A 47,800-nucleotide genomic window follows, 5' to 3' on the forward strand; every position below is an offset into this window, starting at 1 on the left:
GTTCATCTTTTAATGGCTCAACGCTATTATCGAATTGCTACACTACTCGATATTAATTATGCTGCTCCGTATTATAACTTAGGGTGGTTATGTGATGAGGACTTGCAGGATACAGATTGTGCGATCCGTTTCCATGAACGAGCTTCTTGGTTGGGGATGGCGGAAGGGTCTGCTGAATTAGCTCGCTTATATATTCTCCAAGGGGATTATAATGAGGCTCAATCGGCCATTCAGCGTTGTGTGAAACAAAGCAAATATCCTGCGGTTACGGCAGCCTGTCAGAAAAATCTTGGTTGGATACTCTGGCAACAAGAACGTTGGCAAGAAGCAGAAGATGCGTTACGAAAAGCGATCGCACTAGAAGCAGACAGTCCTCACGCTCATTGTCTCTTGGCGCAAGTTTTGCAAGTTCGAGGAAGACCCGAGGAGGCGCAGAAACATTGGCAACTCAGTTTGCCAAGTTTAGAATATAACGTTCCCGAACAGGATCGATGTCTGGCTTTGGAAAAAACGCGATCGCAAGCTCAAGGAGAAGAATAATGAGGTTTAAACAAACTGTGGCTCTAAGTTTAGCGACCTTCGGGATATTCTGGGGGGTCGCAAATCCTTTGAGAGCGTCAGTTCCTTCTAATGGCATGATTTTACAAACTGTTCTAGGTGCTCGAGTGCTACGAAAGGGGAAAGCGATCGCCTCGGAAGCGGGAATGTTGCTTTATCCCAGCGATCGCTTGCAAACCACTGCAGGGGAAACACTTTGGATACAATGCGACGATTTAACCTTGCAAATTTTACCAGGAGGAGGAGTGCGAGAGAATGGCTGTCCTTTAGCCAGCGACCCTAAATGTTCCGAAGATGCGATCGAATGTCCTCATCGAGGCGATAGAGACTCGTGGATCGATGCCTCTATTCCTTATACTATCTATCCTCGCCGCACGGGTTTGTTGAATCCTCAACCTTTATTGCGATGGAATCCTGTTGCAGAAGCCAGTCGTTATACCGTCACGATCCGAGGGGGCGATCTAGAATGGACCGTGGAAACTGACGAATCGCAAATTGTCTATTCTGGCACTCCCCTGCAACCCGGAAAGCGTTATCTACTCATCGTGACAGCCGATACGGGGGAATCTTCCATTCAAGAACAGTCTCAAGTGGGAGGGATGGGTTTTTGGTTGCTGGATGAGTCCACTGCACGACAAGTCAGGGACAAAGAAGAACAGATTTCGCAAAACATCCCAGAAACTACAGCCAGAACATTAGCGATCGCGCATCTTTATCTCAAATCTGGATTGATATCGGAAGGAATCGAACAATTAGAAGCGTGGCTTGCCTCGGGAGGAGAGTCTGCTTCCGTTCATCGTCTTTTAAGCAATTTGTACGAGCAGGACTTATTACTAGGTATTCCAGCAAAACAGCATCAAGAACGAGCGGAAATATTAGAGCGATCGCGTCTTGAGAATTAAATAAAGTCATTTCAGTTATCAGTTATCAGTTCCGACCGCTAAAGCGGGAGGCTTGAAACCTTATTATTTTAGTCAAAAAAATAATTTCTCAGTTCATTTGTATCATTTCTCAATCGAAGTAAATTTACTTTAAGAAGTATTACATAATATCTCTTAGTTCAAGAGATCTCTCCTTAATCGAGTTAACTTTTAACCACTATTGGTTACTCCTTTTTACTGGGTTCAAAATATCTAAGGTTTTGTCATCAAAATCTGTCACATTTTTTCTGGGAAATTCATTAATTAAGTAGAGTAACTGCATTAGAGCCAAAAAGAGGGGCGATCGCTGAGATCGCCTTGTTCAACTGAACATTTTGTTAAAAATCGGTACTCAAACATTCAATTCCCAGATCGATATACTTGCAAACCTTGTATGATGTTTAAACCCGTTCTCGCTGGATTGATTCTTTTTTGCCTGCCGATCTCCAGTGCTTCTCAAATCTTAGCTCGAACAATCTCACCGGCATTGGATGGGACGCAAACTCACGTCACAACTCATGGTAATACGATTAATATTGACGGGGGAATGCGATCGGGGGATGGAGCTAATCTCTTTCACAGTTTTGAGCAATTCGGACTCAATTCAGATCGAATTGCCAACTTTATCTCTAATCCACAAATTCACAATATTTTAGGGCGAGTCGTTGGCGGCGATCCCTCCATCATTAACGGTTTAGTTCAAGTAACCGGAGGGAATGCTAACCTCTATTTAATGAATCCTGCTGGGATTATTTTTGGAGCCGATGCTCAACTCAATGTTTCCGGTGACTTTTTTGCCACGACAGCTACCGGCATTGGCTTTGGTAATAATCGTTGGTTTAACGCCTTCGGAGAGGTTGACTATAAATCTCTCATCGGGACTCCTTCTCAATTTGCCTTTGATACAGCACAACCAGCAGCAATTGTCAATACTGGAAATTTAGCTGTCTCCCCCGGACAAAATTTAACCCTCGTGGGAGGAACCGTTATCAATAATGGGACAGTAACCGCAACCAATGGCGCGATCGCTCTCGCCGCAGTTCCGGGGACGAGTTTGGTGCAAATCTCCAGACAAGGACATTTATTGAGTTTAGAACTTAAACCCCCTCGGGATATCAACGGAGAAATGCTGCCCTTTACGGCATTAGATATTCCAGAATTATTAACAGGTTCGATCGCTTCTAAAACAGAGAATGAAGCACAACCCGGAGATTTGAGCATCACTGGAGAAGTGCGAGGGGAAAATGTTAATTTAGCTGCTATCAATCCCATTCAACTAGACGATCCGCGTCTAATTCGGACTGGAGACGGCACAAAACACAATCCTACGGTCATTCGTTTTTCTGAAGACTTAAATGCACCCTTAACTTACACCTTTATCGATGCCCGCGTGGAGCATTCCGACCAATTACTCTACGGTGGAGAAGCCGGGACAATTTCTCGAATTATCGATCGCCACGAAAAAGGAATAGCAACGATCGGCGAAATCTTGGCTTTTACAGAGCGTCCTATCGGTGCTCTCAATATTATCGCTGAAGGCAATACGGGTAACTTTTGGCTGGGCAAAGAGTTTATTAGCGATCGCAATATCCACGAATACAAGTCTCAGTTACAGGGTTGGGGTCAATCCTTAACTACAACAGCAGATATCCTACTCTATAGTTGCAATGCTGCCTTGGGACAAGCTGGAGAAAGTTTAATCAACCAAATAGCTCAAGCAACAGGAGCAGATGTTGCTGGGTCTTTGGATGCCACGGGGAGTGCCAATTATGGCGGGAATTGGGAGTTAGAGTACGCTACGGGAAAAATTGAGGCGCTAATCCCATTTACCGAAACAACCTTGGTCAATTGGGATGGTAAGTTAGCGACGATTACAGTAGATACGCTGCTCGATAACTTAGCGGCTGACGCATTTACAAGCCTGCGAGAAGCGTTAGCCAGTGCCGATGCGAACGACACCATTGCCTTTAACGTGACCGGAACAATTACCATTAATAGCGAAGCCTTTGGTAATGATGGTTTTAATATTGTTGACGAGAACTTAACGATTGACGGATCGGGACAGAATATCGCGATCGATGGAGGTGGAGCAAGTCGAGTTTTTAATATCTCTGCGAATAATGCCACGATTAAAAATTTAACTATCCAGAATGGGTTGGCAAATGGTGAAAATGGAGCCGGTGTCCTTCATACTGGGACGGGGACATTAACCCTAAGTAATGTTGAAATTAGCAACAATACAGCCATCCGTACCGGTCTTTCTACTGGAGGAAGAGGGGGAGGATTTTACAGTCTGGGGAATGTATTCCTAGAAAATAGTCTGGTGTCGGGAAATTCCTCAGGTTTACGTGGGGGTGGGATGTATATCAGCAACACTGTTACTTTAAATAACACTCAGGTCTTGAGTAATTCTGCAAGCGATCGAGGAGGGGGAATTAAGGCTAGTTTTGCAAATCTAACCAAAAGCATCATCTCTAGCAATGTTGCTGGTGGGGATGGAGGTGGCGTTGAGACGACAAATGATGCGATCGCGTATGATACTACTATTGCCAATAATACCTCAGCATTAAACGGAGGAGGGATTTCTGCTGGCAATTATGCGATCTTGGAAAGCAGCGCTGTTTTTGGCAATATCGCCGATTTTGAGGGCGGTGGGATTCAGGCTAGTAATATCGATCTAACCAATGTCACCATTTCTGGGAATCACGCGAAGTTCGGCGGAGGTGGAGTGTCTGCCGATCGCATCATCATTAGCAACAGCACGATTACCCTGAACATTGCCGATGTCGATAATAATGGCAGTGGCAATGGTGGGGGCATTTTTTTAACAGGGGGTCTTTTTAGCAGTCAAAACAGCATTATTGCAGGAAACTATGATACCGCTAATAATTCTGGTAGCGGTACGATTCATCCCAACTTGTCCGGTAATTTTACCGGTGCTACGGTTGAATATACTCTGATTGACAATACAACCGGAGCAACGGGTATAATTTTTTCCAGTACCAACATCCTCGATCTCAGCCCCGAACTCCTTCCTCTCGGTAATTATGGTGGCACAACTCTAATCCATGCTCTTCGTCCCAGCAGTCCAGCCGTAAATCGAGGGATGAATGCCGATGCACCTTTAACGGATCAACGAGGTTTTGTTCGAGGGGTATTGTGGGATATCGGGGCTTTTGAACTGCTTCCCGAACCCGATCCCATTGTCATTTTTGTTGATGACAATCCTCACCCTATTGTCATTAACCAACTGCCCGATCGCAAAAATCCCGATTTATCGTTACCCTTTTTGCAATTCGCGATCGCTTTTGCCGGTCGCCAACAAGGATTTACCATTCAAGAGAATAATGGTAATTTCAGTTGGGATAATGGCGATGAGTTATTAAATGTCGGACTGAGCAATGCTTATTTCGATCCAAAATTACGGGCGTTGCGGATTAACTTGCGAACTGCTCTTGCAAATTTGCAGCTTGATAACGCTGTTAATGCGATCGAGAATTTATTTACTGAAGAATTTAGCGAGGAAGAAGAAGAAGGAGAGACAATCGAAAATATTCGCGAAACCCTCAAAACCATCACTCGAGAAACTGGAACGCATCCAGCGATCGTTTATGTTGTTTCCTTCCCCGAACAATTAGAACTGCTGGTTGTCACCCCAGAAGAAGGCATTATTCACGAAGTCGTCCCCGAGGTGACTTCCCTAAAATTAGCCACAGAACTGCACTATTTGCAGTCTACTCTCCTCGATCGCACTACAGATACTTATTTGTCCCCTGCCCAAAAACTTTATCAGTGGGCGATCGCACCCATCGAATCTGAATTAGCAGGGTTGAATATTGATACTCTCATTTTCAGTTTGGATGCCGGGTTGCGAACAAGTATGCCTCTTGCCGTTTTACACGATGGAGAACAATTCCTCATCGAGAAGTACAATTTGGGAATTATTCCCAGTGTAAGCCTCACCAATACTAATTATCGTGCTTTACAAGATTTTCGCGTTCTGGCCATGGGGGCTTCTAAATTTGTCGAACAAGATCCCTTACCTGCGGTGCCAACGGAATTATCCCTCATTACCGAACAGTTAGCCACGGGAACTGTTTTGCTCAACGAAGATTTTACTTTCGCTAATCTCAAAGCACATAGTCAGAATGGGGATGAGATCGTTCACATTGCCACCCATGCAGATTTTCAACCCGGTAAGATCGAGAATGCTTACATTCAAATGTGGAATGAAAAACTGCAACTCGATCGCCTGCGAGAACTGGACTTGCCGCCAGAATCCCCTCTTGAATTGCTGGTTTTAAGTGCCTGTCGCACGGCATTGGGAGATTTAGAGGCAGAGTTGGGATTTGCGGGTTTGGCAGTGAATACCGGGGCTAAGTCAGCGTTAGCGAGTTTGTGGCAGGTGGATGACGGCGGAACATTCAACTTAATGGGGGAATTCTATCGCCATCTGGGAAATCCCGAGGTGACGATTAAAGCTGAAGCCTTGCGACAGGCACAGATTGCCATGATTCGTGGAACGTCTCTCGATGAGAAATTCTGGAGTGCGATCGCTGAATCTCCCGATTTCGATAATGCCAGTAAATCGTTTTTAGATGGATTTGGCGATCGCGATTTTTCTCATCCTTACTATTGGGCTGGTTTTACCCTCGTTGGCAGCCCTTGGTAGCACCATCGCGGCTGCTGGCTCGATAATTGTTAAGAAGAGTAACGATTTGCGTAAAAATGCCCAAGAAATGACGAGGTTTTATAGAGCGGAAAGTTAATCAATGCAATCCGTGCCTCATTCTTGGAGTTCGCAAAATAATTTTAAGAGATCGATAATCTGCACAATTCTTGTTTGGCAAGTAATAGAGCTATCGTCACCTTCAAAACTTATCGTCTTGAGTCCTCGCTTCTTCATCTTTATTTTTCTGAATTTTTTACCTCGGAGTTAACACCATGAAATGGCTTAAAGAACTGACAACAATAAATTTGATGGCGATCGCTTTAATTGCAGCTACGACTCCTGCCGCTCAAGCTCAACCTCAGACTGGCAGTTTAATACTTCAAGCAGGTTGTAACGACAATTTTAATTTACTCTTACCGGAAACACGTTGTTCGCTCGATGGCAACCTCGATGAATACCCTGAATACTCTACAGCCGAACAAAGCCCACAACTCCAAACCTTAGTCAATTATTTCAGTAGTAGCATCTCAGATTTTGATGAGGAGATAGCAGGTCAAGCATTTGCCCATACTTTTGATTTAGCCCAACATGGATTAGCTCCGGGACGAGGAACGATCGTGTCAGCCAAACTCTGGATTCGATTAAAAGCATTTAACTCGATGTCTGAAAATGATGTAATTGCCCTAGGATTTGTGGACAGTACTGGTAGTGTTGACATCAATAACTTCTGGGGATCATTAATTGGCACCTATACTATTTCGCCTTTTGTGACAATTCCGGGACTCTTACCCGATCCGTGGCTAGCAGGAACAACAACAGATCTATTAGCTAACCCGTTTCCTTTAGATTTAGCCAACCTACCTCTATCCTTTAATTCCGGCAATCTCCTTTCTTCACTAGATGAAAAACGCTTTTTGGACATTGTGATTGCCAATGATACCGCCGTAGATTACATGGCGCTGGAAATACGGACGCAAGTTCCAGAACCCTCGTCTGTCTTGGGATTAATGGGCTTGACTGCTTTGGGATCTTTGCTGCGGATCTCAAAACGAGGAAAAGTTCGCTCCTAGCTTCTTGTACATCAGAAGAATTGAACAATTTACAGTTTGACTAACAACTCGATAAGTAAGGCGATCTCTCAAAAGATCGTTTTTTTTTGTAAACAGATATTACAAGTTGCGTAAAAACACAGTGGAAATTACGAGTCTTTTATAACAGTAATCAATCAATAATATCTGCATTTTGCTTGGGGAATTCGCAGAATGTTTTGTACAGGTTAGTTATCTGTGAAATTTTTGGTTGGCAAGCAATAGACACTATCGATCGCTTGTCAGCGCCTATGCAATTGAGTCCTAGCTTCCTCATCTTTTTTTTTATTGTTTACAGAGTTAATATCATGAAACAGATTAACGCGCTGATTAAAATTAGTGTGGCTGCGATCGCTTTCGTTGTCGTTTCGCCCTCTATCGCACAGGCTGGTACTTTTACATTCCAAGCAGGTTTACGAGATAATTTTTCCTCTGCGAATGGACTCGAACTTAGCAACCCGAGCGACGGACTCAAAATCTCAATCGATAATGGTTATAATCCAAACGGTATTCGGGGTTCGCGAGATTATACGGCAGATTTTGATGGGAACGAAATCGATCAAGTATTCGGTCATACTTTCGATCTAAATGCACTAGGATTACCCAAAGAAACAATCAAATCAGCCCAACTCGAGATTAAGTTGAAAGCTCTAAACTCCTCGCTGACTTCTAATGATTCAATTAACTTTGTGTTTACAGACAATGCAGGCAATCGAGACTCAAATCGATGGGGGCAAAGAATTGGCTCGGATTCTAGCGTTGATGGGCTTCTATCAACTCCATGGGGAAACAGTTCTACTCACACTTTCACTTTTGATTTGGCCAATCTGCCTCTCGCTTCCCATCAAGATCCAAACATAATTGCCAGCGATCTCATGGCAACACTTAATGAAAAACGCTTTTTAGACATCTACGTCGCAGACGACACGGCTATCGATTATGTTGAGCTTCGAGTTGATGTTCCAGAACCCGGATCTGTTTTAGGATTGATGGGATTTACTGCTTTAGGCTCTTTACTGCGAATCTCAAAACGCAAAAAAGTTAGCTCTTAAATCTTCTTGGTGGTAGAAATTTGCGACCTTCATCGCTTCTTATCCTTGAGAAAAATTGGACCATCAACCGATAGCTTAACTAACAACATGAGAAAAAAGGCGATTGTTGTAACGCGATCGCTTTTTTATTGGCAGAATTGCAACAACTTGCGTAAAAACACTCGAAAAATTACGAGTTTTTTATAGAGGAGAACTCAGGGACAAAATTCACCTCTCAAAAACATCATGGTTTTGAGATAATTCGCGATCGCAAAGCACATTTTTAAGGGATTTATTTATGGTTGTTCAAACAAAACTACGCTCATCAATCGATCCGTACTTGAAAAACAAAGGGATCTGGGAAGATGACATTCTAACCTACTCAATTGAAAATTCCAGTCCTGGCATGGAGGCCAATAGTTATTATTTCGGGCATCCCATTTGGACGAAAGAATACTTTGAATGCTGTCACCGAGATGAGGAATTTCGCTCTCTATGGCAAGCAGCAATGGGAAATTGGGATGGTAAAATTGTCGTCGATATTGGTTGCGGTCCGGGCAATCTTTTTGCCGCTTTGGGAGGATCGCCAAGTTTGCTCGTGGGTATCGATATCTCTCGAGGAGGATTGCAAATGGCTCGAGATCTCGGATATTTGCCGATCTTGGCCGATGCTCACCAACTGCCTTTAGTCTCGGGTTTTGCCGATATCGTTACTCTCAGTGCAACAATTCACCATTGTGATAATATGGCTAAGGTACTTGCAGAAGCGGCTCGTTTAGTTCGTCCCGGTGGGATGCTAATTAGCGATCGCGACCAGCAACTAACTTCAATGGACTTTAAAGGGATTTCCTTATGGCTCTGGAAGTTCCGCTTGCTAGTGTGGAGAGTCATGAAACGAGGGCCTCATAGCAACCGAGAACAGCAAAATTGTATGGTGGCTACAGAAATTCACGCTGAATATCCCGGGGACGGTGTCACCCCAGAACTTTACCATAATACTCTCGAGCCTATGGGGTTTGAGGTTAATCTTTATCCGCATAATAATAATGTCGGTGCTTCTGTTTTAGAAGGTAACTACGGTCGAGCCAAGTTACGTTGGCGCTTGTTACAACAACTTTCTGGCATCGATCCTTCATCTCCAGAAGCGGCAATGTCTTTAATGTGCGTTGCAACGAAAAAAACTTGAATACACTTTTTTCTCTTAACAGATTGACATCGCGATCGCCTTTTCAATGTAAAGATTTTTTACAAACTGCGTAAAAACACCAAAGAAATTACGAGTTTTTTATAGTGGAAAACCAATTTTACTTCAGAATTAACACGATGAAATGGATTAACGCATTGATCCAAATTATTTTAGTGACGATCGCTTTCATTGTCATTGCACCTCCAGACGATCGATCTGAGACGACAACAAAGCTGTAGAGTTTATCTCGCTTCAATTTGAGACTATTCTACAATCCGAATTATCTGGATTGAGAATGATAGAATTGACAGTTCTGAGATTATTCTCGTGAGAGAAATTGGACAATCGATAACTTAATTGACAACTTGACAAGCAAAGTGATCGTTGTAAATCGATCGCCTTTTTTATATTAAAAAAATAATAATAAATGCGTAAAAATACTGCATAAATTTAGAGTCTTTTATAGCAATAAATTCACCCTTTCTTTTTATATTCTTGGAGAATAATAGAAAATGGAAATTATTTGGGATAACCCATTGACTCGCATACCCAAAGGAATGATTAAAAAGTTAAGTCGATTTTACTTAATGCGTCGGAGCTATAGTTTAGTACAAAATACAATTCAGAATTTTAATAAAAATAGCGATCGCGAAAAACATTTATCAAAAGAATCTCTTTTTGATGGATTTTGTGTTAAGAGTGCTGTTGAAGAAATGCGTCAAAAAAGTATAAAATTTGGCTTACAGCTACCCTCAGAAAAGATTAATAATATTTACGATTGTGCCATTAATAACTTTTGCTTTGAACCAAGCCATCCAGAAAAATTTAAAATCGACGAGATTCACAATAGTTACTTGGATGATAAACGTCGAGTTTTCCGTGCTTTGGTTTCTGACTTAGATAATTGTCAAGCAATACAAGAAATAATCAAAGATCCTATTCTTTTAGAAATTGCTTGCCGTTACTTGGGCTATTTTCCAACCTTAGTTACTCCGCATTTAACATGGAGTATTGCTTCAGATTGTCCCCTAGAAGAAATCCAGAAAAATTATCCTCCCACTACTTTTCATTATGATATTGCTGGCTATAATTTCGTGACGGCTTATTTCTATATAACCAATGTTGATGTTGCTTCAGGTCCTCATGTTATGATTGGCAATTCCCATCGCAACAAACCTTTCTCTCTGTTTTTCTCGGGTCGCCATTCGGATGAGAAAATTTATCATCATTATGGGCGTGAAAATGAGATTGTCATTGTCGGCAAAGCAGGTTTTGGTTTTTTTCAAGATCCTTCCTGCATTCATAAAGTGATTCCTCCTGTCACGCAAAATCGATTGCTGTTGCAAATTCGCTATTCTTAAGGATTCTTCAATGAGCAATGAGTCATGACTGAATCCAAAGAAATTGTTAAGTTATAGGGATGATTTCCCGGCTATCCTCGTACACTAGAAAAATTATTCAATTTGAAAATGTAGGAAAAAATATTGCCGTGAAATTAGCCCAGCGCGTAACAAAAGTTCCGCCTTCCATGACTCTTGCAATTTCTGCGAAAGCCAAGGCAATGAAAGCAGAAGGGATTGATGTTTGCAGCTTTAGTGCCGGAGAACCGGATTTTGATACACCAGAACATATCAGAGAAGCTGCTAAAACAGCACTCGATGAAGGCAAGACACGCTACGGGCCGGCGGCAGGAGAACCCAAGCTGAGAGAGGCGATCGCGGCAAAGCTACAAAAAGATAATCATTTAAACTACAAAACTGAAAATATTATCGTCACCAACGGCGGGAAACATTCCCTCTTTAATCTCATGTTGGCGTTAATCGAGCCGGGAGATGAAGTCATTATTCCCGTTCCTTATTGGGTCAGCTATCCCGAAATGGTTAAATTGGCGGGCGGCACACCTGTTCTCGTTCCTACGGAAGCCAGCAACGGTTATAAAATTACCCCCGAGCAATTACGCAAGGCAATAACAGCAAAAAGCAAACTCTTCGTTCTCAATTCTCCTTCTAACCCAACGGGGATGGTGTATTCCCCTGCCGAAATTCGCGCTCTGGCGGCGGTTGTTATCGAAAAAGATTTACTGGTGGTTTCGGATGAAATTTACGAGAAAATTCTCTATGAGGGTGCAGAACATTTAAGTATTGGCGCTGTCAGCCCGGAAGTTTTTTCTCGCACGATTGTGAGTAGCGGCTTTGCTAAAAGTTATGCCATGACAGGGTGGCGCGTGGGTTATGCGGCGGCTCCCGTCGAGTTAATTCAAGCCATGACGAGAATTCAAAGCCACAGTACCTCAAATGTTTGCACCTTTGCTCAATATGGTGCGATCGCAGCGTTAGAAGGCACCCAAGACCCTCTCAAAACGATGTTAGCGGCATTTGCCCAACGTCGTCGCTTTATTCTGGACAGTATTGCCTCAATTCCTCATCTCAGTTGTCCCCAACCCGACGGGGCATTTTATGTTTATGTCAATATTGGCGAGACAGGGGTAGAGTCTCTCGAGTTTTGCAATCTCTTGCTCGATCGCTATCATGTGGCTGCGGTTCCGGGGGTGGCATTTGGTTCAGCGCAAGGAATTCGCATGTCTTACGCAACAGATTTAACCTCAATTCAAAAAGGCATGGAACGATTAGAAAAATTTGTTGCCTCTCTGTGAAGTTTCCCAAACCCAGTACGCGATCGATCGACCGAGAGAATTAAAATTAAAGTAGAGCAACGCAGGGAGGGACAAGGGATGACCTATCAAAAAATATTAGCTGCTATCGATCGCTCGCAACAAGGAGAACTTGTTTTTACCAAAGCCTTAGAAATTGCCAAGGAAAACAAAGCTCAATTAACGATCTTTCACTGTCTTCCCATCGATACGCGAGAAAATCCCGGATTGTACAGCGATATTTACGGACAGAACTTAGGAAATTATGCCCGTGCTATCCAAGAACACCTCGATCTCGAAAAAGAACAGACTCGTCAATGGTTGACAGCGTATTGCGATCGCGCGGTTCGCAGTGGCGTTCAAACTGACTGGGACTGGCAATTCGGCAATCCGGGAAGGCGCATTCAGCAAATTGCTCAACACTCGCAACCCGATTTGATCGTCGTCGGTCGTCGCGGTCATAACGGGCTGCAAGAAGTGATACTGGGAAGTGTGAGTAATTATGTCGTTCATCATGCTTCCTGTTCTGTTTTGGTCGTCCAAGGGATTGAGCCTTTAGAGTAAAGAATAAAAAGGAGAAAAAATGAGTTATCACAAAATCCTTGTCGCGCTCGATCGCTCCGACCGGGCTGCTCTCGTGTTTGCAGAAGCCCTTCGCCTTGCTCGAAACAGCCAGGCTAAATTACTAATTTTTTATTGTCAGCCCTTTGAAGAACGCCTCGATTTAATGGGATCGGTTTATGGTGAAGAGTTTCTCGCGCGGGTGCAAAACTTGCAAGAGGAACTCGAACGGGAAGAAGAATGCGATCTCACCTTTCTCGCCGAATACGTACAGAAAGCAAAAGAACAAGGTTTAGAAGCATCATGCGAACTCAAGCGAGGAGATGCAGGACGATGGATTTGCAGTGCGGCTAAATCTTGGCAGGCGGATCTCATTGCGATCGGTCGTCGCGGTCATTCGGGATTAACAGAACTATTTTTAGGCAGTGTCAGTAACTATGTTTTACATCATGCCCCCTGTTCCGTTTTAATCGTACAAGAGAATTAGAAGCGAGAGAGTTGGGGAAGATAATACAGGATTATTTTGATATTGCCTATTTCTGGTTGTCTATTCCCTATCTATCTCGAATTACCTCTTGTTGATTCGCTATTTCTAATTTTGTTGTCAATTCCCTTCTCCTCAAAAAAACATAATGCTAAGCTAAAAACAAGGTAAAAATTATTATTGAGGAAAATAAATTCAGTGATAGCGACCGCTACAAAATCTACAGTTAAGTTAGTTGAAGAAGCAACCCAAAAATTATTACTTTGGGTTAATGAAATTGAGCATTCCGAGTTAACGATTTTTGCAAAAGCCCAGAAGCTCGCGACAAAATTAGGGGCGTATTATCGACCGGATGGATTAGTCGAAATTGGATTTTGGACACCGCGTTTGATCGCCCAAGTCATGCGGAAATCAGAGATTTTTCTCGAGGTTCTCACTCCCCTTGAGGCGATCGATCCCCGTGCGGAGGAACAGACAATCCGCTTTCAGCGCGATCGCCTCAACCTCATGCAAGAAGGCGAATTTCACTGGGGAGTCGTAGCCGGAATGAGCCCGGGGACGCGCGATCGCGTTGGTTCGTTTTATTGGCTGCGCTATATCGACCAAAACGATCGTCTGCAAGCCATTCGCGATCCTTTGCCCAACTCTTTACCTTATGGGGTATTTGCCCCCGCAGAACTCTACGATATGGACAGACTGCAAGCTCGCCGTACCGATATGGACTACTTGCAGCGCACCAGTGCGTCTACATTACCCGATAGCGAATCCATCCCGCTCACCATTGATTTTAGCCGCATTCCTCGCATTCGCGCCCCGCGCAACATCTTACAATTACATATTGGCACCGCAGCTAAAGAAGGGACTTTTGAGAGTTTAGCTCAGCGCTTTCAGGAAATTTCCGACAAGCTCGCCAATGAGATTCCTTTAACTCCCGCCGAAGAAAATTATATCGGCTATGATGCCGTTCAACTTTTACCCACGGAACCCCCCATTGAGTATCGAGACGAATACAGCCCGGAAAGCGAATTTTTCTCGTTTACAGCCGAAGACAACGATACGATTACCGTCGAACTATTTAAACCCAATACACAAGATTGGGGGTATGACGTTCCTATTTTGGGATCGAGTACCAATAACCCTGCCCTTTTAGGAAGTTTGCGACCGGATGAAGCGATCGACTTGATCTGCACCTTACATAATTTTTCCACGGGGCCGATCCAAGTGATTTACGATCTCGTTTACGGTCACGCCGATAACCAGTCGGAATTACTGCTCCCTCACCAATGTCTCAAAGGTCCGAATATGTACGGACAGGACTTAAACCACCAATCTCCCGTCGTGCGGGCTATTTTTCTGGAAATGCAGCGTCGCAAAATCAACACGGGAGCCGATGGGATTCGCGTTGATGGCGGGCAGGATTTTCGCTTTTTTAACCCCCTTTCGGGACGGGTTGAATATGATGATGCCTATTTACTGGCCATGAGCGATCTGGTCCAAGAAATTAATGGTTGTCAGCGTTTATTATTTACCATTTTTGAAGATGGCCGACCTTGGCCCCAAGAAGGATGGGAGGAGATTTCTACCTATCGCGAATTGATCGAACTCAAACCTGATTCCTATCAATGGGGTCCTTTGATTTTTGCTCATAATACTCCTGCTTTAGAAGGGTTTTGGGAACGAAAATGGCGCAGGGTGTGCGAGGTTATGTATGAGGGGCAAAACTGGATTACCGGCTGTGCCAATCACGATACAGTCCGGCGAGGAAATCAAGTCGATCTTGAGGCAAAAATTAATTGGAATCTAGGTGAAAAGTTAGCGGATGTGCTACGAAAGGCTTATGATAATCCGGCGGTTACTTTATGGGTTTATGGTTTCAGTCCGGGGTTGCCGATGGATTTTATTAATGCCACCATGCACGCGCCTTGGATGTTTTTCCGCAATACGGACGAGCGCTATGGCGTGAAAGTAGTTTCCGAAGAAATTGGCTTTTTATACTGGCAAGTAACATCAGAATTGTTCAAGCGATCGCAGAACTTTCCGGGCTTGAAATCTTTGGGTTTTAAACAGTTGGAAGAACTGCGAGAATTCGGAACGGAATTGCAAAAAATCATGCAAGAGAAAGATTTTAGCCTTTCTGAAACTGTAAGTTCTGTGCGGACTTGCATGAGTAACAATGGCGAAGTTTGTGAAATGCCGCGCTTGAAGACGCTTAATCGTTCGGGAATGCGACGCTTTTTAAATAAAATGGATAGCGATCGCTTAAAATCCTTTTCTCTCTCGTTTATGGAAGATTGTTATGCGCTTTGTAATGTCTCCTATTACGAAGACGATCTCGATCCCACACAAACGCGATACAATTTGCAGTTGCGCCAATTCCGCCTCGATCGCCCTTGGTTGCGAACAAATTTATCGGGAACGGATCGTTTCAATAAAGTTAGCGATGGGCATTCCACCATATTTTACGGCGTGCGGAGCAATCCGGAAAATGAAAGCGATCGCGTGGTCATGGTGGCACACATGGGAGGCAAACCCATCACCGTCCAGTTGAAAAAATGGCTGCATTTGGATTTATCGGCGTGGGAAGTGGCGATCGCTTCTCCGCAACTACAAGCCGCTAATGGACTCGAGAATCTCAATGAATTTGAACTCAAAGATTCCCAAGGTCTATTGCTCAAACCGATTGTCAGCAACGATAACGATTAATTGTTGGAGAATGCGAGAAAACCGTTTCTCGCATTCACAATTTTTGGCTCTTGACAATTTCAACTGAATTTGAAAATTTAACCTTCACAGAAAAAGCGATCGCGCTTTGAGAATCTTCACGATATTTCCGCTCCGACTCGGCGCGATCGCTGCAATGATAAAAGAGAGAACTTTCAAGGAGAGGATAATTTTTTGATGCGCGATCCTTGGCGCGGTTTCACTCAACAACCTTGGACGTGGTTGATAATAATTGCTGGGGCGACCACCGCGATCGCCCTCGCGATCGACCTTTTGTTAATTGCGTCCCTCGTCGCCGATACTCCGCTTAAAACCGTTATCGAGAGCCTTTATCGTTATCCTGTTGAACCTTTCCGTCCCTTCGTGACCGCGATGGGATTTGGTGCATTGAGCGTAACCCTGTGCGAGAGGTGGCCGAATCCGATTCGTCTTAATACTGCTCGTTTGTGGGCGTTAATTCTCTGCCTGTTGGGGGGGTTGGCCTTAAAAAGCTTCTTGCCTCTACCGTTACAATTTGTTGAACTCTCTCAAGGGGGATTAATTGGTATAGTTATTGGCGTTTTTTGGAAAGGTCAACCTTATTGGGGAAGATGGTGATAAAAATCACCAATTTTCTGTAAACTCTATAGAGACGAAAAAATTTTTGTTTGTCCAAGACGTTGTGAGGAGCGATCGTGAATAAATTTACTGATAAACACCGTTGGATTTCAATCGGTCTCGTCGCTTTGACCCTAATCCTCAGTTCCTTGCCCAGTCAGGCGAAAACCGAAAAAAATGTCCCCCACCTTGACACTTCTGCCAATCGGTCGAGAGAGACCTCCAGCAGATTACCCGCACTTCCCCCACTGCCTCGAGTGAATGCACCTCGCCAAAACGCGATCGCTCCCGAAAATCCAACCCCATCCCGTCGCCTCACTCCCCTCCCTCGCATCGAACAACCCCCCGATCGCACCAAAATTCTGCCCAAACCCCAGCGTAAAGCGCTATCTCGGCATACGCTGCCAAACGCTTCATCATCAAACGCTTCATCTCGAACCGCGCGATCGCGAGAAAATTCCTCCACCGTTAAGTTACAAACCCAGCCGGTTTCCCTCAATAATCGCAATCGTCAAATTGCCCAAAACCCAGCCGTGCGCCGCCGCTACATTAACCCCGCTTGGAGTTATGTGGGATTGGGAGGCAATCTCGGTCTATCGGATAATGGTATTACAGATTTAGGCAAAGGTTCCGTAGCGATCGATGCCAAAATCGCCTTGACCGATTATCTCTCCGTGCGCCCGGCGGTTTTAATCGGCGATAGTACGACAATCTTACTTCCCCTCACCTACGATATTAATATTCAAGGGAAAGATCCTTTTGAGCCGTCCATGATTCATCCCTTCATTGGGGGTGGCTTGACCCTTTCCAACCGAGATACAGAATTAAACAATAATGTCGCCCCCCTCGCCACCGCCGGAGTTGATTTTCGAGTCAGCGATCGCGTTGTCGTCTACAGTAATTTCAGTGCGGGCTTTTTTGGCGAACAAACAGAAATTGGCGCTCGTCTCGGCATCGGTTACGTCTTTTCTGGCGTTAAATAAAAAAGTACCTAATCACTAATCACTAATCATCGATTGATTTCCGGGAAAGTCTTGAACTATGATCGCAGTGACGACCATCGTTATTACTGCTCTCATGCCTAAGATCGTTGCCGTCCATTCATTTCGTCACGGAACGGGAAAATCCAGTTTAACGGCTAATCTGGCCGTTGCGATGGCCCGAGCAGGTTATCGAGTCGGCGCGATCGATGCCGATGTCGAGTTAGACGTTCGCGGCGAATTTCCCGGAATTTACTCGTATTTCGGGCTGCAAAAATCTCACCATCTTGGCGATTATCTCCAAGGCCGGGTCTCTTTAACAGAAATCGGTCAAAAAGTGAAAGAGGATAATATTCATCAAGCGATCGCAGAAGAGTCAACCGGAACGATTTATCTTTTCTCCTACGATCTATCGAGGCAAGGACAAACCATTTGCCCAGAATTTTCCGACATTAAAATTCTCAGTACCCTCCTCGACACAATTATTGCTGATTTTGCCCTCGATTATCTGTTTATCGATCTCTATCCGGGATTGAATGAAACCACTTTACCCCTACTGGCTTTGTGCGACCTGCTTTGCCTGCTCTTAGGATTGGAGCGTGCCGACTTTCAAGGAACGGCAGTTACTCTTGATGTTGCCAAACGGCTTGAAATTCCGCAAACTTTTTTACTGGTTAATCAAGTTCCCACAGATATCGATCGCATTTGGCTGCGAGAACAAGTGGCTTTAGCTTACGATACCAACATTGTTGAAGTTCTCCCTCAGATCGAAACGATGTCCGTCTCCAATCAAAACCAAAATATTTTTAATAATATTTTCTCTTTGAGCGATCGCGACTCCCTCTATCCTTCAGAGTTCGCTCGAGTGGTCGCCCGAATTCTCGCTGAAAGTTCCCTCCAAAATATCTCGAAGCCAGAAAACCAAGTCAATATGGGGTTGAATCTGCTCGATCTCCTCGACCTTCCCGAAGCCGAACGCCATCTCTTTACTTCAGCCCTGCGCCAGCGATCGAGTACCTTCGACCAAATTTTACAGCAAGCAGATCTCGAACCGGAAACCGTTCGTTCGCTTTTGCAAGATCTGTTAGCCAAAGGATTGCTCAAACAAGTCGAACGCCATGGAAATACCTATTATCGACCCTATCTCACCCCCAAACAAGGCAGAAAGCTCAATTCACGCATCTGGGATACGCTTACCGAACGAGAAACAGATCGAAACACCGATTAAAACAGAGTTTTATGCAACATTTTCTTTCGCTTTTGGATTGGTCGGCAGAAGAGTTAACGCAACTCATCCATCACGCTCTCACTCTCAAACAAGAATTTGTTCTCGGGGAGAATACCTCAGTTTTGCAAGGGCAAAGTCTCGCGTTGTTGTTTGAGAGAGCTTCTCTACGCACGCGTATCAGTTTTGAAATTGCCATGAGACAGTTGGGGGGAGATTCTCTCTACCTACAGAGTCAAGAGATCGGCTGGGGAAAACGGGAATCCATTCCGGATGTCGCTCGCACTTTCGGAAGTTATGTTCAAGGGTTAGTGGTGCGAATTAATAATTACCAACACTTGCGGGAACTGGCGCAATGGTCGCCCGTTCCCGTGATTAACGGCTTGACCGCTTACAATCATCCCTGTCAGGCTATGGCCGACGCGCTTACCCTCTATGAGGAATTCGGAGACTTGCAAGATTTAGAAGTGACCTATCTCGGACGCAGCAATCAAGATGTGGCGCGATCGCTGTTATTGGCGGCGGCTCAATTGGGGTTTCGCCTGACCATCAGCAGTCCCGAGGCTTATGCCCTCGATGAAGACAGCCTCGATATCGCCCGGTCTCTGGCCGGAGAAAACGTGGTTCGACGCATTGACGACCCTTACCAAGCCGTTAAAACTGCCGATGCCCTCTATACCGATGTTTGGATTTCTCGGGGCAAAACCGATGAAGTCGAAGCCGGATATCGCGGGCGCATTCTTGCTCCTTATCAGGTGAACGATCGCCTGCTCGAGGCTGCCCCCGATCGCGCCATCGTCATGCACTGTTTGCCCGCCAACCGAGAGCAAGAAATTACTCATACCGTTGCCGATGGCGATCGCTCCCGTCTCTTTCGACAAGTCGAAAATCGCCTGCATCTGCAAAAAGCGCTCTTACTTCAGTTACTCACTTTGTCATCCCGATCGCATTTATGAAGGCATTCTTCAGCCATCTTTTTCGCCTACAACCCGGAGAAAACAAACTCGTCTTTGTTTTGGGTTTTTTATTGCTGAGTAATTCCCTCGCTCGGCAGATTTCTGATGTGGTTGCCGTGAGCGGTTTTTTGAGTACGGTAGGAGCCAATCGTATTTTACTGGTTTGGCTGGTGGATATGGGGCTGACCATTGCCTTGACGGGATTGCAATCTCTTTTTGTCGATCGCTTTAACCGTCGCAGTCTGATGAAATGGATGTGTTTTGTCTATGGTGTATTGCTGCTAATTTTACGCTTGATGTTTGCTTTTCACGTTCCCAGTGGTATTAATTACACCTTATTATATTTACTCGCAGAACAGCAATTATTATTTTTTCCCCTCGTATTTTGGATTTTAGCCAACGATCTTTTAACTTTGGCTCAAGCCAAACGCTTATTTCCCATTATTGCCACGGGAAACTTTGCCGGACAAATTCTGGGTCTGGCGATCGCGGCGATTTTCCCAACGTTAGTCCAGTATTTGGGCTTGCAAGTTGAAGAATTACTGCTCTTTAATGTCTTAATTTATTTGAGCGCTTATGTTGTCTTGCAAACCGGATTGAGTTATCGGCCTCTACGAACCCACCGACGCAAGCCGGAAAATTTGGTGGAAACTTTAACTGAAGGTGGAGGATTCGTCCGTGAGGTGTTGTCATTTCGCTATCTTACATTTGCGATCGTTGCGATTAATATTTGTTTAACGATTTTTGAATTTCGCTTTTTAGTTGTCTCCAATGAAAGTTTTCCCGATCTCTACGGCTACCAACGATTTTACAGTCTTTATCGTCTGGGATTGATCGTTACGGCATGGTTTGTCCAAGCCTTTTTAACCAGCCGCATTCTCGAATTTTTCTCCCTGAAAAATAGTTTTTTCTTTTTACCTTTGGCTCAAGCGATCGCCTCGATCGGCATGATTATTTTTCCCGGTGCCATTGGCGGAATTGGTGGCTTTTCCCTGTCTAAAATTACGCAATTGACTGTTGATGAATCCGCCCGTAAATCGATTCAATCTCTCGTGCCATTAGAGCGTCGAGGGCGAGTCAGTTTATTTATGGATAGCTATCTCTTCGCCACGGGAACTATTATTGGCTGTATTGTAACGGGAACCATTGTTTGGCTGGGCATTCGCTGGCAAACTTCTTTCTATTTTTACGTTTATCTCGCGATCGCGGTTTTGACCTCTTTATTTACCTTATGGTCGATCTTGCAGATGCGAAAATATTACGATATCAGTTTGCTGAATTGGCGCTTAAAACGGAGACAGCGCGGCCAAAGTGTAATTGATAAACTAAAATTTTAAATTAAGGAGAAATAAGCATGGAAAAAATCAAACAAAACAATAAATTGTTTGGCTTTGTTAGTCTAAGAGTCAAGATGTTATTGCTATTCACGATCGTGTTTAGCGGTGTATTTGCAGTTGCTTATTATTGGTTTTATCAATTTGCAACAGAAACAGCTTTGAAACGCATTAAAGCCGATCTTCTCGATACCATGAAAGCGGCTGCTCAAGGAATTGATGGCGAAGAATTACTGGCATTATCGAAAACGCGAGAATCGAGACCGGAAGGTTATCGAGATGTCACGGATTCTCGCTACTGGGAGCACGTACAATGGCTGGCTACTGTAGAAAAAATCGAACCTCGCGCTTATGTGTACACCTATGTCAAAGGTCCGAAGCCGAATACTGTTGTTTTTGTCGGCAGTGGAAGTGCAGCCAATACAAACCGTATTTTTGAGGGGGCCAAGTTTTTAGAATACTACGAACCCAAAACAACAATATCTCAAGGCCTGAATGAATTAACAGTTAGAGATAAGCCCTATAAAGATGATTGGGGAAATTGGATTAGCGGCTATCGTCCCCTCGAAAATGATGTCGGTACAAAAATTGCTGCGATCGGAGTAGATTTTAGAGCCGATTATGTCAATGAAGTACAAGAAGCAGTCCGAGGTCGTATTATCGTCGCATTTAGCCTGACTTATGGGACGCTTTTTGTTTTGGTTTTATTGATTTCTGGGGTTATTACTAAACCGATCGCAAATTTAACGAAAGCAGCAGAACAAATTGGGGAAGGAAGTTACAATCTCGATTTATCATCGTTTACTCAGAGGCGTTTTTCGGATGAAATCGGAACTCTTGCCTCGGTATTCGATATCATGGTTGAAAAAGTTCGCAAGCGGGAAGAAAAACTCAAGGAGCAAGTCAAAGTTTTGAAAATTGAAATCGATCACGCTAAACGAAAACAGCAAGTTGACTCTATTGTTGACTCGGACTTTTTTCAGGACTTACAAGCAAAAGCTCGGGAACTTCGCGGACGAAATCGCAATAGAAAATGATAAAATTAATGTCAATATAATATCAGTATATTGAGAGTAAACAATCATGAAAAAACTTCTCCTTGGATTTCTCATTATTCCTTTTCTCTGGGTATCGATTGAACCAATTAGTTTAGCTGCTCCTGAAATCGCACAAATTAACCCAGCGAACGATCGCACTGTTAACGATACGAACATTGTTGTTCTCGATCGCTTATTTACAGAACCTTCTCTAGAGTCTGAATGGTTTGCGCCCCTATTTTTGCAACAAATTCCCTTAGCGGATCTCGAGAAAATTCTCGGGCAAATTCGGCAAACCTTGGGCAATTATCAAACCATTCGCGAAGCAGAAGAGGGCTACCTGATTGTATTTGAGAAGGGAAGTGTCCCAACTCAAATCAGTTTAAATGAAGAAAGGAAAATCATTTATTTGTTTTTTCAACCGCCTGTTGGTAATACCTTGAGTTGGGAAGAAATTATACAGCAGTTACAAGAATTTTCTGGAGAAATTGGTTTTTTTGTCGCACGAGATGGCAAGGCGATCGCACAGTTAAATAGCGATCGCCCTTTGGCAGTTGGCTCGGCTTTTAAATTGGCAGTTTTAGCCGCATTACAACAAGAAATAAACGCAGAAAACTTAGCATGGGATGAAGTTATAAAACTCGAATCTCAGTGGCAGAGTTTACCCACGGGAATGCTACAAGATTGGCAAGAAGGTTTTCCTGTAACCTTGCATACTTTGGCAACCTTAATGATTTCGCTTAGCGATAATACGGCGACAGACACGTTAATGTCTCTGTTGGGAAGAGAGAAAATAGAAACATTTTCTCAACGCAATCGCCCCTTTTTAACCACTCGCGAATTCTTTGTTTTAAAGAATCCGGAAAATCAAAGAATTTTGCAACAATATCGCGAAGGCAATGAAGAAGAAAAAAGACAAGTTTTAGAAACTACGAGATCGGCTTCTTTACCAAATGCGAACCTATTCGCTGGCAATCCCATTGCCACAGATATAGAATGGTTTTTTACCAGTCGAGAATTGTGCGCGTTAATGGCAGAAGTCGGAGATTTACCCTTAATGTCGGTCAATCCCGGAATTGCCAATCCCGCCGATTGGCGAAGTATCGCATTTAAAGGAGGTTCAGAACCGGGGGTACTGAACTTTACGACGCAATTAGTGGATAAAACTGGCAGTCGCTCTTGTGTAGCTTTAACGTGGAACGACGATCGCCCCCTTGACGAAGTGCGTTTATTGACGATTTATAGTAGTGCGATCGCCGCTTTGCAGAGCAACTAAACAGAACAAAGGAATTATTATTACTTTTGTTTACAAATCTTTACCTTTCGACATCGGGACGAATTGAACCCGCCAAACGCTTAGCCCGCTTAACGCCAAAGCGCGAGCGATCGCCTTGTTCTCCTCCTAAAGAGGGAAAATTACCGCGTATCGTGTTAACAAAACTTTGTGTTTTTGTATACTGAAAGTAAAGAATCTTTGCAAGCGAGAGGTCAAAAAATCTTGTGAGTCAATATCAACTTGTTTCTGATGACGGTCAACCCCCGCGAGAGCGATCGCGACGCTACGATCCCCAAGCGATCGCCAAATACTACCGCTACAGACCTTGGTTGGCTCTCTGGCGTGCCTGTACCATTCTCTGGCATCTCGGTGGTTTCGTCCTTCGCTTCCTCCTCGATCGCTGGCGAAACGTCACCGAAAAAAACAAGTTGAAACGCGCAACAGATTTGCGTCAAACCCTCACTCATTTGGGAACCACCTTCATTAAAGTCGGTCAAGCCCTCTCCACCCGACCGGATCTCATTCAGAAAGATTTTCTTGTCGAACTGGTCAAACTGCAAGATCGCCTGCCTCCCTTCGACAATGCCACCGCTTTTGCCATTATTGAGAAAGATTTAGACCGTACCCCAGAAGAAGCCTATCGAGAAATCTCCTCGCACCCCGTCGCTGCCGCCAGCCTCGGACAAGTGTATCAAGCCGTTTTACACAGTGGGGAAAAAGTTGCCGTTAAAGTGCAGCGACCGAATTTGCGTCCCACTATTACCCTCGATCTTTATTTAATGCGCTGGGCAGCCAGTTGGATCGCCCCTTGGCTGCCCTTAAATATGGGTCACGATCTCACCTTGATTGTCGATGAATTCGGAACAAAATTATTTGAGGAAATTGATTACTTTAACGAGGCTCGTAATGCGGAAATATTTGCTACTAATTTTCGCGACGATCCGACGGTCAAAGTTCCTGCGATTTATTGGCGCTATACCAGCGATCGCGTTCTCACCTTGGAATGGATCGACGGCTTTAAACTTACCGATACCAAAAGTATTGAAGCCGTCGGAGTCGATCCCAATGAAGTGATTAAAATTGGGGTTGTTTCCGGACTGCGTCAACTTCTAGAATTTGGCTTTTTTCATGCCGATCCCCATCCGGGGAATTTATTTGCCATGCCAGATGGACGCATGGCTTATATCGATTTTGGCATGATGGATCAGTTAAACGAACATACTAAAGAAACCCTCGCCGCTTCCGTCGTCCATCTCATTAACCGCGATTATTTGCGCTTAGCAGATGACTTTAAAGCGTTGGGATTTCTCGCTTCGGAAACCGATATGACTCCCATTATTCCCGCCCTTGAAAAAGTGCTGGGCAATGCAATGGGCGAAAAAGTGAAGGATTTTAACTTTAAAACCATCACCGATGAATTTTCCGAGTTGATGTACGAGTATCCCTTCCGCGTCCCGGCTAAATTTTCTCTGATTATCCGCTCGCTAGTGACGCAAGAAGGGTTGGCATTAACTTTAGATCCTGAATTTAGCATTGTCGAAATTGCCTATCCCTACGTAGCTAAACGCCTGTTGCGCGGGGAATCTCCCGCCATGCGCCGCCGCTTATTGGAAGTTCTCATCCAAGATGGGAAGTTTAAATGGGAACGGCTGGAAAATATGCTCGCGATCGCGCAAAGCGACGGCAGTTTAGATATATTGCCCACTGCACAACTCGGGCTGCAATATCTCCTTTCTGAAGAAGGGCGTTATTTACGACAGCAAATTTTATTGGCACTCACAGAAAACGATCGCCTGCACACAGAAGAAGTCCAACGCCTTTGGGATCTCGTCAAAGATGAGTTTCACCCCAATCGCCTTTTTGATGTTGCTTGGAATGCCATCAAGGAAATTTCCAGCGATCGCGTTGCGGCCTTCATGACAAGCGAGAAAGACTAACAAGGGTTGAGGGACTGAAGGAATTAATTGACTTCTCGTCCCCATCCCCCCACACTTTAAAGATGCAAAAGCAAAACCCCCAATCGCCAGAAGGATCGCGGGGTTTTGCTTTTGCTATTTTCTCATCGAGTGAGAAGTGGAGGTGATGCCAAGAATGTCCCGGCGTTAGCTTAAATTTCGACGACCCTTGATTTTAATCAAGGGCTAACTCTCACTTTCTGCTTTTAGGTTTCCATATTCACTAGCGGTTGTTTCTCCGACCGCCGCCACCGAAAGAGCCGCCGCCGCCTTCTTTACGAGGTCTTGCTTTGTTAACCTTGAGTTCGCGACCCATCCACTCTGCCTCATCAAGGGCAGCTATGGCCTTGTCTTCTTCGGCTTCCGACTGCATTTCGACAAAAGCAAATCCTCGTGGACGAGAAGTCTCGCTGTCGGTAGGAATATGAACGCGGCTAACCGTCCCGTACTCAGCAAAAACAGAAGTGAGATCTTCTGAAGTAACTTCATAGGCAAGATTGCCTACATAAATCGACATAATTTGTATTGTCCTTGGTACAGAAATGTTTGGTACAGAAGTTTTATGTTGTGTATTGAGCCAAAATTGCGGAGAGAAGCCTGCCAATACCCGATCGCAAAATCGTTAATACTGAAACAAAAATCCATCAACGTTCTTTATTCTCAATCCTCATATTAACACACTAATCTGCCAATTGATTCACTGTTTTGGAGTAAAGCTACCAAGGGCAATCTATCGGTTTCGTTGACGGAGCGATCCACTGCTCGATAGGGTTGGCCCACTCTAATAGACAAATGCACTATAATTAGCTCTAAAAGTATTGAAAATGCTAATCAATCGGGGGAAAATCAAGAAATAACCTTAAAATTCGTACTTTCCACGATCCAAATTGGACTTTCTACGCTTAGAATAATGAGCGTGAATCTTTGAGCCTACGGGGATTTCAGCAAACTTTCCACCCTCGCGGTGGAGAAGTCCTCGCAGGCTTTTGCAAACTGGAACAATAGCCGTTCCATTTAACAAAAACACATTCAGAACACGGGAGATAATTTCATGAATAAAGGGGAATTAGTGGATATGGTGGCCACCAGAGCCAGCGTAACCAAAAAAGAGGCCGATGCGATCATTAGTGCCACCATTGAAACCATTATGGACACTGTCGCAGACGGAGAGAAAGTCACCCTCGTTGGCTTTGGCTCATTTGAACCGCGCGATCGCAAAGAACGAGAAGGTCGCAATCCCAAAACCGGGGAAACCATGCTCATCCCCGCAACTAAAGTGCCGGCTTTCTCCCCCGGGAAACTTTTTAAAGATAAAGTCTCCCCCAACAAAAAGTAATTATCCGATTGCCCGATGAGCGAGATTTACCCTCGACCCGAGCATGGAGGCAATCTGAATTGGGCCGCTGCGATCGCGGGCTGCTCTGCCGACGAAATCTTGGATTTTTCGGCTAGTATCAATCCTTTGGGCCCTCCCCAAAGCGCGATTGCAGCTATTCAAGAGAGTTTGTTTTCCCTCTCGCGGTATCCCGACCCCCAATACCCTCAGTTGCGCTCGACCCTCGCTCGGTGGCATAATCTCTCACCAGATTGGATTCTTCCGGGAAACGGTTCGGCAGAACTGCTCACTTGGGCTTGTTGGGAACTCGCTCAACGGGAAAAGGTAATTTTACCCACTCCTGCTTTTGGCGATTATCAACGCGGCTTAGAGGCTTTTGGAGCGAATGTTGAGTTATATTCCTTCCTCAAACAAGGTAAACTCTCTTTTTCTCTCGAGTCACTGTCTGCATTGAGTTCGTCTCGAACCGGACTACTGTTAAATAATCCTCACAATCCTACAGGGAAACTTTGGTCTCTGGATGAAGTTTTACCCCTTTTGGACTGTTTCGATCTTGTTGTCCTTGATGAAGCGTTTATGGACTTCCTCGCCCCCTCAGAACAGCAAAGTTTGTTGGGGTGCATCCCAGATTATCCTCACTTAGTAATTTTACGATCGCTAACTAAGTTTTATAGTTTGCCGGGGTTGCGCTTGGGTTACGCGATCGCCCATCCCGATCGCCTGCAACGGTGGCAAAAAATGCGCGATCCCTGGTGTGTTAACGCTTTAGCCGCAGCTGCAGGACAAGCCGTCTTGAGCGATCGCGAATTTCAACAACAAACTCGAGATTGGTTGGTAACGGCTCGGGATTTTTTATATCGCCGTCTCGCAACATTACCCGGCCTCGCTCCCATTCCCGGTGTCGCTAATTTTTTATTAACGAAGAGTCAATATTCCTGTTCTCAATTACAATTACAATTATTAAAACGCGATCGAATCCTCATTCGAGATTGTTTGAGTTTTCCAGAATTAGGCGATCGCTATTTTCGTATTGCCGTTCGCTCCCCCGCAGAAAATAAACAATTGATTGACGCATTATCATCGGTAATTAGCAGTTTGAGAAATAACCAATAACCAACAACCAATAACCAACAATAAAATGTCTGTCGAATATGACTTAGTCATTATTGGCTATACTCCTCAAGGAGCTTATGCCGCAATGAATGCAGCCTTGCTGAAAGCTCGCGTTGCTTTAGTTTCTCAAAATTGTCTGGGAGAATATCATTCATTTTATAGTTATAGCTTGGGAGATTTGAGTCAGCGATATTATCAAGGGAAAGAATTAGCAAAATTTGGGATTTCAGCACAAGTCGGCGAGATTGATTTACAACAGGCGATCGCAAGAATAGAGAAAGCGATCGCCACGATTTCCGAACAATATTCTCCCGCAATTTTAAGTGCAACGGGAGTCGATTTTATCGCAGGAGTGGGGGAATTTTGCCGCCGTCCCCACTTAGCTTTTAGGGTTGGAGAACGAAAATTACGATCGCGTTCTTACCTCCTCGCAATGGGATCTCGTCCCCAACTTCCCGAAATCAAAGGGTTAACAGAAATTGGCTATTTGACTCCCGATCGCTTGTGGAAATCGCAAACTTTATTACAATTGCCCAAAAATTTAGCGATCGTGGGTGGGACTCCTCTGGCACTCGAACTCACTCAAAGTTTAACGCGGTTAGGCAAAAAAGTAACTTTGATTATCGATCGCAAAATATTATCCCGAGAAGAACCCGAAGCCACTCATATTATTCAAGCACAATTAGAAGTCGAAGGCATTACTCTTTTGACCCACAGCCCCATTACTCAAGTTCAGAAAATCGCACAAACAAAATGGCTGCAAGTTGGCGATAATGCCATTGAAACAGATGAGATTATTTGGGCTGTTGGCTATCGACCCAATTTAGAAAACTTAAATTTAGAAGGACTGGGAATCAATCCGGAAAATCCGCAGATCGATCTCAAATTGCAAACTCGTCATTCGCAAATTTATCTTTGCAGTGGTATTGAAAATGAATTCGAATTATCTCATCTCTCTCGATATCCAGCCGATATTGCCCTGCATAATGCCCTTTACTTACCCACTCAAAAATGCGATCGCCAAAAAACTCCTCGTATTATCTTTACCGATCCCAATATAACAAGAATTGGTTTAACCGAACGCGATGCCAAACGAGAATATAATCAAAATATTCTCGTTTATCAACGTTATTTTAAACAAGTGTCGCAAGCAATTCTGGTGGAAGAAATGACAGGTTTTTTTAAAATCATTCTTAATCGCAAAGGTCAAATTTTAGGCGCGACGCTTGTAGGATCTCAAGCAGGAGAATTAATTAACTTATTAACTTTAGCCATACAGCAGCGATTGACCATCGATCGCTTGACTGGATTATATTCGATTTCTCCGAGTTTTTCCGAAATCATCGAGCAAACCGCGAGAGATTGGCGGCGCGATCGCCTCAGACAAAATCCATTAAAACTTTATCTTCGCCGCCTTTGGTTCAATCTGCGTCGCAAAATCTAACATTGTTCATTGTTCATTTTTCATTGAAATGTCCCCCGAAAAATACAAGCGTTTTGCGAGTTTGCTGGAGGAAGCTAGACAATTCTTCAAATCCGAACGCCAACTGGCTCTACAACTCAAAATTCCTAATAGCTATCTCTTGCGCTGGAAACAAGGGAAAGGGACTCCAGATATTGAAGTCCACGAGCGCTTAGCCGGAATTTTAAACTTGGATATGAATGCCTATACCGCGAGATTAAACGGTCATTCCATCAACCCTTTTGAAGTTTGTCTCGAACTTTTGCAAAAAAATCGTGCGGTTCCCGCAGATTTGCCAAGATTGAGTTTTATTGCCCAAATTTCCTTGGAAAAATCCCAAGAACTCTATCAATATCCTGTTATGCAAGATTTACCGCAACATTTGCGCTTGATTCAATTGCTTGAGGGTGCGATCGCTTTGTTAGGCATTGATGAAATTCAACAGAGAACCGAACGAGAAGATAGTCCCATTGATTATCAAACCTTTCAAGCTATTCGTAAAGGCTTGGTTGCCGTAACGGAACCGGATATATTGGGCGATCTGATTAAATTACTCGATCCCAATTTGGAAATTTTTCCCAAAGAAAGATGGTTGAAGGTTTTGGAATATTAAATTAAGGCTTGGCGCATGGCTTGGAGTTTTAGGCGCACTTCAGCCAACTCTCCCTCGGGATCGGAACCGGCCACAATACCGGCTCCTGCATAAAGTCGAGCGCGATCGCCAAAAATGGCGGCAGATCGAATCCCCACGATAAATTCACTGTTTCCGCGAGCGTCGATCCAGCCTAACGGAGCAGCATATAAGGCGCGATCGAAGTTTTCGTAACAGCGAATGCGATCGCAGGCTGCATGGGTGGGAACGCCAGCAACGGCGGGAGTTGGATGCAATTTGGCGATGATATCGAGGGGATGTAGAGTCAGGGGAACACGAGCGGAAATCTGGGTATGGAGATGTTGAATATTATCCAATTGCAAGACTTGTAGGGGCGATCGCCGAACTGGCAAATTAAGTTCTGCAAAGCACTGTAAAATGAATTCTTTCACGGCTTGATGTTCTCGTCGATCTTTTTCGCTATTCAGTAATTGTTGAGCGAATAATCTATCTTCTCTTTGGGTTTTTCCGCGAGGTGCAGAACCGGCTAAAGCATCTGTGATTAATTGCCGATCGCGTAAACCGATGGCGCGTTCTGGACTGGCACCGATAAAACGATGGCCGCGATCGTTTGCGATCGCAAAGAGATAGCAATTGGGATAATTTTGACGTAAATTATGCAAAGATTCAATGATTTTAAAAGGAACCGGAGAAATAAGATCGAGGGGATGCGAGAGAACGATTTTACTCAGTTGCCTTTTTTGAATTGCATTTAAAGCCGATTGAACGGCAATTTTAAAATGATGTTCGTTGCGTTCTTTTGCTTGGGGATTAAAATGGTTTTGCGGCTTGAGAGAAGAGGAGAAAAGATTAAGATGAGATTGGCGAATTTTTTGTATGGCTTGTATAATTTCTTTAACTACTGATTTTATATTTAGCGTTTGATTTATCGCAATATTAGCAACAAAAAAACAACGATTATTTTTACAGATTACTTGAAATTGTGGCAGAAAAATTGTGGCAATTGGAAATGGATAATCGGCACTCGCAGCAGTGGGAAAAAATGTAAAACTACAAAAAAAGTAGGGATTTGCTTCCTTGTGAAGAGGAGCTTGAGGCGATACAATTTGTTTTAAACATTCCTGCATAAAATTTCGGACGCGGATGAAGCGATCGCGATCGAGAGAACGATCGGCAAAGTCATCAGAAGAATTGATATCTAAAGATCTGACTTCTCCATAACCCAAAACAGCTTCTCGCGTTTTCGGGCATTCCCAATAAAAATGTCGGCGATTGTCTTGAAGTAGCGCTTGAAAAGCAGCGAGGGGATCGATATCATTAAGCTGTTGGGAAAAGCTGACAATTTGAGCAATATTCGTTTGGCAATACTCTTCATAGCTTGCGTGGAGAAATTGATAAATTGCTTTCTCCTCTTGCAGGAAATCGATCGACTGACTTTTAACTATCATGCGACAGAAAATATAGACAAATGTAAAAAAAATGTTGAATTTTGTTCCCGATTGTTGTGTATTTTGACTTTTTGTGCTTTTAAAATATTCGCAAATATTCGCGATCGCTGTGGCCGATCATGCCTAAAAATTCCTTTTAACGTTGATTGTCTAGAAATTTATTTTCATCTTTCCTTGAGGTCTAAAATACAGAAATCCTCCATTCTGCAATAAAACTTTACTTTTAGAAAATATCGGCGGGATCTGCTGCACTGAGTTTTCGCACGGCGATCGCGCCAGATCCCACGCACATGATCAAGGTTAAAATCAGTACGGTGCTGGCTTTCGCAACATCCATAAAAACAGGTAAAGCCGTCGCATTGGCGGTTAACAAATAGAGAAAATTAGAAAGAGCAAAGCCCGGAATATAACCGACAAATGCCAAAATAATTGCTTCTTGGAACACGACTTTCAGCAAATAAAAATCCGTATATCCCATTGCTTTTAAGGTTGCATATTCTGGGAGATGATCCGCAACATCGGTATAAAGAATTTGATAAACAATCACCATACCGACAATAAATCCCATTCCCGCCCCGAGGGTAAAAATAAACCCGATCGCTGTACTGTCTTGCCAATATTTTTTCTCAAAATCAATAAATTCTTCTCGAGAAAGTACCAAGACATCTTGAGGAATTAAAATATTATCATTATCGCGTACATAGAACTCTTCACGAATTCTTGACAAAACGGCATGAGTATCAACTTCTTCTCGAACTTGAATCACTCCCATTTCAATTAAATCCGGATTTCTTTCTCCAAAAATTCGTCCATAATTAAGATCGCTGGTAATAATATTGCCATCTGCACCAAAAGAAGCCCCTAGATCGAATAAGCCACCGACTTTGACTCGTCGTTCCGCGACTTCTGTTTCTACGCTCTCTCCACGTTCTAAAAGTTCCGAGATCGCACCAAACTCGGGACGGGACAAGCGATCGAAGAGAATATAATCTTCTAATTTAATTCGATCTAAATTTTCTTGCAGCCCCGGTAGATCGAGAATGCTTTCAACAGGATTGATCCCGATGGTCATAATACTTCGCGTCACGCCATTTTCAGGGTTTTTCCAAAGTGCAAAAGCGAGATGAATGGGATAAACTGCTTTTACTCCTTCAATGCCTAAAACCTGATGCAAGCGCCGCTTAGAAAAGTTATCCATTGCAATCAGTGCCGTGGACTGAGGACTCACTAAAAAAATATTCCCTTTAACTTTTTTGTGTAAAACAATTGAACTTTCAAAGAGTGCATCTTGAAAACCAAACTGCATAAACATGAGAATATCTGCAAAACTAATTCCCGCTAGAGCAATCAGCAAGCGGATCTTTTCGTGGGTAAGCTGCATCCAAGCGAGAGGAATTTTCATGGACTAGTTATGGGTGATTAGTTGTTAGTTATGGGCTGTCTCATTACAATAAAATCTCAACAAATACTTTCGCGTTGGTTAAACCGGAGACTTTGCGACTGTCTTCGGGGTCGAGTAAAATATCGACTTCAACCACGCGAGCATCGACATCGGCAGCCGGATCCGTATCGAGAACATCTCTTTTGCCAATTTGCAAACCGATATTACTGACTTTCCCGCGTATTTCTCCCTCAAACGAACCGTTTTCGCTCTTAATTGCCGCCTCGAGATCGAGACGAACGCGACTGATATCACTTTCGTACACTTCGGCCACCACAACCATGCGATCGGTTTTGCCGATCGCAATAATTCCCTCGTCTGTCCCCGTCACTTCTCCTACCCGAGCGTTAATTTCTAAAACTTGCCCCTCGATCGGCGATCGCACGACACTCAACTCTAACTCCTCTTGCGCTTGTCTCACGGCAGCTTTAGCTAGGTTTACACTGGCTGTTGCTTGGCGAACCTCCACCGGACGCACTTCGGCAATGCGATCCAAAGTGGCGATCGCCTCGCGAATTTGCCGCTCTAACGTGGCCTCGGTGCGAATTTTATTGGCTTTGGCTTCAGTGACTCGCTCTCGAGTCGTCGCGAGGGTTAAAAATCGAGTATCTCGTTCTGAGGTAGAAATTGCGCCATCTTGATGTAATTGCTCGTAGCGATTGTATTCTGTTTCTGCATTGCGTAGCTCGGCTTCAATGCGAGACACCGTTGCGGTTTGGGTCGCACTTTCCCCGCGTAATTGTTCTCGTAAGCGCTGAATGGTTGCCTGTTGTGCGGCGATTTCTCCGCGCTTAGCCCCCGCTTTGACTACAGCTAAATTGGCTTCTGCTACGGCAACATCTTCTTTGGCACTCTCGAGAGCTGCTTTCAAACGACCGTAGCTATCGAGTTGGGCAACAATTTGTTGGGCGCGAATGCGATCGCCTTCCTTGACGAATAAGCGTTCGACTTTTGCACCTCCCGTTACCGAAGAAGGAGAAGGGGCAACTTGAATTACTTCTCCTAATGGTTCGATCCGTCCCAATGCGGTGACGGCCTCGATTTCAGGGAGTACGGGAACTTCTGTTTCTTCTGCTGTCGAAGCTGACAAATGTTGTAGAGTTCTGACGCTATATAATGCGGCCGCACCAATAGCCAGAACCCCTGCAACAGACAAGCCGATAACCCAGCCCCTACTTGTTTTGCGAAATAGCGATCGCTTATCCATAACATTTGAATAGAAGATCTCAACGTCCTATCTTAACGCGACTATTGGGGCTAAAGCACCTGCTTCAGAAAACAACATCTTAAAATAAGAACTGCGTCCTCAATAGCCCACCATAGATAAAGGGATTGCTGTTAAAGTTATTAACATTGAAAACACCAAAAAGAGTTGGCATGATGGAAATATTATCGTTTATGGGAAAAAAGTAATTGGCACTGAGATTGATTTGCGTTCCGTTATCGCCATTTCCTGAAATCACAAAATCTCGCCCCGATAAAATATTAAAAGGAATGACTGCATCAACTGTTAGCAGCGATCCTTCTTTCCAGAGATCGGGAAAGGCCATACCAAGTTGAAAGGCTTGGACTTCGACATCTCCTTCGCTGCGACCTGCAGTTCTTGGAGTTAAATGATAGGTACTGTAAGAATAGCGTCCGAAGAGGGCAAAATAGTCAGAGAGTTTCCAATCAAAGTTGATCAGAAAATTATGGGAAAAAGTATCCTTTAATTCTCCTCCAAAGCTATCATCGGCAGCACCTATAAAATTATTACTCAATCTTGTAGGGATACCCGAGCCGGGGTCGGAACCTTGAATGAGAGCGCGATCGTAACCGAATCGGATCGTGGCATTATTGCTGGGAGAATAGTTCAACTGAAAAGTCAGATTGGCAAATTTTCCCAAAGCATTGAAGAATCCCTCTTGGCTTGCTTCGTTTCTATTGACCCGATAACTAGCATCTAACTGCCATTGCGGACTAATTTTCCAGCTCACTATAGTTCCGGAAAGTCGAGAAACATCGAGAAATAGAGGCGAGATAAAAGAGCTTAACAGTCCTGCCCCACTAATATAGTTCGTGTAGGGATTGGTATCAAAATACCGATCTGCACGAACTGCTGGACCGATTGCAACATTGATGGAATCTCCTATAGGAAATTGATAAAAGGCTTCCAGCATCCCAAAACTGCCCACTAACGGAAAAGCCGGGTTGGTTTCCGTCAGATGAAACCCAGCAGATGCAAAATTAGCGGAATGGTAAGCAAAGGAGGGGGGATCGCTATTGGCTTGAAACAAATTTAGAGAGAGTGTGTCTCGACCCGTGAAAGAGGTATTGATAAAAAACAGAGTAGCTTCTCCTAGAGTAATTCCAGGAGACTCGGTAACGGTTTCAGTGATAGGTTGATTCGTCACTGGATCGCGGGCAGCAATCCGAAATGTACTAAAACCGTTTATAGGAACGGATATTCCTTCCGCAGTCACGTTACCTCCGGCTGTCATACCAGTGACATTAAAAAATGCTTGAGCGCTAAATTTCGTTGTCGTTGAAAAAGCATTCTCTTCGAGCTGGGTAACACGACTCTCTAGAGCATCAACTTTTGTCCCCACAACTGCAAATTCTTCTGCAAATTCTGTTTGTAATCGTTGCAGGGTTTCAATATCTTCTTGTAATGCTAAATCTGTTGTGGTCTTAGCGATAATTTCCTCAATCCGACCAGTTACGGCATTGAGAGCTGCGGCAAATTCATAACGCGAGAGAGAGCGATCGCCGCGAAAGGTCAGATCGGGATAGCCAGCGATAACTCCATAACGCTCCATGAGAGCGCTTAAGGCTTCGTAAGCCCAATCCGTCGGCTCTACATCGGAGAGTTGCTGAACAGAGGTGAGTTCTGCGAGAGGATCTGTTTCTAGAGTGTCGATCGCGTTACCATCAATGGGGTCGAGCGGGAGGATCTCGACGGCGATCGCCCCTTCCGTACTACACAAGGCGAGGCACATTGCGATCGCGCTCGATTTTGCTATAATCCCGCAAAGTTTCAACATGAGGTACTCAGAGTTAAGAATTTCTTTCCTACCCTTCATAGCAAATCAACGCCATTGCGACAAGACTCTTCACTTTTTTTATATTCTTTTCTGGGAAAAAACTAGCAATTTGTGATAACTGGGAAAAGATCGCAACAAGTTCCCCAAATCTTTTCTCTCGAAGGAAAATTAATATTGCCAGAGATATCTAAATTCCTCTCTACTATTATGATTGTTCCCTCTCTCTAAAAAATAATACCGATTGTGTATTAGATGAGTTTGTGAAATTGAATCAGCATTTTAATTCTTCTCCTGTTGGAGGAACGACAAGTTTTGCTGCTTCTATCCGTTCCTCTTGAGGCTCATCGAGTTGGTCTAAACGATAGAGTAAATATTGTGCCTCGGCATCATTATTTTCAGTTTGCATCATGAGATACAATTTTAATTCTTTGAACAAACTTTGAGGAATATCCATGATTTTAACCTCCAGTAAAATATTCTCGGAGCATGAGAATTTATTGATTAATCCAATCCCATAGAGGGTGGGTTCTGCCTCGGGCTTCGATTTTCCTGACTTGCTGCTGCAAGCGTTGTTGATATCGCGGGGGAATTCCCCAAAGAATATTGCGACTTTGCCAGACTAAAACGCCTGTTGTCATGCCAATACAGATTGCTAAAAATAAAGTTTCTAAGGGATTAAAGATGAACGTATAGCGGAGAGCAGACCAAGTAAAATAATCGGCGATTAAGGATATTTCTTCTCGCAAAGACCACAAAGAAATGGGAGCGAGAATGCACCAACATAAAAGAACGGAGAACCAACGAAAATAAACCATTAATCGGTGTAAGCGCTGTACTTTTCTTTGTAAATGGGAGTCTAATTTTTGCCACGGCTCTCGATTCATCGATCGCTACTCATGTCTAGCTGTTCTGTTGAGAAAATTCAAGAGCCCGAGATATCCGTTTCGGTTTTGATTTCATCAGAAACCCGTTCCTCGGCCGCGATTTCTGGTTGCTTGGCTTCCTGTCGCTCTCGCCACCAGGCTAACAGGGTACTGGCAATAAAAATACTGGAATAAGATCCAAAGATGAAGCCCAAAATTAAGGCTAAGGCAAAGAATTTTAGGGTTTCGCCTCCAAACAAGAAAATTGCGACTAAGGGTAAAACCGTTGTGACCGTGGTATTGATAGAGCGGGTTAAGGTTTGATTGACCGCATCATCGACAATTTTCGAGAAGGATTCTCCTTTCTCGATTTGACTCGTTTCGCGAATGCGATCGTAAATTACGACAGTATCATTGACGGAAAAACCGATAATTGTCAGCAAAGAAACTAAAAATAAACTATCAATTTCATTACCGAGAGCTAAGCCTAAAATGGCGAAAATTCCTGCCGTAATTAAGACATCGTGGAAGAGCGCAACGATCGCAAAAATGGCATAATCGAAGCGAAAGCGAAAACTTAAATAAACGACAATACCAAAAAAGGCAGCAAATAAAGCACGAATTCCCCCCGATAGTAACTCTTCGCCAATGCTCGGACCGACGGTATCGATTTGTGCGGTTTTCGGGTCAAAATCTCCTAATTCTCGGGTGAGTGCCTCTTGCAGTTTGGTGCGATCTTCGACGCTTAAGGTGGGAGTGCGAACAGAAAGCGTATAATCTTCAACCACTTGAATCGAGCTATTTTCTAGGCCGAGAGTGCCTAACACTTGGCGAACTTCTCCCACATCGATCGCGGTGCTGCAAGTCTCTGTAGCCACGCATTCAAGGGACAGTTGCAACCGGGTGCCGCCAACAAAATCCAATCCTAGACGAATGGGGGATCCCAGTTGGCTGTAGGAGAATATCATGACGATCGCGCTGATGGCGATCGCCGCCGCCGAAATTCCCCACCACAACCCCCGTTGTTTAATAATATTCAGTCGCATATTTTGTTATTGGTTATTGGTTATTTGTTGTTGGTTAGAACTCTTCACTGTTTACTCTTCACTGTTCCGGAATATTGGGGCAGAATAAACCGGGATTTTGACGAACTTTGGGAAATCCCAAGACCACTAACAGCATGAGGGTACGGCTGCAAGTGAGGGCTGTAAACATACTCACTGCTACCCCGATCGCTAAGGTTAACGCAAAGCCTTTCACCAATCCCGATCCCAACCAAAACAAAGCAAAACAGGCAATTAACGTCGTGACATTCCCATCTAAAATACTGGAAAAAGCGCGAAAAAAGCCCGATTCTACGGAGCGATATAGGGTTTTCCCCGATCGCAATTCTTCCCGCGTCCGCTCGAAAATGAGAACGTTAGCATCAACAGCCATCCCGATACTGAGGATAAATCCAGCAATTCCGGGTAAGGTCAGGGTGACACCAATCAAGGCATAACAGGCGAGGGTGAGGAGGGTATAAATCGTCAGGGCAACATTGGCGATCGCCCCGGGCAAGCGATAGTAAATCACCATAAAGATCAGGACCAATACCAACCCCGAAACCGCCGCTACAATACTGCGATTGACGCTATCTCGACCCAAGGTCGCTCCCACCGTGCGATTTTCCACCAATTCTACGGGAAAAGGCAGTGCGCCGCCGCGTAATTGAATGGCGAGTTCGACGGCTTCTTGAGAGTCCAAGGAACCGGAAATACTGGCGCGTCCTCCTGTAATTCCGCTTACTGCATATTCTGCACTCACGGTCGGAGAGCTAATCAAGCGACCGTCGAGGAAAATGCCGATGGTGCGTCCGGTGCCGGCGATCGCTTTGGTAAGTTCGGCAAATTGGTTACCTCCCTCGGGATCGAAATAAAGGTTGACTTCCCATTGGTTGGCGGGGTTTGTGCCGGCGAGAGCATTGGTGAGGGATTTTCCGGTTAAACCCGTCGGTTCAAACAGTTCGAGAATAGTCTCATTCGCTTGTTCTACGGCTTCTTTGGCCGTTGCGATCGCTTCGCGGTCGAGTTCTTCTGCTTGTTGGAGAGCTTCCAATTCTAATTGTGCTACCCGTTGTAACTGTACTTCTACGGGGAGTTGTCCTTCACTACCTTGTTTTTGGCGGAGAAATTCTAATTGTGCCGTTTCCCCCAAAACGCGCTCTGCTTGTTGGGGATCGCTGACCCCGGGAAGCTGCACGACGATTTTGTCGGGGTTCACCGTTTGAACTACAGGTTCCGCCACCCCCAAACCATTGACGCGGTTTTCGATCACCCGTTTGGCATCCGAGAGATTTTCGGCAGAAATGGAGGTAATTTCTTCAGTGGGTTGAACTTGTAGGGTCAGCCTTGCGCCGCCTTTCAAATCTAGCCCTTGATTGAGGGGAAATTGGGTCAGGAGGGCGATCGCGGCAAACACCAACCCGATAATAACGGCAAAGGTAACGCGTTGTTTTTGCATGGTTTAGATTTGGGCGGTCATGAGCTTTTGGACGGCTTCGACAATTTGCGGGGGTTGAACGATGGTGAGATGCTCCAAGGTTCCATTGTAGGGGGTGGGAATATCTTGAGAAGAGAGGCGCACGATGGGTGCGTCGAGTTCATCAAAGAGTTGTTCGTTAATCAGGGCGGCCAATTCTGCGGCAATGCCTCCGGTTTTCATGCACTCTTCCACGATAATCACTCGATGGGTTTTGCGAATAGATTTGGCGATCGCTTCCATATCAAAAGGCTTGAGGGAAATCAAGTCAATAATTTCAGGATCGTAGTGCGACCCTTGCTTTTGCAGAATTTTGACGGCTTGGGTGCAGTGGTGGCGCATGCGCGAGTAGGTCAAAATCGTCACGTCTTTACCGGGTTGCACGATTTCGGCTTTATCGAGGGCGCAGAGATATTCGTAGTCCGGTAAATTTTCCTTGAGATTGTAGAGGAGGACGTGTTCAAAGAAGAGAACGGGATTATCATCGCGAATGGCGGCTTTGAGCAGTCCTTTGGCGTTGTAGGGGGTGGAACAGGCAACAATTTTTAGCCCCGGTACCGCATGAAAATAAGCCTCGAGGCGTTGGGAATGTTCTGCGCCTAATTGTCGCCCGACTCCACCGGGTCCGCGAATGACCATCGGGATTTTAAAGTTACCGCCGGAAGTGTAGCGCAACATTCCCGCGTTATTGGAAATTTGGTTGAAGGCGAGAAGTAAGAACCCCATGTTCATTCCTTCGACGATGGGACGTAACCCCGTCATCGCAGCACCGACGGCCATGCCGCAAAAACTATTTTCTGCGATCGGGGTGTCTAATACGCGCCAGTCCCCATATTTTGTACATAAATCTTTTGTGACTTTATAGGAGCCGCCATAATGTCCCACATCTTCCCCCATGACGAGGACGGTTTCATCCCGCCCCATTTCTTCATCCGTTGCGTCTCGGAGTGCATTGAAAAATAGAGTCTCAGCCATTCCGCCTTACCAATACAGCATTAGCAATCTTATCAGTTATCAGTCCCCCGTCACCAGTTAGGGGTATTTTTCAGCGATCGATCTATTTTATCGGCACTATTTTTGATTAATTGAGGCGAATTTTCAAGGAACGGGATAAGTTATGTTCCTCGAGCCATTCTCGTACTTCTGGGGTTAATAAATCGAGAGAGGCTCCGCGATCGGCTGCGGCCTTGAGAAACTCAATAACGGCATCGGGGACATTTTCGGAATTGAGTTTTTGCCATGCTTGTTTTAACTCCGAGATATGTTGCGCGATCGCTTGAAAATCGACATCATTTTGAGGAAATTTATTTTCGAGAATTCTCTTCTTCAGATTTCTAATAGTTTGAATAGTGTCCTGAAAATCGGGAACGCGAGATAAGGTGGTCAAAAGTTCTGCTCTGACGCTGGGCATTTGGCGATCGAGATAGTTCTGCCAGTTTTTGTGGAGTTTTTTCTCGATCTCCTTAATTAAGCGATCGATCTTTGAGAGCAAAGTTCTGCCGTTAAAATTATCGTTATCTAAAATCCATTCAGGATTCTTAACAAAAGATGTTCTGGTAGTTTGAATGAGTTTTAAAAGCTCTTCAATTTTTGTATTGACATCAAAATAAGCAATATTATTCTGTCTAAACGTGCTAACAGTTTCGAGAATAGTTTGTATCTTATTTTTCGCTGTCTCAATTTGCTTTTTGCGAGATTTAAATCCTTCGATTTGTTTTGAATATTGTTCGATCTTTATTTTTTCTCGAGCAAGTGAAATGAGTTCAGTCGATTTTTCTAAAAGCATAAATTTATCCTCTTAAGTCCGTTAAATATTTTTCTAGTTCAGCGAGATCGTTTTGGATATTTTGGTGAATTTCTTCTATTTTTTCTCCTGTTTGAATTAACTGTAAATCTTGCATTTGTTCCTGAGCTTTATTGAAAGAGCGATTGAGAAAATCGGTGACTCGCTCTAGAAATTCTGAGGTTCGGGAAATTTCCCGATCGCTATTTTCACTCAAACCAGAAATTAACAGTGCCAGATTGCCTTCAATATCATTGCCATATGATTCAATTTTTTGCATAGTATCGAGATAACCTTGAAAGCGAGTTTGTTTAAATAGATTAATCATTTTTTGCAATTCTTCGATATTTACTCCTACAAAAACTCCTGCTTCTCTGGATACATCTATGGCTTCATTAATACGAGCAATAACGTCATCTTTTTTAACATTTTGACCGAATTCTGCAACTAAACTATGATAAGTTTCTAATTTGCGATCGCGTTCTTCAATAATCGCCGAGAGCAAAATTTCATCTACTTTTTGACGTACCTTTTGAATAACTTGATATTCTTTATTTAATTCTCCGAGAATTTCTTCTTGTGGTTTTCCCAGTTTCCGAATAGTTTTCAGAGGTTGTAAAATTTGCACAATATCGATCATTTGGAAAGTAGAAACACTTCCTTTGGTACAGCCAATATAACTTTTGAGAAGGTCTTGTAGTTTTTTGCGGTCTTTACTCAATATTTGCAATAATTCTCGCCATATTTTACCACAATTTTTACCATCTTTCTCATCAATATCGAGAAATAATGAATTAATTAAATCTTCGAGAGAACTGGTTGAAAGTTGGGACATTTGTGCGCCGATCGCGAGTAATTCTACAGTTGCAGGAACGGGATTCCAAGGTTGGCGATCGATGCGAGGATAAGAGCGAATTTGTTCGAGAATATTCTGACTCCAACGATCGAGATATTTGGCATAAAGTAAAAAATAGCGATCGCCGTCGGGAAAATTCCAGTGTTTGTAATGCTTGTATTGAAGAATTCCTTGGAATGCGATCGCGGTTTCTCGAAATTCTCGTTCGTTATCGGGGTTGAGGGGAAGATTGAGAATAATTCCGCTATAATGTGCGCCTTTTCCTCTAACTCTAGGGCTATAAACTAAAATATTTTTCTGTTTAAATATTTTTGTGCTACTGGCAAAACTTCCTTTTAAGAGCATTTCCGCATCCCAGTCAATTCGCTCTAAAATTGTAGGATAAATAAATTCTCGGATTTCTTTTTCAGTATCTTGAGGAAGAATTGCTTGATTATTCCAATTATCGAGAGTCTCTAGATGTTTGGTTAGTTTTTCAGGGAGTTTAGTTTCCTCAATTTCAATATTTTCTTGAACTCTCGGGGCTATTTTTTCTTCTATTTTGGGAGAGTAAGTAATCGCTTCTTGATGTTTTTGTTCGCCGAGGGGAGGTAAATTAAAAGCTGTATGAATTTCTGGCGCAAAATCGCAGAGTGTTGTACTATTGCTCCAAAGATCGATTAAAATTTGGCGGCGATCGCCATTTTGACGATCTTTTCGTTTAATTTCATCTTGAACTATTGCATTAAGACGCATTTTGCCAAAATGTTCCTTAATTGTTGGAGTCGGAAAGTATCCCTTTTGGATTGCAGTTGATGAGTTTTCAAGGACGTATTTCAGCGTATCGCGAATAAAATAACGGGGTTTAAAATTATCAGGATTTACCCGTATTAACATCTGTTGTAAAGATTGAGGAGTAAAAGGATAAAGTCCGATTTCATTCACCGATCCAAAACCTGCGTGACAGGGTTGACGATGTTCGCAGTTCTCGCAAAAATTGGGGACGGGTTGAGTATTTTTGTAACCTTCTTGTTGTTGAGAAAACCAATCTTGGAGTTGTCGATCTTCTAAACGAACTGCATTAAGATATCTCGCAGTAAATTGCTGTAAATCTGCTTGTGTAATTACATTGCGATCGCCAACCGAACCGACATCTAAATTAACGCTAAAAGAAATACGTCCGTGGACAGTATCGGCGAGATTTCTAAAATAACCGGTCGTACAAGCCAAAGCCGTTCGGATCGCGCATAAGGGCTTATTTCCGCTTGCTTGAGGACGTGCTAAAACGGCTTCGAGCACTTCGCGATCGATCCCTTGTAATTTAGCAAAATCTTCAATTAATAAAATCAGTTCGAGTTTTTGTTCGGCTAAGGTTTCCCGTACTTCTCGCATGAGACGCAATAAGTCCTCCGATCCTAAATCTAAAACTTTAGCGATCGCTTCATCGAGATGTTGATTGAGCCAATTTACCGTTTCTTGTTGCAGTTCGTCATCGCTAAGTAAACCACTGTAAAATTCTCTTGCTTGTTCTCCTGCTTTTTTAAGATTGCTTAAATTTATCGGTAAATCTGCTAAAGAAAACTCTCGTCGTTCTTCAACAATATCGAGGCGATCGGAGTTCCCAAAAATATGCGTTACCAAACGATGAATAATGCCTTCTTCTTGTAACCAAAATTGACGAAAAAAGGGATCGTAGAGAAAAGCGGGAAGTTCTTCGATTAAATAGTCTTCAAAATCGGTTAATTTGTTGCGATCGCGTCTTTTATTCTCTCCCACTGCGATCGCCAGTTGGTTGAGGAGTTGCTCTCTGGCTTCTTTTTCATCTAAACTATAAGTTGCACGATTTAAACGCTTGCGATATTCGTCAAAATTCTCTCCTTGCAGTTCGGTAAGTTCGAGAATCATCTGAATGATATCTTTGAGATTAGTTCCAATTTTAGGAATTAATAAGACTTTACGTTTTTCTGTTTCGGGGATTGCTGTATATAACCAACGAATTAAATGTGATTTTCCCGTTCCCGACTCTCCCAAGATGGGAACAAAAGCAAAATTTTCCGGTTCGAGGAAATCTTGAAAAATATCTCGTTCGCTGTATTCAATTCCTGCATTATCATCAATTAATTCGCGAATGAGTTGTCCTTTTTTCATCTTCATGGGATGATGAATGGCTAAAAAGATATATTCTGGGGGTTGAACAGCCTCCACATTCATAATTTTCTGGACTCGTTCGACATCCCAACAGACATAGTTTTGAAAACTCATATTTCTTTTCCTCCTAAATAAGTAATATGTGAAATTCGTCCTTCATTGTCAACGCGATCGCTATTTTTAGGGAGTAACATGAGATCGGCATCGGATTCTCGTTCGAGTTGAATATACCCTTCTTCTTGCAAGCGAAATAAGGCGAATGAAGTGCTAGTTGAAAGGTGATTGGGTTGACGATGACCGATAATATCTTCGATTTCTTCTCGAAATTTTCCGGTTTCAAAAAGCGGGCATTTTATCGCGAGGCGATCGATAAATTCTGTCAATAAAATCTTCTCATTGAGTTCTTGAAATAAAGTATCAAGGTTGCGCTTAACATATAAAGTTGGATCGGGAACGATTGCTCTTTTTCTTTCTAAAGCGTGACCCCATGATAAACCCAAATATCCCGTCCAATCATCTAACTTTCCGAAAAAACCGCTACTGGTCATTTTGAGAACTTCACCCATATTTTGTTCAGCAACTTTTTGTTCGATTTTCTCCCAAGTTCCCGGTGGGTCATAAATATCTTGACATAAAAACCACGCACAAACTAAACCAAAGTCGTATTCGTCCTGATTTTCAGATGCAAAAAAGAGTGTTGTAAGAGTATTGGGAAGTAAGCGATCGCCAGTCTTTTTATCTCTTGCTGCTGGAGGGAGTTCGGGATGAATGGTAATATACTCCTCTTCTCTAATCAATAAACGGCATTTAATCGCTTCTCGCAAAGAATTTTCAAACATGGGACGAGGGGAAGGTTTATTTTCCACCAATTTATCGGGAGAGAGTCTCTTTCCTAAAATATCTTCTTTTTCTCGTTGACCTTTAGCTTGCAATAAATATCGATAAATTCCTCGAAAACGACTGGAAGTCGCTAGAGATTGCTTTAAAACACTCATATTCCCACCTCCACGCAAAATTCTTGTAAGCGAAAACTACGTCCGTTAAAAATATCAATGAGTTTGCGATCGTTGCGATCGGGATCGACTGTATTGATTGGTAATAATAACAAACAAGGTATTGTTTGTACGGAAAGATAGCGTCGAGGACAATGATTTGCAGTTGTCCAAATTAAAGTCGGTAAGTTTGGCATATTAAAAGGATAATATTTCTCAAATAAAAATACAAATCTATTGGGAATGCGATTGCTAATTTTATGAAAAGTAGGATAAAGTTTACGATCGCTAACTAAATTTTTAACTCCTTGCTGAATGCTCCAAGTTACTATCCTTTCTAGTTTATTATCTTTAGGAGAGTCATAAAATATAATCAGTAATTTTTCTTGTCTCATTATTTTTTTCAGTTGTTCTCCTAAAGAATAATCTACTGTTTCCCAAGGCGATCGCGAACTGGGTAAAATACCCGCAAAAGGGGAACGATTATTTTGACGACAAAATGCACACCCTCCGCAAGCAAGAGACGCATTGACTTTTTTCCGACGATAAGGAGATTCTCTTGCAGAAATTTCATAAGTTTCTGCAAAGATTTCTGTAATACATCTAGCTTGTCTTTCTCGTAAAATTTCCTGCATTAATTCTAAATTATTTCGATTGAATTGCTGTTGTTTTTGGCGTATGGATTCGACTTGTGTTTCCCAGATATACTCATCAAGATGGTATTCGTTGAGAATTTTGATAACGCGGTGATGGCGATATTGCTTCCAAGCAATATCGTAATCTTCTTGCGACGAAGAATATATTTTTTTTGGCGGTTTTTGCCAATCAATTTCAATCAATCCAGCTTGACTCATTAAGATCAATGTTCGGACATTCCATTTTAAATTTTCCTGACTATTCATATCGATATCTTGTTCAGATAAGGAAGGAGGATGATCGATATTAACAACAAAACGACCGTCAGGTAGAGTTGTTTTATTATGAAACATAGTTTGCCAGCGTTTGAGACCTCGTTCGCAAGAAATTAAAGATTTTTCATTGAGAGAACGAGCAATATTTAGATCGTCTTTAGTATATAAAATTAATGAAAGAGAGGCTTTTCCATCTCGTCCTCCTCGTCCTACTTCCTGATAAAAGCGATCGAGAGTTTCAGGAATACAAGTATGAATAATTGCCCGAACATCACTGCGATCGATTCCCATGCCAAAAGCTGAAGTAGCAATGACAATATCGATCTGATTTTTTTGCCAATTTTGCACTAATTTTGCTCTTTCTTCAGGAGTCGACTCCCCAGTTATTATACTATAGCGCCCGAAACCTGCTTCTGTTAAAATCTGTCCCCAATTTCTCACATCTTCTTTTCGAGTTGCGTAAATAATTAAAGGACGGGGTAAATAATAAATGGCTTCTAAAAGTCTTGCTTTTCGAGTTTCCTCATCTGGACAGAAATTAACCCAATAGCTGGGTTCTGGACGTATTTGGAGTGCGGAAATAACCTGAAATTCTCCGGGTTGACCGAATAAGTTTTCAAGGACATCCAAACAAATTTCCGTCAGTGTTGCAGTCAGCAAAAGCGTTTGAAAAGAAGTGTAACGCAACAAGTCTTTTCGTAACCCCGATACTTCTTGAAAAGCGGGACGAAAATTATCTCCCCATTGTTCGATAATATGCGCTTCATCAATAACAAAATAGTTTAAACGCCGTGCTTTTGCTGTATGATAGACAGAAGGTAGCAAAGAACTCATTAAGGCTTCGGGAGAGGTAAAAACAATACGTTGCGTTCCTTGAAAAATGCGATCGCGAATTCCACTACGTCGCGCTAAATCTTCTTCAGAATTGCCGCTATAGTAAGCAGTAGGATGAGAAATAAAATCTAATAGTATCCGTTCTTGATCTAAAGCTAATGCTGTCGTCGGAATTATAACAATACTGAGTCCTTTGGACGATAATAATACAGGAATTTGAAAGACTAAACTTTTTCCCGATCCCGTGGCTAAATTTACCACTAAAGTCGCATTTTTGGGGGCACTTAAAATTGCTCGAACTGCATCTCTTTGTCCAGAATTGCGATAAGTTTCTCGGTTAACTCGCTGAAGAAAAGGATCGCCAGCTACCGGATCGTAGTGACGGCGAAATTCTTCTGAGAAAATAGCGAGATCGGGAGAAAAATTTGGAGAATATTTTAACCATTTAGGTTGCCAAAAATGAGGTTGTATGTGAAAATACTTATCATCTTCGCGTAAAATATCAATTCCACTTTCTTCCCAAATTTCTCGTTCTTCTGGATAGGGATACTTTCGAGGTATTTTAATAATTGTTTGTTTCTCTTCCTGTAATAAAATCTGACGAATTAAACAAACGATATCGCGATCGCCTGCAAAATATTTGCTATCTACTTCTGCTGTTAAGGCTTGTAGAAAACGTCTTTGTGCATTAGTTAATCGATCTTCACGAAGAAAAGCGTCACCAATCTTTCCACTTTCAATAATCTGTCTAATTTTTAAAAATGAATCAGTCATCACTTATCCTCCTCTGTATATATTTTACGAGGATATCTCCCTGAAACAATCAGAAAACCCACAGAATCTGGATGAACTCTAGGATGATAAATTCCAGCTAAAATTGCTCGATTTAGTTCTTTTTCAAAAGTAAGCTGTTTCTGGATATCATCTTCATTATCTGAAAATTTAAAAAGTCGATATTCAAGTTGATAGTATTGGTTATCAAGTTTGTTTTGTGCAGATAAGAAACACCGTTGACAATGTTTGCTAAAACTTGGACGATCGCAAAGCAATTTTTCCGATCTTTCTCTAGCTTCATAGCAAAGAGATTCCCATTGATGAGATGCAATAAAATCATTTAAAATATTGATTCGCTTTTTAGCAAGATTATAATCTCCTTTTTTTTTATTATAAGGTCGTTTTAATATCTGTAATAATCGGGTCTACCGAACTTAGTATGTAAAACTAAGTTGAGAAAAGGGCATCCAACC

The 47,800-nt window shown here is 43.3% G+C and carries 37 protein-coding genes (1 of these 37 running past the window's edge); 23 read left to right on the forward strand and 14 right to left on the reverse strand.

Annotated elements, in window-relative coordinates; genetic code table 11:
* The 19 genes from AC6RV6_RS09145 to AC6RV6_RS09235 all read left to right on the forward strand — a co-directional run.
* A protein-coding gene (locus AC6RV6_RS09145; RefSeq protein ID WP_500240530.1) for a tetratricopeptide repeat protein crosses the window boundary here: on the forward strand, positions 1-540 show its 3' end. The gene continues 1,182 nt to the left of window position 1, outside the view; 540 of the gene's 1,722 nt are visible here — the last part of the coding sequence; the start codon falls outside the window, past its left edge; it ends in the stop codon at positions 538-540.
* Entirely contained in the window at positions 540-1,460 is a 921-nt protein-coding gene (locus AC6RV6_RS09150; protein WP_500240531.1) for a hypothetical protein, read from the forward strand. Before AC6RV6_RS09145 ends, AC6RV6_RS09150 begins: the two co-directional genes overlap by 1 nt.
* Positions 1,461-1,872: 412 nt before the next feature.
* A complete protein-coding gene (locus tag AC6RV6_RS09155) occupies positions 1,873-6,150 on the forward strand; it encodes a CHAT domain-containing protein (protein ID WP_500240532.1) in 4,278 nt (1,425 codons plus the stop codon).
* Between the two features lie 272 nt (positions 6,151-6,422).
* A complete protein-coding gene (locus tag AC6RV6_RS09160) occupies positions 6,423-7,220 on the forward strand; it encodes a PEP-CTERM sorting domain-containing protein (RefSeq protein WP_500240533.1) in 798 nt (265 codons plus the stop codon).
* Between the two features lie 326 nt (positions 7,221-7,546).
* Positions 7,547-8,290 carry a PEP-CTERM sorting domain-containing protein gene (locus AC6RV6_RS09165; RefSeq protein ID WP_500240534.1) on the forward strand — a complete coding sequence of 248 codons (744 nt, stop codon included), beginning with the start codon at positions 7,547-7,549 and terminating at the stop codon, positions 8,288-8,290.
* Positions 8,291-8,567: 277 nt separating this feature from the next.
* Positions 8,568-9,455: a class I SAM-dependent methyltransferase gene (locus AC6RV6_RS09170; RefSeq protein WP_500240535.1), complete on the forward strand. Its 888-nt coding sequence runs from the start codon at positions 8,568-8,570 to the stop codon at positions 9,453-9,455.
* A gap of 512 nt (positions 9,456-9,967) precedes the next feature.
* Complete coding sequence (locus tag AC6RV6_RS09175) at positions 9,968-10,816, forward strand: hypothetical protein (protein ID WP_500240536.1); 849 nt, start codon at positions 9,968-9,970, stop codon at positions 10,814-10,816.
* A gap of 128 nt (positions 10,817-10,944) precedes the next feature.
* Positions 10,945-12,108, forward strand: coding sequence for a pyridoxal phosphate-dependent aminotransferase (locus tag AC6RV6_RS09180; RefSeq protein WP_500240537.1), 1,164 nt, complete (start codon positions 10,945-10,947; stop codon positions 12,106-12,108).
* 78 nt (positions 12,109-12,186) lie between these two features.
* Positions 12,187-12,669, forward strand: coding sequence for a universal stress protein (locus AC6RV6_RS09185; protein ID WP_500240538.1), 483 nt, complete (start codon positions 12,187-12,189; stop codon positions 12,667-12,669).
* 19 nt (positions 12,670-12,688) lie between these two features.
* Complete coding sequence (locus tag AC6RV6_RS09190) at positions 12,689-13,153, forward strand: universal stress protein (protein ID WP_500240539.1); 465 nt, start codon at positions 12,689-12,691, stop codon at positions 13,151-13,153.
* Between the two features lie 198 nt (positions 13,154-13,351).
* Positions 13,352-15,853 (forward strand): glucosylglycerol hydrolase, encoded by a 2,502-nt coding sequence (gene gghA, locus AC6RV6_RS09195; protein WP_500240569.1) that lies wholly within the window; start codon positions 13,352-13,354, stop codon positions 15,851-15,853.
* Between the two features lie 195 nt (positions 15,854-16,048).
* Positions 16,049-16,468: a peptide chain release factor 1 gene (locus AC6RV6_RS09200; RefSeq protein WP_500240540.1), complete on the forward strand. Its 420-nt coding sequence runs from the start codon at positions 16,049-16,051 to the stop codon at positions 16,466-16,468.
* Positions 16,469-16,545: 77 nt separating this feature from the next.
* On the forward strand, positions 16,546-17,451 hold the full coding sequence (locus AC6RV6_RS09205; protein ID WP_500240541.1) for a hypothetical protein: 906 nt from the start codon (positions 16,546-16,548) through the stop codon (positions 17,449-17,451).
* 94 nt (positions 17,452-17,545) lie between these two features.
* The gene (locus tag AC6RV6_RS09210) at positions 17,546-18,676 is read left to right on the forward strand and encodes a tyrosine-protein kinase family protein (RefSeq protein ID WP_500240542.1); all 1,131 of its coding nucleotides are present in this window, start codon (positions 17,546-17,548) and stop codon (positions 18,674-18,676) included.
* Positions 18,677-18,687: 11 nt separating this feature from the next.
* Positions 18,688-19,629, forward strand: coding sequence for an ornithine carbamoyltransferase (gene argF, locus AC6RV6_RS09215; RefSeq protein WP_500240543.1), 942 nt, complete (start codon positions 18,688-18,690; stop codon positions 19,627-19,629).
* The gene (locus tag AC6RV6_RS09220; RefSeq protein ID WP_500240544.1) at positions 19,626-20,966 is read left to right on the forward strand and encodes a hypothetical protein; all 1,341 of its coding nucleotides are present in this window, start codon (positions 19,626-19,628) and stop codon (positions 20,964-20,966) included. Before argF ends, AC6RV6_RS09220 begins: the two co-directional genes overlap by 4 nt.
* Positions 20,967-20,983: 17 nt before the next feature.
* A complete protein-coding gene (locus tag AC6RV6_RS09225) occupies positions 20,984-22,000 on the forward strand; it encodes a HAMP domain-containing protein (RefSeq protein ID WP_500240545.1) in 1,017 nt (338 codons plus the stop codon).
* 46 nt (positions 22,001-22,046) lie between these two features.
* Positions 22,047-23,276: a serine hydrolase gene (locus AC6RV6_RS09230; protein ID WP_500240546.1), complete on the forward strand. Its 1,230-nt coding sequence runs from the start codon at positions 22,047-22,049 to the stop codon at positions 23,274-23,276.
* A 224-nt stretch (positions 23,277-23,500) separates the two neighbouring features.
* On the forward strand, positions 23,501-25,213 hold the full coding sequence (locus AC6RV6_RS09235) for an ABC1 kinase family protein (protein ID WP_500240547.1): 1,713 nt from the start codon (positions 23,501-23,503) through the stop codon (positions 25,211-25,213).
* Positions 25,214-25,454: 241 nt separating this feature from the next.
* On the opposite strand, the gene rbp is transcribed toward AC6RV6_RS09235, so the two are convergent.
* On the reverse strand, positions 25,455-25,748 hold the full coding sequence (gene rbp, locus AC6RV6_RS09240; protein WP_500240548.1) for an RNA-binding regulator: 294 nt from the start codon (positions 25,746-25,748) through the stop codon (positions 25,455-25,457).
* A 534-nt stretch (positions 25,749-26,282) separates the two neighbouring features.
* On the opposite strand from rbp, the gene AC6RV6_RS09245 reads away from it, so the two are divergent.
* Genes AC6RV6_RS09245 through AC6RV6_RS09260 form a run of 4 tightly spaced genes read left to right on the forward strand, consistent with a single transcriptional unit; the run spans position 26,283 to position 29,755 of the window.
* Positions 26,283-26,567 (forward strand): HU family DNA-binding protein, encoded by a 285-nt coding sequence (locus AC6RV6_RS09245; RefSeq protein WP_500240549.1) that lies wholly within the window; start codon positions 26,283-26,285, stop codon positions 26,565-26,567.
* Between the two features lie 15 nt (positions 26,568-26,582).
* Positions 26,583-27,680, forward strand: coding sequence for a threonine-phosphate decarboxylase CobD (cobD, locus tag AC6RV6_RS09250; protein ID WP_500240550.1), 1,098 nt, complete (start codon positions 26,583-26,585; stop codon positions 27,678-27,680).
* Between the two features lie 25 nt (positions 27,681-27,705).
* On the forward strand, positions 27,706-29,124 hold the full coding sequence (locus tag AC6RV6_RS09255; protein ID WP_500240551.1) for a dihydrolipoyl dehydrogenase family protein: 1,419 nt from the start codon (positions 27,706-27,708) through the stop codon (positions 29,122-29,124).
* Positions 29,125-29,152: 28 nt separating this feature from the next.
* Complete coding sequence (locus tag AC6RV6_RS09260; protein WP_500240552.1) at positions 29,153-29,755, forward strand: helix-turn-helix domain-containing protein; 603 nt, start codon at positions 29,153-29,155, stop codon at positions 29,753-29,755.
* Here AC6RV6_RS09260 and AC6RV6_RS09265 read toward each other — a convergent pair.
* From AC6RV6_RS09265 to dpdF, 13 genes are all read right to left on the reverse strand, one after another.
* Positions 29,752-31,203 (reverse strand): isochorismate synthase, encoded by a 1,452-nt coding sequence (locus tag AC6RV6_RS09265; RefSeq protein WP_500240553.1) that lies wholly within the window; start codon positions 31,201-31,203, stop codon positions 29,752-29,754. The genes AC6RV6_RS09260 and AC6RV6_RS09265 overlap by 4 nt on opposite strands.
* A gap of 223 nt (positions 31,204-31,426) precedes the next feature.
* The gene (gene devC / locus AC6RV6_RS09270) at positions 31,427-32,605 is read right to left on the reverse strand and encodes an ABC transporter permease DevC (RefSeq protein WP_500240554.1); all 1,179 of its coding nucleotides are present in this window, start codon (positions 32,603-32,605) and stop codon (positions 31,427-31,429) included.
* A 43-nt stretch (positions 32,606-32,648) separates the two neighbouring features.
* Positions 32,649-33,851: an ABC exporter membrane fusion protein gene (locus AC6RV6_RS09275; protein ID WP_500240555.1), complete on the reverse strand. Its 1,203-nt coding sequence runs from the start codon at positions 33,849-33,851 to the stop codon at positions 32,649-32,651.
* Between the two features lie 79 nt (positions 33,852-33,930).
* The gene (locus tag AC6RV6_RS09280) at positions 33,931-35,667 is read right to left on the reverse strand and encodes an iron uptake porin (protein WP_500240556.1); all 1,737 of its coding nucleotides are present in this window, start codon (positions 35,665-35,667) and stop codon (positions 33,931-33,933) included.
* A gap of 271 nt (positions 35,668-35,938) precedes the next feature.
* Positions 35,939-36,121, reverse strand: a complete 183-nt coding sequence (locus AC6RV6_RS09285) for a hypothetical protein (protein ID WP_500240557.1) — start codon at positions 36,119-36,121, stop codon at positions 35,939-35,941.
* A 40-nt stretch (positions 36,122-36,161) separates the two neighbouring features.
* The gene (locus AC6RV6_RS09290; protein ID WP_500240558.1) at positions 36,162-36,551 is read right to left on the reverse strand and encodes a hypothetical protein; all 390 of its coding nucleotides are present in this window, start codon (positions 36,549-36,551) and stop codon (positions 36,162-36,164) included.
* A gap of 38 nt (positions 36,552-36,589) precedes the next feature.
* Positions 36,590-37,576 carry a protein translocase subunit SecF gene (gene secF / locus AC6RV6_RS09295; RefSeq protein WP_500240559.1) on the reverse strand — a complete coding sequence of 329 codons (987 nt, stop codon included), beginning with the start codon at positions 37,574-37,576 and terminating at the stop codon, positions 36,590-36,592.
* Positions 37,577-37,634: 58 nt separating this feature from the next.
* Positions 37,635-39,032 (reverse strand): protein translocase subunit SecD, encoded by a 1,398-nt coding sequence (gene secD / locus AC6RV6_RS09300; protein ID WP_500240560.1) that lies wholly within the window; start codon positions 39,030-39,032, stop codon positions 37,635-37,637.
* 3 nt (positions 39,033-39,035) lie between these two features.
* Positions 39,036-40,025 (reverse strand): alpha-ketoacid dehydrogenase subunit beta, encoded by a 990-nt coding sequence (locus AC6RV6_RS09305; RefSeq protein ID WP_500240561.1) that lies wholly within the window; start codon positions 40,023-40,025, stop codon positions 39,036-39,038.
* A 106-nt stretch (positions 40,026-40,131) separates the two neighbouring features.
* Positions 40,132-40,836: a hypothetical protein gene (locus tag AC6RV6_RS09310; RefSeq protein ID WP_500240562.1), complete on the reverse strand. Its 705-nt coding sequence runs from the start codon at positions 40,834-40,836 to the stop codon at positions 40,132-40,134.
* Between the two features lie 4 nt (positions 40,837-40,840).
* A complete protein-coding gene (gene dpdH, locus AC6RV6_RS09315; RefSeq protein WP_500240563.1) occupies positions 40,841-43,930 on the reverse strand; it encodes a protein DpdH in 3,090 nt (1,029 codons plus the stop codon).
* The gene (gene dpdG / locus AC6RV6_RS09320; protein WP_500240564.1) at positions 43,927-44,811 is read right to left on the reverse strand and encodes a protein DpdG; all 885 of its coding nucleotides are present in this window, start codon (positions 44,809-44,811) and stop codon (positions 43,927-43,929) included. The genes dpdH and dpdG overlap by 4 nt, the downstream gene beginning before the upstream one ends.
* On the reverse strand, positions 44,808-47,327 hold the full coding sequence (gene dpdF, locus AC6RV6_RS09325) for a protein DpdF (protein ID WP_500240565.1): 2,520 nt from the start codon (positions 47,325-47,327) through the stop codon (positions 44,808-44,810). The genes dpdG and dpdF overlap by 4 nt, the downstream gene beginning before the upstream one ends.
* Positions 47,328-47,800 lie beyond the last annotated feature (473 nt).

This window comes from Spirulina sp. LEGE 11439, assembly GCF_059821285.1.

What these genes read in the sequence shown, in the direction of transcription:
- AC6RV6_RS09150 (WP_500240531.1), top strand. Translation starts at nt 540, where the DNA reads ATGAGGTTTAAACAAACTGTGGCTCTAAGTTTAGCGACCTTCGGGATA.
- AC6RV6_RS09155 (WP_500240532.1), top strand. Translation starts at nt 1,873, where the DNA reads ATGATGTTTAAACCCGTTCTCGCTGGATTGATTCTTTTTTGCCTGCCG.
- AC6RV6_RS09160 (WP_500240533.1), top strand. Translation starts at nt 6,423, where the DNA reads ATGAAATGGCTTAAAGAACTGACAACAATAAATTTGATGGCGATCGCT.
- AC6RV6_RS09165 (WP_500240534.1), top strand. Translation starts at nt 7,547, where the DNA reads ATGAAACAGATTAACGCGCTGATTAAAATTAGTGTGGCTGCGATCGCT.
- AC6RV6_RS09170 (WP_500240535.1), top strand. Translation starts at nt 8,568, where the DNA reads ATGGTTGTTCAAACAAAACTACGCTCATCAATCGATCCGTACTTGAAA.
- AC6RV6_RS09175 (WP_500240536.1), top strand. Translation starts at nt 9,968, where the DNA reads ATGGAAATTATTTGGGATAACCCATTGACTCGCATACCCAAAGGAATG.
- AC6RV6_RS09185 (WP_500240538.1), top strand. Translation starts at nt 12,187, where the DNA reads ATGACCTATCAAAAAATATTAGCTGCTATCGATCGCTCGCAACAAGGA.
- AC6RV6_RS09190 (WP_500240539.1), top strand. Translation starts at nt 12,689, where the DNA reads ATGAGTTATCACAAAATCCTTGTCGCGCTCGATCGCTCCGACCGGGCT.
- AC6RV6_RS09200 (WP_500240540.1), top strand. Translation starts at nt 16,049, where the DNA reads ATGCGCGATCCTTGGCGCGGTTTCACTCAACAACCTTGGACGTGGTTG.
- AC6RV6_RS09210 (WP_500240542.1), top strand. Translation starts at nt 17,546, where the DNA reads ATGCCTAAGATCGTTGCCGTCCATTCATTTCGTCACGGAACGGGAAAA.
- argF (WP_500240543.1), top strand. Translation starts at nt 18,688, where the DNA reads ATGCAACATTTTCTTTCGCTTTTGGATTGGTCGGCAGAAGAGTTAACG.
- AC6RV6_RS09220 (WP_500240544.1), top strand. Translation starts at nt 19,626, where the DNA reads ATGAAGGCATTCTTCAGCCATCTTTTTCGCCTACAACCCGGAGAAAAC.
- AC6RV6_RS09225 (WP_500240545.1), top strand. Translation starts at nt 20,984, where the DNA reads ATGGAAAAAATCAAACAAAACAATAAATTGTTTGGCTTTGTTAGTCTA.
- AC6RV6_RS09230 (WP_500240546.1), top strand. Translation starts at nt 22,047, where the DNA reads ATGAAAAAACTTCTCCTTGGATTTCTCATTATTCCTTTTCTCTGGGTA.
- rbp (WP_500240548.1), bottom strand. Translation starts at nt 25,748, where the DNA reads ATGTCGATTTATGTAGGCAATCTTGCCTATGAAGTTACTTCAGAAGAT.
- AC6RV6_RS09245 (WP_500240549.1), top strand. Translation starts at nt 26,283, where the DNA reads ATGAATAAAGGGGAATTAGTGGATATGGTGGCCACCAGAGCCAGCGTA.
- cobD (WP_500240550.1), top strand. Translation starts at nt 26,583, where the DNA reads ATGAGCGAGATTTACCCTCGACCCGAGCATGGAGGCAATCTGAATTGG.
- AC6RV6_RS09255 (WP_500240551.1), top strand. Translation starts at nt 27,706, where the DNA reads ATGTCTGTCGAATATGACTTAGTCATTATTGGCTATACTCCTCAAGGA.
- AC6RV6_RS09260 (WP_500240552.1), top strand. Translation starts at nt 29,153, where the DNA reads ATGTCCCCCGAAAAATACAAGCGTTTTGCGAGTTTGCTGGAGGAAGCT.
- AC6RV6_RS09265 (WP_500240553.1), bottom strand. Translation starts at nt 31,203, where the DNA reads ATGATAGTTAAAAGTCAGTCGATCGATTTCCTGCAAGAGGAGAAAGCA.
- devC (WP_500240554.1), bottom strand. Translation starts at nt 32,605, where the DNA reads ATGAAAATTCCTCTCGCTTGGATGCAGCTTACCCACGAAAAGATCCGC.
- AC6RV6_RS09275 (WP_500240555.1), bottom strand. Translation starts at nt 33,851, where the DNA reads ATGGATAAGCGATCGCTATTTCGCAAAACAAGTAGGGGCTGGGTTATC.
- AC6RV6_RS09280 (WP_500240556.1), bottom strand. Translation starts at nt 35,667, where the DNA reads ATGTTGAAACTTTGCGGGATTATAGCAAAATCGAGCGCGATCGCAATG.
- AC6RV6_RS09285 (WP_500240557.1), bottom strand. Translation starts at nt 36,121, where the DNA reads ATGGATATTCCTCAAAGTTTGTTCAAAGAATTAAAATTGTATCTCATG.
- AC6RV6_RS09290 (WP_500240558.1), bottom strand. Translation starts at nt 36,551, where the DNA reads ATGAATCGAGAGCCGTGGCAAAAATTAGACTCCCATTTACAAAGAAAA.
- secF (WP_500240559.1), bottom strand. Translation starts at nt 37,576, where the DNA reads ATGCGACTGAATATTATTAAACAACGGGGGTTGTGGTGGGGAATTTCG.
- secD (WP_500240560.1), bottom strand. Translation starts at nt 39,032, where the DNA reads ATGCAAAAACAACGCGTTACCTTTGCCGTTATTATCGGGTTGGTGTTT.
- AC6RV6_RS09305 (WP_500240561.1), bottom strand. Translation starts at nt 40,025, where the DNA reads ATGGCTGAGACTCTATTTTTCAATGCACTCCGAGACGCAACGGATGAA.
- AC6RV6_RS09310 (WP_500240562.1), bottom strand. Translation starts at nt 40,836, where the DNA reads ATGCTTTTAGAAAAATCGACTGAACTCATTTCACTTGCTCGAGAAAAA.
- dpdH (WP_500240563.1), bottom strand. Translation starts at nt 43,930, where the DNA reads ATGAGTTTTCAAAACTATGTCTGTTGGGATGTCGAACGAGTCCAGAAA.
- dpdG (WP_500240564.1), bottom strand. Translation starts at nt 44,811, where the DNA reads ATGAGTGTTTTAAAGCAATCTCTAGCGACTTCCAGTCGTTTTCGAGGA.
- dpdF (WP_500240565.1), bottom strand. Translation starts at nt 47,327, where the DNA reads ATGACTGATTCATTTTTAAAAATTAGACAGATTATTGAAAGTGGAAAG.